This window comes from Mucilaginibacter segetis (genome assembly GCF_016522075.1).
GTDB classification, from domain to species: domain Bacteria; phylum Bacteroidota; class Bacteroidia; order Sphingobacteriales; family Sphingobacteriaceae; genus Mucilaginibacter; species Mucilaginibacter segetis.
Genome location: NZ_JAEHFW010000001.1, coordinates 1,496,528 through 1,554,198 on the forward strand (window position 1 = coordinate 1,496,528; position 57,671 = coordinate 1,554,198).

Sequence of the window (57,671 nt, forward strand, 5' to 3'; positions counted from 1 at the left end):
TTATTGTAAACTTGTGCGAAACCTCAAGCAGTATTTTTTCGCTTAATAACAGTAAACTAAAATACTGCGGTAAAATATCTTACGGCATTTATCTGCTGCATAAGTATCCGTTATACCTTATGCTGTACATAGCTCAAACTTATTTATCAAGTGTGGGCCTATTTTGGCAAAATTTGTTTATTTATGTGGCCACTTTAATAGCGGTAATAGCATTGGCATCATTGTCATACTATGGATTTGAACGTTATTTCCTTCGTTTTAAAAGTCGATTCCAAAAAGTATCACAAAATAAACAAGCTGTCTCTTCCTGAACGACGCGAGTTGTTTGTCATATTTTGAGGCATTGCTTACTTTAGTTAACATTTCTTAATTAATGGTCTGGAATAATCTTAAGCAATATCGGTCGGTAACTATGTATGGCTTGTTATTGGCTGTACTTTTATTTTTTTTAAAATGGATAGAATGGCGGTTTATTATTGTTGAACATACTTTTGAAGTATATGCGGGCGTTATTGCGTTACTATTTACACTTCTGGGAATTTGGCTCGCCATTAAATTAACTAAACCAAAAATAGTTATTGTTGAAAAGCATATTTATTCGCCCAGTACAAACGGTTTTGTAATAAATGAAAAAGAGATTCTTCAGCTAGGATTAAGTACTCGCGAGTTAGAGGTATTACAATTAATGGCAACAGGTTTAAGCAACCGGCAAATTGCAGATAAGCTTTTTATATCAGTAAATACTATAAAAACGCACTCTGCAAAATTATTTGAAAAAATGGATGTTCAGCGCCGCACCCAGGCTATAGAAAAAGCAAGACGTTTGGGCCTTATTCCCTGATGTTTAATAGTAACGATTTTTTCCGTTCAAATAATACAAATGATTTGGTAAGCGTTAAAATTCAGCATCTTAATAATAATATACTTAAACATCATGTTTGGAAAAAAGGTGTCCTATGTTTTACAGGACACCTTTTATATTTTATAAGTAATACTATTTTTTTGTGAATTGTTTAATAATATCGTTACCGAAGGCAAACACCATCAGAGATATTAACAAAACAAAACCAACTATTTGTGCACGTTCCAAAAATTTATCACTCAATGGTTTGCCTTTTATCATCTCAATAAGCAAAAACAGGGTATGACCACCATCCAAACCTGGTATAGGTAGTAAGTTTGTTAAGGCTAATACCATAGAGAGGAAGCCCACAAGACTCCAAAAACGGATCCAGTCAACATGGCTGCCAAACATTACGGCTATACCTATGGGACTTGATATAGCTTTACGAGCTTTTACCTGCCCTGTAAATATTTTACCTATCCCTTTAGCGTTGTCCACAAACATGCCCCAGGCACGGGAAGCACCTACAGGTAACGAGCCAAAAAATCCGTATTGTATTGTTTTCTCTTCCGGCAGATCCGCCTTTGGTGTAAATCCTAATATGCCATCTGCACTTATATGGGCGTTAACCATCATCAGGCTATCATCGCGCTTAACGGAAAGCTGCACCTCTTTATTTTTATTTTCGCGTAACTGATTTTGCATTTGGTCAAAAAATGTAACCTTATGCCCGTTTACTGCTAAAATACTGTCACCTTTTTTCAGACCAGCCTCTTTTGCTCCGCCGGTTGGCGCAATAGAATCAACAGCGAAAGTGGTGCGGGGTAACCTGCTTATAAATTCTTCAATGCCATAATCCGACAGATCATTTAATATAGTAGGAGGTACTTTGATATCTAATTTGCGATCTCCGCGTTGTACGTTCAATACGGTTTTATCTAATAATACCTTCGAGCTGGTAAGATCCTCAAAACGCTCTACAGGTTTGCCATTTACGGCATATATCCTGTCGCCTGGTTTAAGACCCATTTTTTGGCCGATAACGCCGGGAACTATACCGTATTTAATATCGGCATTCGGTGTATAGGTTTCACCATATTTTAAAGTAAGCATCCAAAATATGAATATGCCCACAATAATATTAACTATAATACCACCCAGCATTACTATTAAACGCTGCCATGCCGGTTTTGAACGGAACTCCCACGGTTGTGGCGGACCGGCAAGCTGATCGGTATCCATTGATTCGTCGATCATGCCGGATATTTTTACGTAACCACCTAGAGGCAGCCAGCCAATGCCATATTCAACACCCTTATAATTAAATTTAAAAAGGCTGAAATTCCAGGCATCAAAGAAAAGGTAAAACTTCTCAACTTTTATTCCGAAAGCGCGGGCCGCTAAAAAATGCCCGAACTCATGCAGTATCACTAAAATTGAAAGACCCAGTATTAACTGGCCCGCCATTATCAATATATCCATTCTTTATATTTCTCTCTGTACTAAGATTGTAATGCCTTTAACGGCATTTGCTTAATTAAATTTTGCGCAAATATGCGTGTTTCTTTATCAGTATTCAAATAGTCGTTTAACGACGGGTTTTTTATGTAATCTATTTTGTGCATGCATGTTTCAATAATGTCACTCATTGCCAAAAAAGTGGTTTGATTGTTTAGGAATGCGGCCACAGCAATTTCATTTGCAGCATTAATTATGCAGGGCATATTTCCGCCTTTATCTAAAGCCGTAAAAGCAAGGCCTAAGTTTCGAAACGTTTGTATGTCAGCTTTTTCGAATGTAAGGTTAGGGTGGTCAGTAAAATTGAAACGCTTGAATTTGTTTTTCACCCGGCCCGGATAAGTTAAAGCATATTGTATGGGTAACTTCATATCGGGCAAACCCATTTGTGCTTTTATTGATCCATCCTCAAACTGTACCATGGAATGGATAATAGATTGTGGATGTACAATTACCTCTATCTGGTTAGATTCTAAACCGAAGAGCCATTTAGCTTCAATTACCTCAAGCCCTTTATTCATTAACGATGCGGAATCAATAGTTATTTTGGCTCCCATTACCCAGTTAGGATGTTTAAGGGCATGTTCGCGTTTTACGGTTGTTAAAAAATCGCGGGTTTTACCTCTGAACGGCCCTCCTGATGCCGTTAATATTATTTTTTCGATAGTATTGTGATGTTCACCTGCGAGGCATTGAAAAATGGCAGAATGCTCACTGTCAACTGGTAAAATATTTACTTTATTTTCTTTAGCCAAAGTGGTAACCAGTTCGCCGGCCACTACCAGGGTTTCTTTATTAGCTAAGGCTATGTCCTTACCCGCTTTAATAGCATTTATAGTCGGCTCCAGCCCGGCAAACCCAACCATGGCGGTTAATACTATGTGTATGTCGGGCAAGGTCACCATTTCCTTTATAGACTCATAACCTGCCAAAACCGTTACAGGCAAATGCGAAAGTGCTTCTTTTATTTGCTGATATTTACTTTCATCGCAAATAATAACATATCGAGGGACAAATTCGAGCGCTTGTTTTATCAATAGCTCGGCATTGGAGTGGGCAGTTAGCATAAACGCTCGAAACAGCCCCGGATTATCTTTAATAACCTCGAGCGTTTGCGTACCGATGCTGCCCGTTGAGCCGAGGATGGCTATGTTTTTTACGGCGGTATATTGTATGGTCTTATTATTTATCAAATGATGTAATATTTATATATATTATTATACGTTTTGTTAACTAACGTATTCTTTTAACTCATCCGCAATTTTCCTGTCGTTTGAAAGTCGCGGTACTTTATTTTGCCCGCCAAGCTTTCCCTGGCTTCGCATATAATTTATAAAGGTATCTTTTTTTAAATTCCGGATGATTAAAGGCCTTAAAATGTTACCTTCTATAAGGTCGGAATAGTAGATATTCTTTTTTTGTAACGCCTTATCTACTTTTAAGGCAAAGGCCGGTACGTCTGCAGGTGGTTTTCCAAATTCAATGAACCATTCATGATAGGGTAATTCATTTTTTTCAGGATTTACCTGTGGCGCCACGGTGAACTCTATTATGTCAACGTGTTCTTCGGCGGCAACATTCATGAGTGCCTGTTCAACCTCTTCCCCAATTACATGCTCCCCAAAGGCTGATATATAATGCTTTATGCGGCCCGTTACGGTTATTCTGTACGGATCTTTTGATACAAACTTTATCGTGTCGCCTAAGCTATAACCCCAAAGTCCGGCATTTGTATTTAATATAAGTGCATAGTTTTTATTAAGCTCAACATCCTTTAGGTTGATGCGGGTTGGTTGTTCGTTAAAATACTCATCGGACGGAATAAATTCGTAAAATATACCCGAATCCACCATTAACAAAAGCCCTTTTTCTTTTTGGGAGTCCTGGAACGCGATGAACCCTTCTGATGCCGGATAAGTTTCTATGGAATCGATCTTCGCGCCAATGCTTTCCTCCATACGCGCTCGGTAAGGCTCGTAGTTTACCCCGCCGTGAACAAATAGTTTAAAATTCGGGAATATGTCTTTTATTCTTTTACCATCTGAAACGGCAGATAACCTGTCAAAATACATTTGGCACCATGGTGGAATACCTGATATCAGGCGCATATCCTGGTTTACTGTTTCCTTTACTACGGCATCAACCTTTTGCTCCCAGTCTTCAATACAATTAGTGGTGTATGTGGGAAGCCTGTTTTTTTGCAGGTAAGCAGGCACATGGTGAGCAACTATACCTGAGAGTCTCCCTGTGGCGATGCCGGCTTTTTCGTCCATCACCGGGCTGCCCTGCAAAAATATCATTTTACCATCCACAAACTCCGCATTACCGGTTTCGTGAATGTAACTAAGCAGCGCGTTACGAGCTGCTTTAATATGCTCGGGCATGCTTTGTTTAGAGATAGGAATATATTTTACTCCGGAGGTAGTGCCCGATGTTTTTGCAAGATACGCGGGCTTGCCGGGCCATAATACATCGGCTTCTCCTTTGCTAACTCGTTCAATATAAGGGCGCAGCTCTTCATAATCCCGAACAGGAACCCGCTTTTTAAAATCCTCGTAATTATTAATAGAATAGAATTGATGGTCGCGGCCAAAGGCAGTGTTTTTTGCCTGATATATAAGATCGCTGAAGGTATTTTGCTGTAAACCCAAAGCATTTCTACGAACCTGGTTAAGCTGCCGGTTTACAAAAAAAGCGAATATTTTACTGAGTGATGATTTTAACCCCATTTTAAGTAGTTTCGGCAATATCGTCATCAACATCTAAATGACTGTAAACCAATTTGCGATATGTAACCGCCAATATTATATTTACAAAGGGATAGGTGAAAAGAATGGTTAAGGAAATAAGCGGATAATACTGAGCTGCAATTGCCGGTAATGCTATAAAAAATAATATGACTATCAATATGGTAATAACCTTAAATATATATCCTTTAGTAAGTTGAAAACTTTGTTTTAAGGATTCAATGGGCCCGGAAGCGTCATCAACAATAAAAGTATTAAAAAACATACCCCTTAAGGCCAAATATAGCCCTGTAAATCCGGCTAATACCTCCACCGCAAATTGTACATCCTCGTATTCTTCTAATTTATCAACTATAATAGTTAAGTTGGTAACTATAAAAGCTATTATAAAAACCACAACCAAATAACTCATTACCATTTTAAAACCAGGTAGTACCTGCGAAAATTCAAACTCATAATATTCACTGTCAATAAGAGTAAATATTAATTTATATAAACCAAGGGTAGTGTAAGCCTGTACTAAAATTAATAAAAAGGCCACCACCATTTTACCCGCAAACTCTTCTGGTGCAAAAATAAATTGTATAACACCTGTTAGTATCGACAATAGCACGAAGGCTATAGCCGAATAAACTATAATGGTTATAAAATTCTTTTTAAAAATATCCCACGAAGTTTTAATCGTTTCCGCAACAGAAAATGGGTGGTACATATAATGCTATTATGATCTTTTTAACACAACCCGCTTCCAAAAATCCTGTATAAATCCTAACCCGTAGGCTATCAGTTGAGTTAAGGCAGCAATAACGCTCAAAAATGCGATTTTTACTGATTTGTTTTTAAACAGCGAGTGAAAAAATATTAACAATATATAAACAACTGATAAGCCGTTGCAAAGTTTTGCAATGGGCCACCGGGCAATGTTGGTAACTACCGTAAACACAAGCCATAAAGTAAAAGCTGCCGGAAAAAAATGTACCGCCTTTAACTGATCAGGAAAAAATTTATAAATATTAATGCGTGCCCTGCCAAAAAAATGTAACTGCTTAAAAAACTTAACAAAATCTGTACGGCGTTTGTGATACACTATAGCTTCGGGTATCAATCCTATTTTAAAACCCGATGAATGTATGCGTATGCTATACTCAATATCTTCGCCAAGGCGGGTTATTATAAATCCTCCGGCTTTTTCCCAAACCTGCCGTGATACACCCATATTAAAACTACGTGGATGAAATTGCCCAATGCCCTTTTTGTTGCCTCTTATACCTCCGGTAGTAAAAGGCGATGTCATGGAATAGCTGATGGCTTTTTGAATGGGAGTGAAGGAGTGATGTGCACCGTCGGGACCACCGTAAGCATCTAACCAGCAATTATTAAGTGAATTATTTACTATTTGCAAATAATTCTCCGGTATAAGGCAGTCTGAGTCAAATATGATAAAATAATCGCCTTTTGCCCGTTCAAAGCCATAGTTACGTGTAAATCCCTGGCCCTCGTTCTCTTTTACAAAATAGCGGATATTTAACCGGTCGGCAAAACTGTTAACAATTGTTTCTGCAGAATCGTTAGAGCCATCTTCAATTACCAATACCTCAAATTGCCTGTAGGTTTGCAGCGTTAAAGTATTAAGTAGTTCGCTGATCTCCTGCGGGCGGTTATATAGAGGTATGATGATAGAAAAAAACATGTATGCTTTTTAGGTATTACTAATTTTAAAGAATTAAAAATATTACCAATGGTTAAACAATCGCATTTGGCGGATCCTTAAATTGTTTCTTCGATCTGATATTTGTTTCGTTCACTTGCGCTCCGGGCAACTAATTCTGCAACAAATCCTGTCAAAAATAATTGTGAGCCTAATATAATAGCTACAAGTGCAAAATAAAATAACGGGTTATCAGTAGGTTGGCGGGGTATTACATGATGCGAAAGATCGTAAAGTTTTTCAGCGATGAGATAAATGGCTAAAATCATACCTGTAAAAAAGCTAAGTGTCCCCATCGAGCCAAAAAAGTGCATAGGGCGTTTGCCAAACTTACCCACAAAAAATATAGAAAGCAGATCCAAAAAGCCATTTACAAAGCGGCTCATGCCAAATTTGGTTTTACCGTATTTACGCGGACGGTGCTCAACTACCTGTTCGCCAATTTTAATAAATCCAGCCCATTTAGCTAATACAGGTATATAACGGTGCATTTCACCATATACCTCTATGTTTTTCACTACAGCTTTACGGTAAGCTTTTAATCCGCAGTTAAAATCATGCAGATTATGTATGCCGCTCATTTTACGGGTTGCGGAATTGAATAATTTTGTAGGAATGGTTTTGCTTAAAGGGTCGTAGCGTTTGGCTTTCCAGCCCGATACCAGATCGTATTTATCTTCGGTTATACGTCTGTATAAATGCGGTATCTCGTCGGGGCTGTCCTGCAGATCGGCATCCATCGTAATAATCACATTACCTTTGGCAGCTTCAAATCCTGTGTTCAAAGCAGCAGATTTGCCATAATTGCGCCTAAACTTAATTCCTTTTATAAAAGGGTTACCCTCTTTTAGTTTCACAATCATATCCCATGATCCGTCGGTACTGCCATCATCAACTAAAATAATCTCATAGGAGTAGTTGTTCTCGCTCATTACACGGCTTATCCATGAGGTAAGCTCCGGTAATGATTCAACTTCATCGTAAAGTGGTACTACAACAGATATATCCATTTATCAGGAAAAAAGAATATGCTTGGGTTAATTAACGCAATGCCTGCAAAAATATAAAAAACATGCAACCTTTAGCTAAGTTTAAAAATCCCGCTGCTCACTTTCCGGAAAATTAATATATTAGCTCGAAATCAATTTATTTCAAGTATGAAAAGCCTCTATTCCATTGTCTTGCTTTTATTTATTGCAGGGTCTTTTACAGCTAATGCCCAAAATTCCGACAAATCTGCATCCAAATACGATCAGCATAAAGTATTTAATCCTCTTTTTTATCAGGGAAAAGGTAACGAATTCAGGTCAGCATCGGGTACGCCGGGCCCAAAATATTGGCAAAACCATGCTGACTATAAAATAAATGTTACGCTTGATACTGCAGCACACCGTGTATCCGGCAGTGTACTCATAACTTATACCAACAACAGTCCGGATCCGCTTGATTTTCTGTGGCTGCAAACCGACCAAAATATTTACCGGGAAGATTCAAGAGCTCAGGCTACCAGTTCGGTAGAAGGCGGCCGATTTGTAAATACTTCATTCACAAAAGGCGACGAAATAAAATCAGTATCAGTGTTAAAAAACGGCAAAACTGAAAAAGCAGATTATCTGGTAACAGATACCCGTATGCAGATTAAATTGAAAGATACATTACGGGCGGGCGGTAATAAAATTCAAATTAAGATAGACTACGCATTTGATATTCCTGTATACGGTACCGATAGGATGGGACGCTTAAACACCAAATACGGCTGGATATATGAATTAGCCCAATGGTATCCGCGCATGGAGGTTTACGATGATATAAGCGGCTGGAACACTATTCCTTATTTAGGATCATCGGAGTTTTACCTGGAGTATGGTAATTTTGATTACAGCATTACCGCTCCTGCGGATTTGGTAGTTGTTGGCTCTGGCGAACTGCTTAACCCGCAGGAAGTGCTGACCGCCACTCAAATTAAACGCCTGGCATTGGCTAAGGCGAGCGATAAAACCGTTTCTATAAAAGATAGTACCGAGGTTAAAAGTGGTAACGCACATCTTAACAAGCCGACGCTAACCTGGCACTTTTTCTGCAAAAATGCACGCGATGTATCATGGGCCGCATCAAAAGCATTTATTTGGGATGCAACTCGTATCAACCTATCTAATGGAAAAAAATCACTGGCACAATCAGTGTATCCGGTTGAGAGCGCCGGGAACGAAGCCTGGGGACGCTCTACAGAATATGTAAAGAACGCCATTGAATTATATTCATCAAAATGGTTCGAATATACCTACCCGGTAGCTACCAATGTAGCTGGCAGGGTTGGGGGTATGGAGTATCCGGGTATTGTATTTTGCAGTTACCAAAGTCAGGGTGGTGGTTTATGGAATGTTACCAATCATGAATTCGGGCACAATTGGTTCCCGATGATTGTTGGATCAAACGAGCGGAAATATGCCTGGATGGACGAGGGTTTCAACACTTTTATAAATGATGTAGACACCAAGGAATTTAACAAAGGAGAATATTACGAAAAAACTGATGAGCAAAGCAATGCGCCTTCTAATTTTAGCGAAGGGGCTGATGCTATAATGAATACGCCCGATGTGATTCAAACAGATAACCTGGGTGTATCGGCTTACAGGAAACCTGCCCTTGGCTTAACTATCTTACGCGAACAGATCTTAGGTGAAAAGCGTTTCGATTTTGCCTTCCGCACCTATATTAAACGCTGGGCTTTTAAGCACCCTACACCCTGGGATTTTTTCCATAGTATGGATAATGCTGCAGGTGAGGATCTGAGCTGGTTTTGGAACGAATGGTTCCTTACCACCTGGAAACTTGATCAGGGAGTAAAAAGTATCAATTATGTAGATGATGATCCTGCAAAAGGATCGCTTATTACTATTGAAAATAAGGAAGAGATGGCACTGCCTGTTACTGCACTTATAAAAGAAGAAAACGGGAAAACTGATACAGTAAAGTTACCTGCCGAAATATGGGAGCGTGGTGGCGTATGGACATTCTCTTATAAATCAACCTCAAAAATTCAATATGTAATACTTGACCCTGACCATGTGCTGCCGGATATTAATCCGGATAATAACAGTTTTAGTGGTATAATGGTGCCTGAGGGATACAGCGCAAAGAAAGTTATCGACAGTTATTTGAATGCTATCGGCGGGGAGGATAAAGTAAAAGACGTAAAAGATATTACCGTAAAAGCTAATTCACAATTACAAGGGATAGGTATTGAAATGACAACCAAAAGCAAAACACCTGATAAATATTTTGAGGATATTATAGCGCCGACTTATAAGGGTTTTGTAGTAGAAAATCTGGTAATTAATGGTGATAGTTTACGTATTAAACAACTAAACAAAAGCGTGCCGGTTGATAGCGACGACAAAAAAGGAGCTATAGAAAGATACAAGACTTTCCCTGAACTGGATTATGGTAAGAGCGGCTATACAATGGAATTAGCCCCTAACTTGCAGGTTATTGATGGTAAACTCGCTTATTTAGTAACCGTTACCAATGCACAGGGTGTAAGGGTTAAAAACTATTACGACCAAACAACGGGTTTGAAATTAAAGCGTATCACTGATGCCGAAGGCACAACCCCTACAATGTATGATGATTATCGGACAACTGCTTTTGGTATAAAAGTGCCTTATACTATTAAGATGAGTATAGTTGGTTATCCGGTTGAGTTTAAAGTGTCAGAAGTATCCGTAAATACTAACGTAAGTAATGACACCTTTAAATAAAATGGCTATCCAAATAATATTTCGGCGTGCATATTTTATCGCTACCTGTTGTTGTGCTTTTTGTTTAACCGCAAAAGCGCAACAACAGGATACGGTGGCATATTATATGAAAAGCCCTGGGGAAATTGCTGTTAGTAAAGACTCTGCGCAATTTATTCGTTTGTTAATTACCCCTCATGAAAAAACAAATGATATGCTGACTACTGTAAATGATTTTTTTATAAATGGTAAGCAAAAGTTGATGGCGCAAACATTCAAACAATCTGTTTATGAAGTTGAAAATGGTTGGAATGGAAGTTATATCGAGTATTTTGATACAGGTAAAAGGAAATGTATAAAAACTTATAAAAGCGGTAAGCTCATAGGCGAGAGCGTGATATACTATCCTAATGGTAAGCTATATAATGAGATCATCTATAAGGATACTGTTGCCTACTTAAAAGAGTGCAGGGACACAACAGGTAATGTACTTGCCGAAAATGGCAATGGTAAATGGATAAAGCTCGATTCTAAATATTCCTATATAGCCAATGGCCCCGTTGTTGATGGAAGGGAAGATGGGGAATGGAAAACAATTAATAGCGGGGGTAAGGAAGAGACAGGAATTTATAAGAATGGTATTTTAATTTCGGGGGATACTAATGCTTTTGTAAATATGGATAATATCTTTATCACTGTAGATACACCACCCGCATTTATTGGAGGTGAGTTGGCATTTTACAAATTTTTAGCCAAAAATGTAAAATACCCGACAAAAGCCCGGGAAAATAGGATACAAGGAAGAGTGATAATTCAATTCGTTGTTGAAAAAGATGGGACGCTTACTAATTTTAAAGTGATACGTAAAATGGGATACGGAGGTGAAGAAGAAGCCTTAAGGGTACTAAAATTGTCACCTCCATGGAAACCGGGTATGCAAAACGGTGCGCCGGTTCGGGTTCAGTATAGTGTACCTATATCATTTTCAACATCGGATAGCAATTAACTAATCAAGCCCCAATATCTTACTTGTGCGAGCTCTGGTAGCGTCAGCGAGGGCTTCATCTTTAACTAATGATTTCCCGTAGGAGGGGATCATTTCGCTGAATTTTTCCTGCCATTTAATAATATTCGGATGGTTTTTAAAACAGCGTCCAATCAGATCAACCATAATAGGTACCGAGGTAGAAGCCCCCGGTGATGCGCCCAATAAAGCAGATATACTACCATCGGCAGAGGTAACCACCTCCGTACCGAACTCTAACTTCCCCGTACGTTCAGCGTCTTTTTTAATGATTTGCACACGTTGCCCGGCAATATCCAGATCCCAGTCGCTGTCTTTGGCGTTTGGATAATAATCTTTTAAAGCGTTCAGTTTGTCGGCCGGCGATTGTAAAACCTGGCTTATTAAATATTTTGTCAGGTCGAAATTATCACGACCAACAGCAAGTAGCGGTAATATATTATTCAATTTAATAGATCCGAAAAGATCCCAAAGCGAGCCTTTTTTCAGAAAACGGGTAGAAAATCCGGCATATGGCCCAAATAATAAAGAGCGCTTTCCATCAATCATCCGCGTGTCTAAATGCGGTACAGACATAGGTGGCGATCCCACAGATGCTTTACCGTACACCTTAGCACTGTGTTTTACTACTATATCCTGATTTTTGCACACCAGCCACTGCCCGCTAACCGGGAAACCACCAAATCCCTTACTCTCCGGAATGCCCGATTTTTGGAGCAAGGTTAATGCACCACCGCCGGCACCCACAAAAACAAATTTGGCATTCAACTTTCTTTTTTGTTGGTTGATAGTATCAGTAACGGTAATTTTCCAGCTATTATCTTTATTCCGGTTTAAATTATTAACCTCATGGTTCAGGTGCAGACTTACGTTTGTTTTCTGTTTTAAATTATTAAACAGGCTACGTGTTAACGCGCCAAAATTAACATCAGTGCCAATATCCATATAGGTGGCAGATACTTTTTGGCTTTTATCACGTCCGTCCATTATCAGTGGCATCCACTTTTCCAACTGCTCATGATCCTCAGAATAAAGCATATCCTTAAAAAAGTGATGCTTTATCATGGCATCGTAACGCTTTTGAAGAAAACTAACTTTATCATCTCCCCAAACAAAGCTCATATGGGGTATTTTATTGATGAACTCTTTAGGCTCGGCCACATAACCCTTTTCTATCAAAAACGACCAGAACTCTTTAGTAGTTTCAAATTGTTCCGCAATTTCTATAGCCTTCCTGATATCAACTGTTCCGTCACTTTTTTCTTTGGTGTAGTTTAATTCACAAAAAGCGGAGTGCCCGGTTCCTGCATTATTCATTGCGTCCGAACTTTCTTCAGCAACCTTATCTAACCGCTCAAAAATTTCTATTGATATATCGGGCTGCAGCTCTTTTAGCATTACCCCAAGTGTAGCGCTCATAATACCTGCGCCTATCAAAACTACGTCAACTGCTGTATTGGAACTATTATTATTACTCATGTTACTATTGAACGTAAAGATACATCCAAATATATTATTAGATAGATGAAACCGATTTTTATGAAGTTTTTATGATTGTATTTTGCGCTTACTTGCAAATACATTATAAAACAAGTTATACCAAACAATCCGCAAACGGGCAATTTTACTAAATTTTGCACAAAAAACCTTATTTGTATCAAGGTATTTATAACAAGATATAAGTCTTAAAGTTCCATTGAGTAGTAAACAGCAAAAACTTTATACGCTAAAACCTGCGTTACCCAATTAGCAAAATATTATTTAGCCGTATTCATGCTAACTACATTATTAAATTTTGAGAAATTTATATTTTTAGATAAGATTTATAAAAATAAAACCTATAAATATTATGCATGCATAAAAATTTATAGCTGATTTTTAAGGGATAAATCATCTATTTCCAAATTCCTCGGTTTATTCCTGACATTTTATTGGTATTTTATTAGATTTTTATTGGTTTTTTAAAAAATTATTATTATTTCTATGGAATTCATAAAAAAAAATTAAATTCGCAATATAAATAGAGATTTAATACTCACTTAAGAACTATAATTAAACTAAAATTACAAATTCATTAAAATGGCAACTAAACTTGAGTACATCTGGCTTGATGGTTACAAACCTACACAGAGCTTGCGCAGTAAAACAAAAATTGTAACTGATTTCGGCGGAACATTAGAAGAATGTCCTGACTGGAGTTTCGATGGTTCTTCTACCGAACAAGCTCCGGGTGGCTCATCTGATTGCGTTTTAAAACCGGTATTTATTTGTAAAGATCCGCAACGCAAAGATGCTTATTTGGTAATGTGCGAAGTGTTAGATTCAAAAGGGGAGCCACACGAGTCAAACGGACGTGCCACCATCATGGATGATGATAACGATTTTTGGTTTGGATTTGAACAGGAGTATTTCTTATGGGATCCTGAAACTAACAAACCACTTGGTTTCCCTGCCGGTGGTTATCCTGCACCTCAAGGCCCGTACTACTGCTCAGTTGGCGCTAAAAATGCTTACGGTCGAGAAATTGTGGAAGAGCATCTTGACGCTTGCTTAGAAGCAGGCTTAAATGTTGAAGGTATTAATGGTGAAGTGGCCGCAGGCCAATGGGAATTCCAGATCTTCGCTAAAGGTGCTAAAGAAGCAGGCGACCAAATTTGGGTAGCTCGTTATTTATTAGAAAGAATAGGCGAAAGCTATGGTGTTTCTATTAACTGGCACTGTAAACCGTTAGGCGCATTAGATTGGAATGGTTCTGGTATGCACGCTAACTTCTCTAACACTACGCTTAGAACTTGCGGAAGCAAAGAAACATACGATAAAATTTGCGAAGCGTTCCGTCCGGCTGTTGCTGAATGTATTGCAGTGTACGGTGCTGATAATGAGCAGCGTTTAACTGGTAAGCATGAAACTGCCGCTATTACTGATTACAGTTACGGAATATCTGACCGTGGTGCTTCAATCCGTATCCCACTTTACACCGTACAAAAAGGATGGAAAGGCTACCTGGAAGATCGTCGCCCTAATTCAGCGGCAGATCCGTACAAAGTAGCTGCTGTTATTATTAAAACAGTAAAATCTGCAGGAGCTTAAAACTGACTAACTATTATTATATGATCCCCCGTGTTTAATTACCGGGGGGTCTTTTTTTTTGCCGCATATATTCCCCATAATTTCCTGATGTAATTTGCTTTAAATTTTCTATAGGTAAGTTATAATGATATAGCCATGCTTTTACTGTGTCATTATCAGTTTCAATAAGGTGCTTTTGCCTTATATACAAATTGGGTTGCTCTTCCTCCGGTCCGTTGCCTTCATAAATATCAAGTTCTCTTAAAATTTCCGGGTTGCCTATCTTATAGATGTTACCGTATACATATCCGGCATTGTTATCAACTATTAAACCCGGATACTCGCCAATATCATAAAGCCGTCCCTTTATTTGGCCTTTATTATAAAAAGAGCAATGCATATTCAAATACAATGTAAATTTATTATGCTGCTGCAATAGGGTGCCGTACACAAACAAAAATTCAGTTTCCAAAGTTTTAAGCATGTAATATAACTTTAGCCGTAGGGGATATAGCAAAAATATATTATTCATTTTTGCTTTTATCTTTCTTAAATTGGCATTTTATACCAAAATAATGAATAACGAACAGGTTATTGCTTACATCAAAGAAAATAATATCCAAAAAATAAAATTTGCCTTCGCTGATACTGACGGCGTATTAAGGGGTAAAATTATCAGTCAGAAGAAATTACTTGACGGCTTGCATACCGGTTATGGTTTTTGCGATGTAGTGTTTGGTTGGGACAGCAGCGACACCTGCTATGATAACGTCAATTTAACCGGGTGGCATACCGGCTACCCTGATAAACTCTGTTATATCGATCTGTCTACCTTTCGCACAATCCCCTGGCAAGATGATATTCCCTTTTTTATAGCAGATTTTACCGGTCCTAACGGCAATACTGTACCTGCCGATCCCCGTAGTTTGTTGAGGAAGATACAAAAGCAATGTAGTGAAATGGGCTATCATGCCGAATTTGCTCAGGAATTTGAGTGGTTCAACTTTTTAGAAACCCCGCAAACCTTACAGCAAAAGGACTTTGCTGATTTGGAACCTTTAACACCGGGCATGTTTGGGTATTCGGTGTTGCGTACATCACAAAACAGCGGTTTTTATTACGATCTGTTTAACTTGTTAACTAAGTTTAACATACCGGTAGAGGGACTGCATACCGAAACCGGACCCGGGGTTTACGAGGCAGCAATTGAGCATTGCGAAGTGTTGGAAGCGGCAGACAAGGCAACGCTTTTTAAAACAGCAGTGAAAGAAATTGCCAGCTTAAATGGTATAACCGCCACCTTTATGGCCAAATGGAACGAGAACCTGCCCGGTTGCAGCGGGCATATACATCAAAGCCTTTGGAATAGAGATCTTTCTGAAAACTTATTTTACAGCGGGAATGATGCCAATAAAATGAGCGAGGTGCATAAACAATACCTTGCCGGGCAATTATTTTGTATGCCGCATTTATTGCCAATGTATGCGCCAACCATAAATAGCTATAAACGGTTAGTAGAAGGAGCATGGGCACCTACCACCATTACATGGGGGATAGATAATCGTACAACGGCTTTAAGAGTTATAAACACCGCACCGCAATATACCCGTTTAGAAACCCGCATCCCCGGATCAGACACCAACCCGTATTTGGCAATGGCTGCGGCTTTGGCGTCGGGTTTATATGGCATAAAAAATAAGCTGGAACTAGATATCAAACCAACAACCGGGAATGGTTATCAGAATAAAAGCAGTGGACAGTTGGCATCAAATCTTTTTGATGCAGCTACCGCTATGCAACAGTCTGCCATAGCAAAGGAACTATTTGGTAACGATTTTGTGGAGCATTTTACGCAAACCCGCCTTTGGGAGCACCGGCAATATGCAAAAAGTGTGTCGGATTGGGAATTGAAAAGATATTTCGAAATAATTTAAACTATTACGCCTGCGTGTAGTAACAATGCTGAGTTTAATATTCGATAATATTAATAATATTGCAGGCTAAATAACCTAAATGGACGCTTCCGTTGTAATAAAAAAAGCCTGGGAGGGGTACGATTCCTCTAAGAAGATCAGGAGTATTGATGATATTAGTGCTCGCGTATCAACAAACCTGGTATACCGTATAACATTTGATGACGATGACATCATAATTGCCAAGTTATCCTACTTTGGTAAGTATGAGTACTTTAAAGAAGATCACCGTATAATCCATACCTTGTCAAATAATCTGCTGTATCCTTACGAAAGTTTTTTGGCCAAATCATTACTAAAAAACAACCGTGTTTATATTTATCGGTATAAACAGGATAAAACGGATGCCTGGGTAGTGTTTTATAACCCGACACGGGTATTGGAAAGGTTACCCCGCCGCCTTGATGAAGGTATGATAAAAAAACTGGGGCAGCAGGCAGGGAAATTTCACAAAGCTTGTGCCCGTGTTAAAAACGTATTGCCTAAATCATCTAAAACATTACGTACTGATATTGACAGCCTGTTGTTGCAATTGCAAAAAGATGAAACGCTTTTTGGTACACCTATGCAGGCCGATTTTTTGAAATATCATTGTGAGTTGTTTTTACGCAACCGTTCAAAATACAACATGAACTCTTTTGAGATCATCCCTGTGTTTATAGATTGGAACATAGGCAACTTTTCGGTTACGTCAAAACGGGAATTATATTCCCGCTGGGATTACGATTGGTTCAGGATGAGCTATCGTGTGCTCGATTTTTACTTTTTTAGCAGGGTGGTATCTGACGCGGGCGACCGAACAGCTTTTAGTTATGTAATAGGCCCTATGATGGAAGAACGGTTCATCATTTTCCTGAAAGAATACCATAAAATTAATCCGCTTACTGCTGATGAAATAAGGTTTTTAAAAGAAGCCTATCGTTTTTTTATACTAAATTACGTCATCAAGAACGGAAAGTTTTTTTTCAATGAGTATTATGCCCAAAAATTGCAGGCAGAAGCTTTTGATATTTACCTGCCATCGGTTGACAGGGATTTTAATGCCGATAAAATTATTGAAGCCCTTAAATTAAAATAACATACCTGTTTATGAAACGTATCGACGATTTTAAATCAATCATAGATCATTATGAAATTATTTTCTTTGATGCGTTTGGGGTAATAAAGAATTATAAAGGATTACTACCGGGAATAGAGAAAACATTTCGATATCTTAAAGAGCAGGGAAAAGAATATTATGTGGTAACTAATGACGCTTCCCGCAGTCCTGCGCAATTAGCGGCATCCTATCACGAAATGGGCCTGGATGCCATTACCGCGGACCGTATTATTTCATCGGGCATGCTCACTAAAGAATATCTTGATCTGAAGGTTGACGAAGGGATTGTTGCCTATCTCGGTACCAAAAGCTCGGCTCATTATATTGATAGCGAAGGTTTGCATACCCTACCTGTTAGCAGTATAGATGAAAGTAACATTGATAAAGTAAATGCCCTTGCGTTTTTAGATGACGAGGGATTTGATTGGTGTAATGATCTTAATAAAACGGTAAATCTTTTACGTAAACGCGCCATCCCGGCTATAGTGGCTAATACCGATCATGCTTACCCGCTTAATATAAATGATATAGCTATTGCCATTGGGGGAGTAGCGAGCATGATAGAAACTATAGTAGGTAAAAAGTTCATTCGTTTTGGCAAACCCGATTCGCAGATGTTTATGTTTGCTTATGACCTGATACGGGAGTACAGGAGTATTAATAAAAAACAAATTGTAATGGTGGGCGATACCCTGCAAACAGATATTTTAGGAGGCAATAAATTTGGGTTGGATACTGTTTTAGTACTGTCTGGCAATACACGTTCGGCTGATGCAGAAAACCGCATTAATGCAACCGGAATTTTGCCCACTTATATTTGTGATTCGGCTGTAATTGGGCCTATAGAATTAGACCTTTAAATGATGAAAATATTTATTAGTTTTTTTGTTTCCCTCGTAGTAGTGTTAAGCACTGCGTCGGCACAAACTGCGCCTAAAACATTTACAAATCCATTACTACCCTCCGGGGCCGATCCGTGGGTAATACAACATAATGGCTATTATTACTATACCAACTCTACTCAAAATAACCTGGTGATCTGGAAAACAAAGGATATGAGTGCTTTGGCTTCGGCTGAAAAGAAGGTTATATGGGTGCCACCCGCTAATACCATGCATTCCAGAGAATTATGGGCACCTGAATTACATTATATCAATCATAAATGGTATATGTATTTCGCGGCGGACGATGGTGATAATAATCATCACCGTTTATACGTATTGGAAAACAGTGCACAGGATCCTTTGAAAGGAGAGTGGATATTTAAGGGCAAGGTAGCCGATGCTTCCAATAAATGGGCTATTGATGGCTCCGTATTTACTAATAAAGGCAAGTTGTACATGATATGGGCCGGATGGGAGGGTGATACCAACGGACAGCAGAATATTTATATTGCGAAGTTGATAAACCCCTGGACAGTAGACGGTAAACGTGTAAAACTATCAAGCCCCGATTATGAATGGGAAAAGCATGGCGATCTAAACGATACTAACCTGCCGCATGTAAATGTTAATGAAGGACCTGAACTTTTAAAACATAACGGAAAGTTATTTCTTATTTATTCGGCAAGTGGTTGCTGGACAGATTTTTATGCGTTGGGTATGTTGAGTGCCGATGCTAACGCCGATCTGCTCGATCCTGCTTCATGGAAAAAATCTTCGGAACCTGTATTTAAACAATCACCTGAGAATAGCGTTTATGCTCCTGGTCATAATTCCTTTTTCAGGTCGCCGGATGGTACCGAGGATTGGATATTGTATCATGCAAACGACAAGCCGGGCTTAGGCTGTGGTAAATATCGTTCACCAAGGATGCAAAAATTTACCTGGAATAAGGATGGTACCCCTTATTTTGGTGTGCCTGTTAAAGCAAATGAACCTTTACCTGTTCCGTCAGGAACTCGTTAACTAACCGATATCTGTGATAAATTGTAAAAAGATTATGCAAACACCAATTAAAAAACCAATTTTAGCTATTGCTTTAGCCTGCTGCGTTTTTGCGGCTTGCGACAGATCTGCTAAGAAAACCGAAGCCACCATGACTGACACTACCACAACCGCGCAGTTACCTGCCGATTCCGCTTTCGAAAAAACTATAGACGGTAAACAAACCCATTTATACATCCTTAAAAATAAAAACGGGATGGAAGCAGCCATGACCAATTACGGCGGCCGGGTAGTAAGCCTTTTAGTGCCGGATAAGAACGGAAAAATGACAGATGTGGTTTTAGGGTTCGAAAGTGTGGAGGGTTTCCAAAATTCAAAGGAGCCATATTATGGGGCAACTATAGGCCGGTACGGTAACCGGATTGCAAAAGGGAAATTTACTTTAGATGGCAAACAATATACCTTATTTACCAATAACGGCCCCAATACATTGCACGGCGGTAAAAAAGGCTATCAGGATGTGGTGTGGGATGCCAATCAGTTGGACAGCAGTACATTGGAACTTACTTATCTTTCAAAAGATATGGAGGAGGGTTTTCCCGGTAATTTAAAAATTAAAGTAGTTTACAGCCTTACCGATGATAACGCGCTAAAAATAACCTATGAAGCCACAACTGATAAAAACACGGTGGTTAATTTAACCAATCACGCCTTTTTTAACTTGAATGGCGAGGGTAGCGGAACCATACTAAATCATATTGTGCAAATTGATGCCGATAAATATACACCCGTAGATAGTACCCTTATCCCAACAGGGAAAATTGAGCCTGTTGCGGGCACCCCGTTTGATTTTACTAAACCAACTACTATAGGCGCACGCATAAATAATGATAACCAGCAATTAAAAAATGGCAATGGCTACGATCATAATTTTGTGCTGAATAAACATGATATGAATACACCAATCGCAACGGTTATCGGTGATAAAAGCGGTATTGAAATGCAGATATTTACCGATGAGCCGGCCATGCAATTTTACAGTGGTAACTTTATGCAAAGCATGAATGTAATGAAACGCGGAATAAAAGACGCGTTCCGCACTTCATTTGCTATGGAAACTCAGCATTACCCGGATTCACCTAATCAACCAAATTTCCCTTCTACCGAATTAAAGCCAGGCGAGGTTTATAAAACACAATCTATTTATAAATTTTCTGTTGTAAATAAATAAGGGATAAATAAATTAAATAGTAAAAGGCGGTCATTTTTATGGCCGCCTTTTTATTTATAGCAGCTTTTGGTTCAAGCGCTTATAATCTTCAGTGGTGTCAATGTCTGTTTCCCCTTCAGGAAATGGTACTTCAGCCACAGCATCGGGATATTGCGTTAATAGTTGTTTTGCACCTGCCTGTCCGCTTAGTTCCAATAATTGCGGGAAATACTTTTTTTCAAATAATGCAGGTACTCCGCTTATATTATGATAGTTAGAAGCAATAATACCTTTACCGGTGGTTTTCTTTTTATCGATTAGTTGGGTTAGTAGTTCGGCATTGGCAAAGGGCTGATCGCATAGCATTACAATTACTGATGTTACTTCGGGATAATTTTTTTCGAGGTCGGTAATGGCCAGGCGGATAGAGGAGGACATGCCTTCTTCCCAGTGCGCGTTATGTAATACGTTTGCGGGTAAGTTTTCTATTGTCGGCTCAATATGTTCGGCATTCGCGCCTAAAACAACCAATACCATTTCCGTTACCGCTAAGGCATTTTTTATAGCGATCTGTAAAAGTGTTTGGCCTTTATATTCAAGGGTTTGCTTCGGCCTGCCTAATCTGCTTGATGAGCCCGCAGCTAAAATAACTATTGCCGTCATGAATCTATAATTTAGTGTCGGGGAGTACTTGTTGCAATATTTGCTCATCTTGCCGGTTGTGTACAACCGTTTTATAACGTAACGATGCACCATTGCGCCGTTTTAAAACAGCTTGTATTTCTGCTATAATTGATAAGGCTATCTCATCGGCATTTTCAGAACCAATATCTAAGCCTGAAGGGCCATAAACGTTATTTGAATCGCCGTTAGCAATAGATTTGTCGGTTTCTCTTATTTCATCCAGCATGCGGTTCAATCGCTTTTTGGGCCCTAAAGCACCTATGTAGGTTAAATGCATCGGTAAAAGTTGCCGGAGCATAGCCATATCATAATTATAATTGTGCGTCATCAGTACAAAAACGGTACGGTTATCAATGTCGATACCGCGTAATGCGCCCTCTGGTTTAGCAACAATAAGTTTTCCGGCGTTGGGGAATCTTTCTTTCACAACATAATTAGCCCGGCCGTCAATCACGGTTACCTGCCACCCCAATATAGTGGCCATTGCTGTAAGAGGAATGGCATCATTGCCGGCACCTATCACTATGAGCGACACCTCCGGTTGTAAAAGCTCAATAAAACAGGTGTATTTATCCTCATAAATGTAAGTCTTGGTAACGGAATTGCCGTTCTTTAAAACATCTTGGGCATCAATAAGTAACGCTTCTTGAATTGCCTTATCCGGAAAGGCCCCCGTTAGCTTTTTGTTATAATCCAATAATGCGCAGGTGCCTGGCTGCGGCGCCTGTTTGTCGTTCAACGAAAACAGGGTGATCAATACCACAGGCTCGCGTTTGCTTAAAAATATGTTAAACAGGTTTACAGGGTGGTTAGCTGCTTTAACGTCTATCGGCTCTATCAAGATATGGATAATGCCGTTGCATCCTAACCCTACACCTAATTTTGCATCGTCCTCGTCAGTGGTATCATAAGTAACCAGCATTGGTTTTTGCTGTACCATAACAAGCCTGGCCTTGCGTAAAGCGTCACCTTCCAGGCAGCCACCGCTTATGGCTCCTGTTAGTTGGCCATCTTCAGTAACCAGCATACGGGCACCTGCCCGTCTGTACGATGAACCTTCTACGTATACAACCGTCGCTAATGCCGACCGTATGGCTCTTTGCTCAGCCAGCTCAAAAGCTTTTACAATATCTTTTAATTCTTTCAATTTAAACCCGTGCTTTACTAATGCTAAGATACGGTATATTTCAACCCCATAAAAAACGACAATTAATAAACATAGTAATCGTTAACTTTACCTATGTAAAACTTTGATCACGACGTATTGTTCAAGGTATAATTCAACTAATATTAAATCACTTGCTTTTAGATAATCACGGTAGAAAAATTAATTACCTGCGGCTTGCAGTAACAGACCGTTGTAACCTGCGGTGCTTTTATTGCATGCCAGAAGATGGCCTGAACTGGTTATCCCGTAAAGAATTAATGACCTATGAGGAAATGCTGAGAAGCTGTTCTTTACTGATTAAAATGGGGGTTGAAAAAATACGTATTACAGGAGGGGAGCCTTTTGTACGTAAGGACATTATGCAACTGCTTACCTCAATTTCTGAATTAGATGGACTGCAGGAATTAAGCCTTACTACTAACGGTGTGTTAACTGCGCCTTATGTCGCCGAATTAAAAAGGATAGGGGTTCGTTCGGTAAATTTAAGCTTAGATACATTGGATGCCAATCGTTTTTTAGCAATTACCCGTCGTGATGAATTTGCTAATGTAATGGAGTGTTTAGAGCGCCTGCTGGATAATGATATGGAGGTGAAGATAAATACCGTCGTAATGGCGGACAAAAACACACAGGATATAATTCCGTTGGTTGAGCTGACCAAAGAATTACCCGTAAGTGTTCGTTTTATTGAGGAAATGCCCTTTAATGGTGATGGGCACAGCTACAGCGGTATACAATGGGATCATATTCGGATATTGGACGAAATAAAAAATAGGTATCCGGCTATCCAAAAAATACCTGATCCGCTTTATTCCACAGCTTACAATTACCATATTCCGGGGCACAAGGGCAGCATTGGCATCATAGCGGCATATAGCCGTACCTTTTGCGGAACCTGTAATCGTATACGCATAACACCTCAGGGAATACTGAAAAATTGCCTGTACGACAACGGCGTTTTAAATATTAAAGATCTGATACGCTCGGGAGCTGGTAACACACAAATAGAAGATAAACTGCGTGCAGTTTTCAACAAGCGGGAAAAAAACGGATGGGATGCGGAGCATAACAGAGTAATAAATCCGGATGTTCACGAATCTATGGCCACTATTGGTGGTTAATAAATAAACTAAGTATGATAACGGTAGAAGAAGCCGAAAAGATAATTCTTGCCAGGTTAAGAGATTACGGGACGGAAAAAGTACCGTTTGAACAATCTTTGGGCCGCGTACTGGCCGAAGATATTAAAGCCGACCGTGACCTGCCACCATTTAACCGGGTAACCATGGATGGCATAGCTATATCATTTAAAGCTATTGCAAATGATATTAGCACCTTTCGTATAAAGGCAACTCAGGCTGCGGGGGAGGAGCCTTTATCTGTTTCCGGCCACGAAGAATGTATCGAGATCATGACTGGCGCGGCTTTGTCTCCCGCGCTTGATACAGTTATCCGTTACGAAGATCTGACAATAAAAGATAAGATGGCAACTATTGCTATCCGTGATATAAAGAAAGGACAAAATGTCCATACGCAGGGGTCGGATAAAAAATCAGGTGATATAGTAGCTGCTGCTAACCAATTAATAACCCCTGCTATTATAAGTTTAGCGGCATCTTTAGGCAAAACAGAATTATTGGTAAAAACGAATCCGCGAATTGCCATTATTTCTTCAGGTGATGAATTAGTCGATGTGGCCGATAAGCCAACTGCTTATCAAATTCGCAGATCAAATAATTATACTATAAATGCGGTGTTAAACAAGCATGGTTTACAGGCAGATATGCATCATATCCCTGATGAACCGCAAATTACCCGCAAGCAAATAGATCACTGCCTGCATAATTACGATGTTATTTTACTAAGCGGCGGCATATCTATGGGTAAGTTCGATTATATTCCTAAAGCATTGGATGATCTGCAGGTTGTTAAACTGTTTCACAAAGTAAAGCAACGGCCGGGTAAGCCATTTTGGTTTGGTAGTCATGCTAACGGTACGCTGGTATTTGCTTTTCCGGGTAACCCGGTAGCAACATTTATGTGCCTGCATCGATATTTTTTAACATGGTTCCGGCAAACTATGGGGTTGCCGCCAGCTAAACCTGTGTATGCGGTGTTGTCAAACGATTTTTCTTTTCAGCCTGATTTAGATTACTTTTTACAGGTGAAATTAAACTTTACAGAACAAGGAAGTTTAACAGCATCTCCTGTTGAAGGTAACGGATCAGGTGATTTTGCTAACTTAGCAGATACAGACGCCTTTATAGCTCTTCCTGCACATAAAGCGGAATTTAAAAAGGGAGAAGTTTGTAGCGTATTAAAGTTTTAACTTTTATCAATTTATAATTGTTAGCCTACAAAATAATAAGATGATAACGCATTTAGATGATAGTGGGAACCCCAACATGGTTGATGTATCTGCCAAGCAGGTAACACACCGCACCGCTGTGGCGCAAAGTATGGTGATTTTACCTGATGAAGTACTTACACATTTGGAAAACGGGGAGTTGCAGACTAAAAAAGGGGCGGTATTTCAAACAGCTATTATTGCCGGTATTATGGCCGCAAAAAAAACGGGCGAATTGATTCCGCTTTGCCATCCATTAGGTATGGATAATTGTAAGGTTGCCATACAATTATCGACCAATAATGAAGTGATTATTGAATGTACCGCCAGTATTACTGCCAAAACAGGTGTAGAAATGGAGGCTTTAGTTGGCGCGTCAATGGCGGCATTAACCATATATGATATGTGCAAAGCCTTAAGCCACGATATTGTTATAAAAGAAACCAAACTCATGGCAAAAACAGGAGGTAAACGTGACTTTAAACGAACATAAAAAACATGCGGCTATTACCCGCCCAGCTTTAGGTAGTTTTGCCCGTAACGAATGGGCAATATTAGGCGCACCTTGTACAGTTATTAAATTACTTGCTAACGATATTATCGGTGCTTTAGCGGATCAATATAAATGCGCTTATGCAGATACTTCTCATAACGATGATATTACACTTTTGCCCGGCAGGTTAGCTAACGGTGCATCTTTGGAATTTACTGACCAGATAAATTATAATCAGCTTAATTACAGTGCACGGCTTACTTTATTTAAACAAAAAGAACTTTTTACGGAGATGGATATGGTGCTGGTTAACGGTAATCATCAACAGGCAAAAGCGCAGGTAATTATCATTGATATAAATAAACAAGCCTCTTTACAAAAACGGCTTAGTCAGCTAACCAATGTACAACTGATATTATTGGCCGATAACGCCGAAACTGTTTTTGATTTTATACAGGATGCGTTGCCGGATATAGAAAACATACCCGTATACCGGTTAAGTGATACCTTACGGATTATTGATTTTTTCAAAGCTCAGATGCAGCAATCAAAGCCCGTTTTAAATGGCCTTGTATTGGCAGGAGGTAAAAGCATCCGTATGGGCGATGATAAAGGTACTATCAATTGGCATGGTAAGCAGCAACGCTATTACATGGCTGATATGCTAAAGGCCTATTGTGAGCAAGTATATATATCCTGCCGCGATACAGAACAACAACGGGATATAAACGATCAATATCAAACTATTGCGGATACCTTTACAGGCTTAGGCCCTTATGGCGCCATATTATCTGCCTTTCGCGAAAAGCCGGACAATGCCTGGCTGGTTATAGCCTGTGATCTGCCTTTGGTAGATGAAAAGATAATTCAACATTTAGTAACTAACCGGAATGTGAAACACTTAGCCACTGCTTACCAAAGTGAAGTAACTAACTTCCCTGAACCATTAATAACAATTTGGGAGCCAAAATCTTATCCTGTTTTACTTCAATTTTTAGCACAGGGCTATTCCTGCCCCAGAAAGGTGCTTATCAATACGGATATCAATTTACTGTCGGTGCCGGACATTAATGCCCTTGTTAATGTAAATACACAGGAAGAACGGGAACGCGTAAATGCGATCATTCAAACAAAAGCATTACAAACCAATGCATCCTGATCTGTTAAGATATAGCTGCCAAATGGCCTTGCCCGGCTTTAACGAAGCCGCGCAGCTTCGTTTACAGCGATCAAAGGTACTTGTTGTGGGTGCTGGTGGTTTAGGTTGCCCTGCGGCGCAATACCTGGCTGCCTGCGGAGTGGGAATGTTGGGCATCGCGGATTATGATACTGTTTCGGTAAGTAACCTGCACCGGCAGATATTATATAATGCGGCTGATGTGGGATTAAACAAAGCGAATTTAGCTTGCGAGCGACTATCGCGACAAAATCCATCTATTAACATCATTCCTGTAATTGAAAAAATCACTTCAGCTAATGTTATTCAATTAATTGATGGTTACGATATTATAGTTGATTGTACAGATAATTTTGAGACCTGTTATTTACTTAACGATGCAGGGGTAATAAGTAATAAGCCTGTGATATACGGGGCTATTTATCAATATGAAGGGCAAGTTGCTGTATGGAATGTGCTAAATAACGAAGGTTTGCGTAGCCCTAATTACCGCGACCTGTTCCCACAAGTGGATGCCACAAAAATACCCAATTGTGCGGAAGGAGGGGTAATTCCCACTTTAGCCGGTATAATCGGCTGTATGCAAGCCAACGAAGTGATCAAGCTTATAACCGGCAATGGCGATCTGCTGACGGGGAAGGTGCTGATCTTTGATGCATTGACTATGCAAAGCCGTATTATTGGAATAGGCGCCACTACCAAAACCAATATTACTGCGTTGCAACGGTCCGTAAATGAATCAACAATAACTTTCGATGAACTACAAAAAGAATTGATAGATAATGATATATTATTAATAGATGTTCGCTCAATTCAGGAGCGTGACCTCGATGACATTGGAGGCATCCACATTCCATTAGATGAATTGGGGGATAATTTGCAGCAGTTAGCCATTGATAAAACACTTGTATTTTACTGTGCTACCGGCAAGCGTAGCGCGGAAGCTGTAAAATTAGTGCAGCAAAACTTGCCGCACATAAAAGCCTTTTCGTTGCAAGGAGGCATAAAAGACAGGGCTGTTATAAATTGATCGTAGTTTGTTAACCTACGGGTGTGCGGCAACCCAAACTTCACCATCTTCAAATATTTCCTTTTTCCAGATCGGTACTGTTTGTTTAAGCGTGTTGATAATATAACGGCAGGCATCAAAAGCGGCGTCGCGATGGGCCGAGGCCACGGCAATTATCACAGGTATATCTCCAATTTCAAGTATACCGGTACGATGGTGTACCAGTATTTTTTGCACTTGCCATTTTTTAAAAGCTTGTTCGGCTATCTTTTCCATCTCTTTGATGGCCATCGGTTCATAAGCTTCAAACTCAAGTTTTACTACATTTTTCCCATTAGTAGCGTTGCGTACTGTACCAATAAAAATATCTATCCCTCCGCATTGCGGCGACATTACCCAATCAATACAGGCTTGTGTTTTTAACGGTTCGGATGAAATTTCAATTTGAGTATCCATATTTATTATCCTCCGCTAACAGGTGGTATTACAGCTACTTCATCAGTAATGCTAATAGGGCTGTCATTCTGCGCATATTCGTTGTTTATAGCCAGCATATAACTCGCCAGTTGTTTTAATTTTGGATATTTTTCTTCCAGCAGATCTTTAAGTTCTTCCGCCTTAGCATTATTCCGTAGTTCAACATTTATATTAGCGCTACCAAATATATCTTTAGCAATTCCGAAAGCCAAAATCTTAATTTGCATATACAAATATGCAATAATCGGGTGTATAATGTAAGCAATGCATGTTGTTTTACATTTTAAGAACAATAAGCAGTTGCTAATTGTATATTTGAATATGTCCGCTGCTATTGTAAAATTGCCGGTAACCACTGTTACCGATGGTGTAATTGAAGAAAAGACCGATGCCCTTGCGATTGAAGAACCCCTGGAGATACGTTTGGAATATGGCCCTACCGAGTTACGCAAAGTGCAGAATATATCGGTTACTATGCGTACCCCCGGTAATGATGCCGAACTTACTGCCGGCTTTTTATTTACAGAAGGCATAATTAGTAACCCGGCTCACTTTAAACAAATAGCACATAGCTTTATTGCCTGCGCGGATAACCGTGAAAATGTAATACAGGTTAGTATTACGGAAGATATAACGCCCAACCTGTTAAATACTGAACGTAATTTTTATACTACCTCAAGTTGCGGGGTATGCGGTAAAGGCTCTATAAACGCCATACGTACAGTTAGCAATTACAGTACTGACTTACCAGATAGTAATAAAATAAATACCGACGTTTTAACGGAGCTACCCGAAAAATTGCGCTTGCATCAAAAAGTGTTTGCAGATACAGGGGGCTTGCATGCAGCGGCTTTATTCAGCACAACCGGAGAATTACTGTTGGTGCGTGAGGATGTAGGCAGGCATAATGCATTAGATAAGCTGATAGGTGCCGCAATCAATAAATTTGATATGCCCTTAAATGATCATATCCTTTTACTAAGTGGCCGCGCCAGTTTCGAGCTGATCCAAAAGGCAGCTATGGCAGGTATAAACATTGTTGCGGCAGTAGGCGCACCATCAAGTCTGGCTGTACAATTGGCCGCCGAATTTAATATCACTTTAGCGGGCTTTTTACGCGGCCGCCGATTTAATATTTATCATGCGCCACAGCGCATATTAATTACTGAAAATGAAAATACGTATTAAAAATAATGAATTACGCTATCGTTTAACCAGGTCGGAAGTTGCTGCTTTTGAACTGGAAGGTTTGGTAAAAGAACGTGTTCAGATAGGGGATAGTCCGCTTACTTACATACTACAGCGAACTGCTGAGGCCAAAATGTCGGCCTCTTTTAAAAATAATATCATTACCGTGTTAATGCCCGAAGCCATAGCCGATGAATGGACGGGTACAGAACGTGTAGGCTTTGAAACCGATATGGATGGTTTACATTTACTGGTAGAGAAAGACTTTACCTGTTTAGATAATGTCACGGAGGATCAGAGCGACAATTATCCGAACCCTTTAGCTGATAACAATTATGAGCACAAAAACTGAACAACAGCCTTCTGCTGAAAATCCGGAAGAATTAAATGATCTGAAATTAACAAAACCTTATACCTGGGCAGCAGGCATACCGGGAGTTACAGCTGCTTTTAAAGATATCTTTGAGGAAACGGGTGTTTTAAGAGGCACAGGTGCCTTGTTTAAAATGAATCAAAAGGGTGGGTTTGATTGTTCCAGCTGTGCCTGGCCCGATCCGGATGACGATCGTTCACCCATTGCTGAATATTGCGAGAACGGCGCTAAAGCCTTGGCCGAAGAAGCGACTTTAAAAAAACTTACCCCTGAGTTTTTCGCTGAAAATTCCGTTATAGATCTTGCCCTGTTATCAGATATGGATATCGGAAAGAAAGGGCGTATAGCACAACCCATGTATTTGCCAAAGGGAGGCACACATTATGAGCCGGTTACGTGGGACGATGCTTTCAAGAAAATAGCCGATAAATTAAACGGATTGGCATCACCCAATGAGGCTGCCTTTTACACTTCCGGCCGCACCAGTAACGAGGCTTCTTTTATATACCAGCTTTTTGTAAGGGAATACGGCACCAATAATATGCCCGATTGTTCCAATATGTGTCATGAATCTACCAGTGTAGGCCTGGCCGAATCAATAGGTATTGGGAAGGGTACAGTAACACTAAACGATTTTTACAATACCGACGTCATTATTATCATAGGTCAAAATCCGGGAACTAATCACCCGCGGATGCTTACTGCCCTGCAAAAAGGTAAAGAAAATGGCGCCAAAATCATAGCTGTGAATCCTTTATTTGAGGCAGGTTTAATGGCATTTAAAAACCCGCAAACGGCAAAGGGGATATTAGGCATTAGCACACAACTGGCCGATGTATATTTACAGGTAAAAATAAACGGTGACATGGCGCTGCTGAAAGCAATAGAAAAAATGCTTTACGATGCAGAACTAAAGGAACCCGGTAAAGTTTTCGACCTGGATTTTATAGGCGGAAAAACCACAGGATACACCGAATTTATTAATAAGGTAAAAGATTTTAACGTTGATGAATTATGCGTGGCTGCCGGTGTACCTGTAGAGGTTGTTCAGCAAGCTGTTGATTTGATAAAAAATAAGAGCCGAATCATCATCTGTTGGGCAATGGGCGTTACGCAGCATCAAAACGGTGTCGATACCATCAAGGAGATAGTGAACCTTACCCTGCTTAAAGGGAGTATAGGTAAGGCAGGAGCAGGGTTATGCCCGGTAAGGGGTCATAGTAATGTACAGGGCAACCGAACTATGCTGATCTATGATAAGCCCTATGAAAAGCAACTGGACAAACTGAAAGAAGTTTTTGGCTTTGAGCCGCCCCGCGAGCACGGTTATGATGTGGTGGATACTATAAAAGCCATGCATAACGGTAAGCTAAAAGTGTTTTTTGCCATGGGGGGTAACTTTCTTTCGGCTACGCCGGATACCGGTTATACCGCCGATGCTATGCGTAAGCTAAAGTTAAGTGTACATGTATCCACCAAACTTAACCGCAGTCATTTAGTACATGGAGAAGAAGCTATTATACTGCCAACCCTTGCCCGAAGCGATAAGGATGTAGTTAACGGTGAAGAACAATTTGTTAGCTGCGAAAATTCGATGGGAGTGGTGCAGATGTCTAAAGGTATATTAGATCCCATCTCCAAAGATCTCCTTAACGAAACACAAATTGTTTGTGAACTGGCCAAAGCAACGCTTGGCAGTCGTTCTGTGATTAATTGGGATAAATATGCGGCAAGCTATGATGCGGTACGCGAAGAGATTGGGAAGGTAGTACCCGGTTTCGAGAATTATAATCAACGTGTGCGTTTACCGGGCGGCTTTTATCTGCCCAATGCCCCGCGCGAAGGTAAGTTTGAAACGGATGAATTTGGCGAGAAGGCACCTTTTACCATTACCACTTTACCGCATAACACTTTAGCGGATGATGAATTCATGATGACCACCATCCGCAGCCACGATCAGTTCAATACCACTATTTATGGTCTGCAGGACCGCTATCGCGGAGTGCATAATGAACGGAGGGTGATTTTTATGAACGAAAAGGATATCGTGAAAGCCGGGTTTAAAGCAGGAGACAAAGTTGATCTGTTCAATTATTTCGGCGGAGAGGAAAGAGTAGCGCGCTTATTCGTTATTGTGCATTATAACATCCCCGAAGGTAATACCGCTACTTACTACCCTGAAGCTAACGTGCTGGTACCCATAAACAGCGTGGCCAAAAAAAGTAATACCCCCGCCAGTAAATCGGTGATTATAAAAATAAAGAAGCACACGGAATAGATTTGCTTAGGTAAATTTGATAATTTTATCAAACCGCTTATCATTTACCTTTAATATGTTCCTTAGTTATTGATGATTAAAACGGGAACGCTATCAGAGGCACGCTTTGTAATTACATAGCAATGAATAATTACTTATTTTTCACACTTCATGCAATTGGATTATTCTTTGGGTATTGCGCTTTTGGAATAATGTCATATTGGTTATTTAATACAAATCTTCCACTTTTAATAGAAATAAAAAACAGTATTTACGTCGCGTTGGGTGTGTTTGTATTATTACCCACAATCGGATTTATTTGTCTTATATATGGAAGTAATACATTGATTAACAGACTTTTTGGGTATGCTTATCTATTACTATGGATAATTTCCGTATTGCGTTTTTTGAGTATAATATTTAGCAAGTAATTGTTTATTTACTGTAATTGACCTCATAGCAGCGTTATTGAATGAATATAAGGTGTATTAAACTTTTCACTTTGCGAAATACACTAAAATAGCAGTAATAGATTCTGTTATATATCGTATACTTATTTCTTAAGAGATTGATATGCTTTAAAAAGCTCACTTACTAAAACACCGTCGATGGTCATACCAGTAGTATTACTATCGGTGATGCTTACATCGGTTAGGTTGCAATCGGCGAAAGTTGTACCCTCCAAATTGCAGTCCTCAAACCTGAGCGGGCGTTGTTTTGCGTTTGGATCATAAAAGGGGTGACCTTCAGGTGGCATTCCGATATTGTGGATATAAGCGCCTCCCATTTGCGCGTCCTTTATTTCCAGGTCGCTTAAGTTTGCGTTAGTGATACTGGCGCCCTTGGCCGATACATCATCAAGCATTAAACCATTCAGGCTTGCCATCACGAATTTTGAATTATCTACAACCGAACAACTTACATCAAGTTGTTTTTTATCATTTTTATTTCAATTATGTCCATAAAGCAAATATCTGTCTAAAGTTAATTAAGTAAAAGGTGTATTTGCGACTGATATAAGGTGATTTTACGACTTCTATTACTCGCCCCAGGCTGTTACCACTAAATGGCGCTGACCTCCATAATCACGATGCTCACATAAATAAATTCCCTGCCAGGTTCCCAGGGCTAAGCGACCATTGCTGATAGGTATAGTTACCGAACTGCCCAGCATAGCGGCTTTCAAATGAGCAGGCATATCATCCGGACCTTCATCATCGTGCAGGTAATCCGGGTCATTCTCCGGAACGGTCTTATTAAAATACATTTCAAAATCCTGCCTTACGGTAGGATCGGCGTTTTCATTGATACAAAGCGAAGCGGAAGTATGCTGAATAAACACCTGGCAAATTCCTGCTTTCATCTGTCTTATTTGCGGAAGCGCATCCGTTATTGTTGACGTAATAATATGAAATCCCCTTTTATAAGGCTTTAGTTGTATGGTTTGCTGATGTATTTGCATGGAGTAAATTTAGCTTTTACAATATACTACAGTAAACATCACATCGTGTTTTTTAATTTTCAGCAAAATGTATTTGGATATAAAAAATATCAATCGTAATATTGCAATATAATTATGGGCTTAACCAAAACAGAAATATTTACTGATGAGCAAAATCAGCTGGCCGTGGCATTAAAGGCTATCGCTCATCCTGCACGTATTGCAATATTGCAGCATATTATTAATGCTAAAGCCTGCATTTGTGGTGATCTGGCTGCTGAATTGGGTTTGGCCCAGCCAACCGTTTCGCAGCATCTTAAAGAACTTAAAAACGCGGGTATAATTAAAGGAACTATAGAAGGGGTAAGCGTTTGTTACTGTATCAATTCTCCGGTATGGGAAAAACTGGGCAAACAACTGACCGGTTTTTTTGCTTCGGCACAAAAGATAGACGGGAACTGTTGCTGATTTTTTTTGAAACTAATTAATGTAATATTGCAATATATAAATATGGAAGATTTAACATGGGGGCAATTTAAAGCACTACTACTTGCACATCCCAACCTGCATCTGCAATTCAAATACGCGGAGGATGCTTTGGTTGATGCATCTTACCACATCACCGAAATAAAAAAAGCGCCAATTACCTCGGTAGACTGTGGAGGAGTAATAAATAATTGGACGGAAATTATTATACAATTGTGGGAGCCACAAGGTAAAATGGGTGGGGATGCCATGAAAGTGGAAAAAGCGCTCTCCATTATAAACTTAGTGGAAAAGGCGCTCACATTGGATGCGGAGGCTAACGTCAAAATTGAATTTGGCAATTCAACTTTTTATACCAGGCAAATGTATCCTTCTGCTATCGCCGTTCATGGAAATGATTTGATTGTTGATCTAAGGCCGGATGTTACCCGGTGTAAAGCCATTAACCGGGGTGGCTCTTGCGTAACCGCTGATAAAGGAGAGGAGTGCTGCACGCCTGTGAAACCTAAGGTGCAGTTAATTGATCTTGCCCAAACAAATTGCTGTGAACCCGGCTCGGGTTGCTGCTAAAAAAATGCGCTTATGAAGAATATTTTAGTACTGTGTACAGGCAACAGTTGCCGAAGTCAAATGGCAGAAGGATACCTTCGTTATTTTACGGGTGATAAAGCCAACATTTATAGCGCAGGTATACAAACTCATGGGGTGAACCCAATAGCTGTTAAGGTAATGGCGGATGATGGCATTGATATAAGTGGTCACACCTCAAACCATGTTGATGAATACGCCCACATACCTTTCGACTATGTGATTACGGTTTGCGATAATGCTAACGAGGCTTGTCCCGTGTTTCCATCAGGTGCAAAACGATTTCATCATAACTTTCCGGACCCTGCAAAAGCATCCGGTAGCGATACTGAGGTATGGGCAGAATTCATAAAAGTCCGCAATTTGATAAAAGCTTACGCTCAACAGTTTATACAACAAAATCTTTAATACGCTCAAATGTCCGCAAATAACTGTGCACCGGTTTCCGACCGGAAAAAACTCAGCTTTTTAGATCGCTTTTTAACCCTATGGATATTTCTGGCTATGGCCCTGGGTATCGGTATTGGTTATTTCATTCCCTCGTCCGGCGCATTTATTAATGCATTTTCAAGCGGCATCACTAATATTCCGTTGGCTGTGGGGCTAATATTAATGATGTATCCGCCTTTAGCAAAAGTTAAATACGAAAGCCTGGGTAAGGTGTTTAAAAATAAAAAAGTATTAAGCATTTCCTTACTGCTTAACTGGATAGTGGGCCCGATACTAATGTTTTTACTGGCTGTTTTATTTTTACATGATAAACCTGAATACATGACCGGCCTTATACTAATTGGTTTGGCACGATGCATAGCAATGGTTATTGTTTGGAACGAGTTAGCAGAAGGCGACCGCGAATATGCTGCCGGGTTAGTAGCCTTAAATAGTATTTTTCAGGTTTTACTGTACAGTGTTTATGCATACGTATTTATAACTGTGCTATTGCCGTTATTTGGTTTAAAGGGAATTACAGTCAATATTGGCATGGGAGATATTGCACGGTCAGTTGGTATTTACCTGGGTATACCATTTGCGGCGGGAATGATTAGTCGTTATAGCCTTATAAAATTAATGGGAGCAGAATGGTACACACAAAAATTTATCCCTATTATATCGCCCATAACACTAATTGCCCTGCTGTTTACTATTATGCTGATGTTTAGTTTAAAGGGGCAGTTAATTGTACAAATACCTCTTGATGTACTGCGTATAGCTATTCCGCTGGTAATCTATTTCGCGATCATGTTTATGATCAGTTTTTTTGCGGGCAAATATTTAAGGGCTGATTATTCCCAGAATGCTGCAATTTCTTTTACCGCGGCAGGAAATAATTTTGAGCTTGCCATAGCCGTAGCCATAGGCGTTTTTGGTATTAACTCCGGTGAAGCCTTTGCAGGTGTAATAGGTCCGTTGGTAGAAGTACCCGCACTTATTGCATTGGTGAATGTAGCCTTTTGGCTAAAAAAGAAATATTACAGTAGCTAACAAATAAGATAATGAGTTAAAAACCAGAGTATTACCCCAGGTTTAGTTCGTATTTACCTTCTTTTTCTTCTTTAAGCTCTTTTGCATGTTCAGCTTCATGCTCAAGATTCATATTCAGACTGATCACTACAAAATAAATCAGACTAAACGCAAGAGACAGCACCACACTGATCAATATCGCAACTTTAGCAATATCCTGGAAAGCTTCCTGTTTAAAGGCAAGCATGGTGGTAAATATCGACATAGTAAAACCAATGCCGGCTAATGCGCCCATTCCAAAAACCTGTTTCCATTTCACGTTGTTGGGCAGACTTGCTATTTTAAGCCCGACAAGTATCCTGCTGAACAGGAATATACCCAAAGGCTTACCTATTACCAAGCCGAATATGATACCCAGACCAACGGTGGTACCTAACGAGCTTATAATATGATCCGGCAGTAAAATGGCTGTATTTGCCAGCGCAAACAAAGGGAGGATTAAGAAATTAACATATTTGTGAATAGCTTTTTCGATTTGTGGCAGGGTATTTACAGGTGTCGCGAAAGCAACTAATACACCGGTGATGCTTGCCTCAACACCCGAATTGTAGATAGCGAACCATAATGCCAGAGAAAGTAAGATCTGTGTCCAGCCGAATTTTAATTTAAAGTAATTGCAGGCAAATAAGCCGCCGTATATAAGGGCTCCAGCACCAAGGAACAGCCAGTTAATATGTCCGCCATAAAATAAGGCGATAACTAAAATAGCACCAAGGTCATCAATAATAGCCAAAGCCATCAGTAATATTTTAAGACCTACAGGTACGCGTTTACCCAACAGCGACGCTATGCCGATAGAGAAGGCGATATCTGTAGCGGTAGGTATTCCCCATCCATTAATATAGCTGGTATGAATGTTAAAAGCTACGAATATCAACGCGGGTACCATCATGCCGCCCACAGCAGCTCCAAATGGCAAAATTGCCTTTTTAAATGAAGATAATTCGCCGCTTATCAGTTCGCGCTTAATTTCCATTCCGGCCATCAAAAAGAAAAATGCCATCAGGAAATTATTAATAAAACTCAGGAAATTTTCAGGAACAAGATCAGCAAAAGCAGATGCAGACAGCCACTCATCATTCCAAAGGTTTTTATAATGAGCTGCTAATCCGGTAGTGTTAGCTAAAAACATGGATAACAGCGTACACATGATAAGCATAATACCCGTAAAACGACTGTCATTAATAAGTATCCTTAGGGGATTGATCGCTTTTCTTAATATCTTTTCCATAGATCCTCCTGATGTATATTAGTATATTTAAAAAAATCAGTACCACCGTTAAGGTGGCACTGATCGTATATTTTATAATTATTCGGTAGGGGTGGTATCTTGTATAACAAAACCACCGTAAGCCACATTTCCATGTTCGCCTAAATCCAAACCTTCTATTTGTTCTGCATCGGTTACACGTAAACCAATCGTTTTCTTGATAATAAAGAAAATGATCAGCATGGCAACAAACACATAGATCATTACAGAAAATACTCCTATTGCCTGTATACCTAATTGTTCAAAACCACCACCGAAGAATAAGCCGTCTTTAATTGCGGTATCGTCACCCCAATATTGAATATCAATAGCACGCTGACCAAATAAGCCAACAGCTAAAGTTCCCCACGCACCGCAAACACCGTGTACACTTACTGCACCAACCGGATCGTCGATTCTAAGAGTTCTTTCAAAGAACAGGCAGCTGAAGAATACCAGTATACCACCTATTAAACCAATAATTACCGCACTGCCTGTACTTACAGATGCGCAGGGAGCAGTAATAGCCACTAAGCCGGCAAGCGTACCGTTCAATGTCATTGATAGGTCGGGTTTTTTAAATTTGATCCATGAGGTGATCAGCGCGCCTATGGCACCAGCCGCAGCGGCCAAGGTAGTGGTCACCGCAATGTGTGATACCCCTGATATTGCTGTAAGAGTTGAACCCGGGTTAAAGCCGTACCACCCAAACCAAAGGATGAATACCCCTAAAGCAGCAAGTGGCATATTGTGTGGTTTAATTTCGTTTACACTGCCATCTTTGTTGTATTTACCTAAACGCGGGCCTACCATCATAGCACCGGCTAAAGCAGCCCAGCCACCAACAGAGTGTACCACGGTTGAACCTGCAAAATCGCGCATATTCATATCACCTAACCAGCCGCCGCCCCATATCCAGTGACCGCTTATTGGGTATATAATGGCAGAGATAATACAAGAATATATAATATAGGAGATCAGTTTTGTTCTTTCGGCCATCGCTCCTGATACAATGGTAGCGGCAGTAGCAGCAAACACCACCTGGAACAACCATGCTGCGCTTGTACCGTATGCGGCCGCATCGGTAGGGGCATTAGCAGAACTAAGGAATGAAAAAGCAGAATCAAAACCAAAGTAGTTGGAATCACCGCTTGAATACATGATGGCATAACCTACAGCCCAAAACAATAAGGAACCAAAACAAAAATCCAAAAGGTTTTTCATCATGATGTTTACGGAGTTTTTTGCTCTGGTCATCCCGGATTCAACCATGGCGAAACCTGCCTGCATAAAAAATACTAAGAATGCGCACAAGCACAACCAAATAACGTTGGCGACGCTTTGAGGCAAAGCCGGATCAGCTGCAGCAGCGGCAGCATCCTGCGCTGAAACATTGTACGGCTGAAATACTACCGTTATAAGCACGAAAAACATGCCTATTAACAGGTTCGTTTTAGTCTTTTTTTGTAGAAATTTTAAATTCATAGTTTAAAGGATAAAGTTTAAGTTGTTTATGTATGTGTATTATTTTATATCACTTTTTATTAAACGACAAGAACAATGACTAAAAAAGAACTATTAAATAGGTAGAATTTATTGCTAAGTTAATATATTTTTTCTTTTTTGGAATAAATAGGGTTTATTTTTGAAAATAAAATAATTTTTGCCCTATTATTTCAATATTTATTAAGTTTTTAGGTTTTAAAACTGTTTATTTTTTTGATTTTTTCAATTCACAAAGATTTATGAAGATGTTTTTGGGAATTATTATTGTTTTTAAGAAAAAAAGTCAAATTTTTTCTCAAAAAAATACAATTAATAATAAAATATTGGAAAAACATATATGGTGTTATTATAAGTCCTTACAAAGCACTGACGATATTTATTCTGCTTAATTATTATTAAATCTATTTTTACGGCGTAAATTTTAACTATGCCCCGTAATAACCTTTCAAGACGTTTAAGCCTTGCTCAAGCTACAGCAATAAATATGACGGATATGGTGGGTATCGGTCCATTTATTACCCTGCCAATGGTAATAAGTATGATGAACGGGCCGTATTTTTTATATGCCTGGCTGGCAGGAGCAATACTATCGTTTATTGATGCCATGGTATGGAGTGAGTTAGGCGCTGCTTTTCCGATGGCGGGCGGTTCCTATAATTTCCTGAAGGAAACCTATGGCAAAAATGGCCCCGGTAAATTCATGAGCTTTTTATTTGTTTGGCAAACCATGATACAGGCGCCGCTGGTAATTGCATCGGCCGCTATTGGCTTTGCTCATTACTTTTCGTTTTTGGTGCCCTTAAGCAATATTCAAACCAAATTAATAAGCGGAGCTGTGGTAATAAGTATTGTATTGCTGCTTTACCGTAAAATAGAATCTGTAGGAAAAATAAGTGTAGTGTTATGGGTAGGGGTAATGATCACTTTGATATGGATAATAGGGGGTGGCATAGCAAACGGTAATTTTACACAACCCCTGCATCATGTAAACGATGGACTTACTTTAAATTATGCTTTTGTTGCAGCTATAGGTTTTGCAAGTGTAAAAAGTGTTTACAGCTACTTAGGTTATTATAACGTTTGCCATTTAGGAGGTGAAATTATTAATCCGGCTAAAAATATACCCCGGAGTATGTTCATTTCCATAGCAGGTATAGCGATACTGTATCTGTTAATGAATATTAGCGTAGTAAGTGTGATACCATGGCAGCAGGCTAAAGACAGCCAATTTGTGATCAGCGAATTTATGCAGCAGTTAGCGGGCAATACTGCAGCTAAAATAGTTACCTGCCTGGTACTGCTGGTGGCCTTTTCCTCGGTATTCTCGGCAACGCTTGGTTATAGCCGCATACCTTATGCCGCTGCTGCAGATGGTGCTTTTTTTAAGATCTTCGCCAGGCTCCATCCTAAAGGAAATTTTCCGCATATATCGTTGTTATTTTTGGGTGGCGTAGCATTTATATTCAGCCTGTTATTTAAGCTGGGCGATGTGATAAGTGCCATATTGGCCATGCGCATACTTATACAGTTTATTTCACAAGCCGTAGGTTTGCTGCTTTTAAGAAAGGCAAAAAATGCCACGATGTTCCCTTACAAAATGCCTTTATTTCCATTGCCCGTATACCTCGCTATTATTATATGGGCTTGTGTACTGATTTCTACCGGATTGAATATGGTAATTGGCGGTTTACTTGCTATAGCGTCTGGTAGTATTGCTTATTTTATTAAAGCAAGGGTAAATCACGAATGGCCGTTCAAACCAAAGGAAATGGTGCACTAATTTCTGTTATTAAGCCAAATTTCCTCGGTCTTATTGGATATGTCTCTTACTATGGTATCCAGTTCTTTAGCGGAACTAATAATATTCTCTACAATTTCCGGTTTGTTTACATCGGCATCCCTGTAAATTTTAAAAACCTCAATCAAACCCATTATGCGCGCCAGTGGCGCCCTCACTACATGCGATTGTATCCAGGCAATATCACTTAAACGTTTATTCTGCTTTTCAATAGCATCAATGTGGTTTTGCCTTTCAGTAATATCATTTGCCAGTACAATATGCGTTTGCCGGTTATTAAAAGTTATAAAGTTACTTTGTATTTCAACTTTAATTATTTGGCCGTTTTTCTTTTTATGTCTGAATATTCCTGAATAACCCGACCCATTTTGTTCGGCAACCATTTTCATGGTCATATCAAATTCAGTATGATCTTCTTTGGGGCGGATGTCTTTTACCGTCATTTTTAAAAATTCATCCAGTGTGTAGCCATAATGTTTGATAGCCGCAGTATTCACATTTAAGAACTTAAGGGTCTCTATATCGAATACCCACATGGGTAAAGGGCTGAGATGAAACAGGTCGCTGTATTTTTTTTCAGATAATTCCAATACATTTAAATGTTCTTCCAGCTCAGAGTGCAATGCTTTAAGTTTAGTTTCAGCCACCTTCGATTCTGTAATATCCAGGCAGGCCCCTATCATTTTCACCGGTTCGCCATTGTTATTGGTTTGCACCCTGCCCCACGATTTAAGGTAACGTATTTCGCCGGTAGGCCTTATTATACGCTCCTCAAACACAATGTCTTTTTTTGTTTCCAATACATTGGTGATGATGTGGTAAACCGTTTGCCGGTCATCGGGATGCAGAAGCTCCTGGTAACCCTCAAATGTGGCCTTAAATGATGACTGATCCAAACCATATATAGAATATAGCGCATCCGACCAGTTAACTACATTGTTAACAATATCCCATTGCCAGTTCCCGAAGTTAGCCAGTTCCTGCCCCTGCTTCATTAACAAGGCATGTTCTTTTATAATATCAGAATTAATCCTGTTCTCTAAGATCACTTTTAATATAATGCCTGACCTTTCGATCACCTTTAGCTCAGCTTCCTGAGGTGACTTTTCTTCGTGATAATAAAAACCGAGTACAGCAATTACTTCGCCCACAACATTAATTATGGGATACGACCAGCAGGCAAGTAAATTATGAGGCAGCGCCAGATGTCTATATTCCGCCCATCGCGTATCATTGGCAATACTGCTTACAATTACGGGTTCTTTTAAAAACGCAGCTGTTCCGCATGAACCAGTATTTGGCCCGATCTTTAATCCGTTGATTGAAGCGGTGTAAACTTCAGGTAAGGAAGGAGAGGCCCAATTATAAACGTGGTTGTTTTTAACCTTTAATATAGAGCACTGCATTTGTGGGAACAGTGATTCAATACCATGCAGGTAAATGGCAAGCACCTCATCAATTGAGGCATGTTTTTGCGCGTTTAATTCAAGAACTGTTTTCTCTAAATGGTCGAGTTCCGTTAAATGTTTTGCTTCGGTTATATCCACCATAAGCCCGCGAAGCAATTTGGGCTTGCCGTTTTCTGTTATTATCGATACAATATCCTTTATCCAGGCAATTTCTCCATTGGCCTTTAACATCCGGTAGTCAAAGGTATGGTTAAGGCATTTTTTTGTCTGCACATGGCAATAATCAACGGCGCTATCAAGATCGGGCGGATAGATGTGTTTTTGCCAAAAGTCAGCATGGCTGAGCCACTGTTGCGGGGTGTAACCTAAAATACTTTGCACGTTATCGCTTACAAACGTAAATTCAAAGGTTTGTGCGTCAGCTTCCCACACTATACCCTCAACGGTTTGTATCAGCGATTGAAACTTGTTTCGCGAGTCGATCAGTTCTTGTTCGGTTGCTTTTCTATGGTCAATGTCCTGGGTGGCTCCAAAAATTCTGGTGCACTTTCCGTCTTTAACCTCTACATCACCGGTAACCCGTACCCATTTTTCATTTCCCTTAGCGGTTATGGCTTTTACCTCTATATCAAATGCCTTGCAATTTTCAATAGCATAATTAACCGCTTTTTCAACAGCCTCCCTGTTTTCACCTTTAAAGAAATTAAAGGAGTGGGCAAGATCCGGTAACTGCTTCTCCTCAAATTCAAATATATCCCTTAATTCATCCGACCAATTTAATTCGCCTTTCTCAATATCAACTTCCCAACTGCCAATATGTGCTATACGTTGCGTTTCGCTCAAAAATTTTTCATTGGTAACCAGCCTGGCTTTGGCTAATTGCTCTTTTTTTCGGGTAGCGGTAACTGCGGTAACATCATTAACCGATCTGATGATAAATTCGATCTCGTCCTTGTCGTTAAGTACAGGGGTATTACACGTATCAAAGTACCGGTCTTCATAACCCGGGCTATCAGTTGGCTTTATTTTAAATTTTTGCGTTTCGGCAGTATCTGGTTGCTTTGTTAACAGCACCTTCTGTAAGGAGCGCATAACTTGCTTATTATATACGTTTGAGGGAAACGATTCGAAAAAGCCTTTTCCTACCAATTGTTCGCGTGTGTTAAAGGCTATATCTAAATATGCCTGGTTAACTTCAATAATGGTAAAAACAGGTGCATCAGGCAGTAATACCAACGTGGGAACAGGTAAGGCTGAAAATATCTTATAAAGATGGGTATCATTTATCATAAGTAAAAAATATATATACCAACCCTTAATTTACTATCGCACATACCCCCGTTATTTAATATTATAAACTTATTAAAGTTTTATATTATATACAATAATATGCGAGCTTAAAAAATAAGTATATATGTTTTTTAACAATTAATTAATTACATATACTTTTATATAAACATGTTTTGATATATGGAAGATACCGATAAACTAAACCGTATTATAGAAGCACGGATGAAGCTGAAATCCCGCTTCGAGGAAAAGATGAAACTTACACCTTCCGTGTCGGATGATGCACCAAAAGGTTCGGGTGAATTAAACCGTCACGGAATGCCCGTAATACCCATAGGGCAAACTGCAACCGTAAAATGGCCTGTGCTTGATCTGGGCTACCAGCCCGATATCCCTTTGGATAGGTGGCGGTTAACAGTGAACGGCGCGGTTGAAAATCCGGTGGTACTTACCTGGAAGGATTTTATGGCCCTGCCTCAAACTAAAGATACTTCCGACTTTCATTGTGTGACCACCTGGAGTAAATTGAACATGCACTGGAAAGGGGTGAGCCTGCTTGATCTGGCTGCTTTAGTGCATCCACATGAAGATGCTACCCATATCATGTGTTATGGCTATGATACTTACACTACCAATATATCTTTAGAAGAAGCCCTTAAGCCTGATGTATTGCTGGTGCACACATTTGACGGACAGCCCCTTGCAAAAGAACATGGAGGGCCCGCACGCATGATAACACCACAATTGTATGCATGGAAAGGCGCCAAATGGATAAAGCGTATTGAGTTTTTAACTGAAGATAAATTAGGATTTTGGGAAGACAGGGGGTACAGTAACACAGCATATCCCTGGAGGAACGACCGGTACAGCGACTGATTGCTTAAATAAAAAAGTCCGGCGCTTAACGCAACCGGACTTTTTATAGGTAGAACAAATATTAATCTAAATACCCGTGAACACCCATTTCAGGTATATCCAAACCGGCAATTTCATCAGCTTCAGGTACACGTAAACCTACTGTCTTATCAAGTATTTTAAAAAATACATACATTACAATACCCACAAAAACAATACAGGTAACCGCGCCTATCAGCTCAGCATAAAATTGGCCGGCATCGCCATAAAATAGTCCGGTAACGTTACCTTTCACACCGTTCCAGCCGTCGCCGTAAGTGCCGTCGGCAAATAAACCTAGGGCTAAAACGCCCCATATACCGTTAGCACCGTGTACAGCAAATGCACCAACCGGATCGTCTATCTTTAATTTACGGTCAACAAAGTTATAAACTACTATTACCAATACACCGGCAATAGCACCTATCAACATGGAAACCGGAGCAGTAACAAACGCACATGGGGCTGTTATAGCAACCAGACCCGCAAGTAATCCGTTACATAACATGCCCGGATCCGGTTTTTCGCCTTTTACATACATAAACGCTAATGCCGATAAAGCGCCGGCAGCACTTGCAAGCATGGTGTTTGTTGCCACCACCGCAATACGCAGATCGGTACCGGCTAAAGTAGAACCCGGGTTAAAACCGAACCAGCCAAAGGCCAGTATAAACGTACCGATGATTGCCATAGGGATGTTATGCCCCGGTATAGTGTTAACGGTGCCATCCTTACCATATTTACCAACACGGGGGCCAATGATGTATGCCCCTATTAAAGCTGCAACACCACCCACTTCATGCACTACCGATGAACCGGCAAAATCTACGTGCCCGTGTCCTAAACCGAAGTTTACACCAAGGTTGGCCAGCCAGCCGCCGCCCCATACCCAGTTACCGAATATAGGGTAAACAAACATGGAAATAAACAGACCGTAAATGATGAACGATTTGAATTTCCAACGTTCAGCCATTGACCCGGTAGGAATAGTAGCCGTAGTATCCATAAATACCATCTGGAATAAAAACAGGGTAAATACACCTACGTCATAAACCTTGCTGTTAAGAAAATAGCCCGCATTACCCCAAATGCCGAAATCTTTACCAAAAAGGCTGATGGTAAACTCATGACCCAGACCCGGCGTGCCACCCAATGCGCCGATAGGGCCCGAGCCGCCCCACATAAAGGCAAAGCCGCAGATCCAGAAACCTGTTATCCCCAGGGCATATACCAAAAAGTTCATGGCCATGGTATGTGCCACGTTTTTCTTTTGGGTAAAACCTGTTTCAACCATGGCAAAACCTGCCTGCATAAACATTACCAGGAAACCCGTGATAAGTGTCCACATAATGTTGATGGAAATACGATTATGGCCTGCTGCGTCACCCACCTCCGTAAGCGTGGGCTCACCTGCTTTGGCTGCAGCAACATCAGCAATGGTACCGGTTTTGGCGCCGGAGGCATCCTGGGCCAGCGCATGCATGGGCTGGAAAACCGAGAAAAATAAAATCACTGCGATGCCTAATAAAAGGTAAGCAGGAAACCTTTTGTGTAAAAATTTAGTGTTCATTTTGTTTTTAGTGTTTGGATTTAAATTATTAAGAGGAATTTTTTGCTTGAGGGAAGAAAAAATAACTCTAAAACCCAATAAATGAGGGGTGTTCTACAGGTTTTAGCTTTTGTTGACACAATTATTTTTATTTAACGTAAATTTAACGCTAAAAAAATCAATAATTACAAATATTTTAAAAAATTTATTAAAATATTTTATATTTTGTAAGATTTAATCTGTTTTAAAGCGAAATAATTATTGTATATTCTATAATTTGTGTCTAAAATTCAATTTAAAAATTACATTATTTTAATATTTATCAATTTTTTGAAAAGCTAAATGATCTTTATCTGAAAAATTTCACCTTTTATTACCGGTATTGCAATTTTGAAGCGATACAAATACCTAAATGCTGCATGGTTAGTATATAAAGCCCGAGTAGTTTATAAATAATAAATTTGATCGGGTTCAATGTTATAGCATACGTATGATAAAATTTATAAAAAATGTTAAAAAAGTACTTCCCTATGATAGGGATGAGTACATTGATTTTTTTGGTGATCATTTTTATTCTTATACCGAATGGTTTGGGGTTTCATTTCAGTTACCGGGTGGTTATGAAGGAGGAAATATAAGTGAAACAGAATACCTGGAGGCTTATGAAACGTGGTTTAAAACTGTAATATCACAATTCGGGAATAGTTCGTTGTGGACCGTAAATCATGACAAAAGAGATTTAGAATGGTTCCCTAATGAAGAAGATAATTTAACCAACTTACGAACACTGTTTGAACAAAATAACATACCTGATAAATTCAAAGGTGCTTTAGTTTTTACAACCGATGATTTATTAATGTTTTCTGCAGATTTGATCACTTATCCTGTTGCTGTATTCAATAAAGAAGGCTGGTTATATTCTGATTTGGATATTTCACATAACGCATTGCCATTTATTATAAAAATATCCGCTCATTGTAATATTGACTTACTGAGTACTGATGAGGATCTATTGATGGAAATTGTAAATAAAAATAGCCCGGATGTTTTTATACGGAGAGGCTTCGGATGTTTACCGCGAGGGGAAATGTAGAGGGAAGTATTATGGTAATAAGGCTGTTGACACTTAATTCCCCCTCAACTTAAAATCCTGCTAATAGTTGCCAGGCCTATGTTTAATTCGGCGCTTATTTCACGATAGCTTTTTCCTTCGGCTTTTAATTTCAGCACATCTTCCTTAATTGCCTCACGTGATCGTTTTTCCGGTGTTTGCAAATGCGTTTGTTCGGTATCATAACTATCAAATACATAATGCAGGCTGTTCATGTCTTTTTCTATATGGCAAAGGCACACATTATCAGCTCCGTATAGTTTTTGCGCATTACGTTGTTTTATCTGTTTTAGGTACCTGCCACCCGGTACTAAAGTGCTTTCACCTATCGCGAAAGCGCTGTCGCAAAAATTAATGATCATCTTACTGCCCTGCAGGTCGTTCACCGTAAGCGGTCTGGCTGAACGCCTTTTAGGAGTATGCGCCAGGGCCAAAACGGATAGTTTATACCTGTTCTTTAATTTTTTCAACTGTTTCATCAATGGCAGTGCATCCCTGCTGCGTTCTGTACCGCTGCGCATATAAGTGAGGTTGTCAATTATCAGTACGCGGGCCTTGGTTTCCTTTATAGCGTGCTCAAGTGCGTAGTTTACATGGTCGTGGTAATTATCATACAGCACCGGGTTATCGGCTTCGGTATTGAATTCCGCACGGAAAAACGTAAGCCCAAAAGCATAGCTCCCCCAGCGGTTATCAAAGTAACGGCTCTCGAACTGTTTGCTGCTCAGTTCAAAGTCAACATACAATACCGGTGTTTGCGGTTCTATTCCGTTGGCAAAGGGTTCCATAGTTTCGCCCTGCGCCAGGCTGTTGCCAATCTGCACCGCTAAAATTGATTTGCCCAGATTGGTATCCGCGAATAATATGCATAATTCCCCCTCGAACCAAAAATCGCCAAAGAGCATTCGCGGAGCATTTTTACCATATTCCTGCCGCATCCATTCTCCTGCGGGCTTTACCCGCAATAAAGCCGATTTTTCTACATCAGCAAATATGGTGGGGTCTAACCCTGCCTTTTTTAATTTTTTATTGCTGCGTACAACATCACGGCGTATATCATTAATTATATCCGGCCGTATGTGATTGATCGGGATCTCGAAATAAGTTCTGTTCATAAAGTAATAATTTATATCTGTAAAAATACAGAAATATCTTTATTATTACAATGTGGTTTTTAATAATTTTTTGTTCCGATCTTAAAAAAGCGGAACACTTTTTAAAAAATTTTAGTTAGCTATCAATCAGTTATTTATGATACTTACATAAAGTAAATGCACCCAGAATTGATAAATAAAAAATATGATAAGTGACTGATTAAAAGAGTGTTCCGTTTGTTCCGTTTTGTATATACACACACGCGGAACACCTGAACAAAACAAGAGAGGATATGAATTTTGGGAAATAATTACAAGTCTTCGGGAAGTTTATCTATTTATCAGTATTACGGCATACCGCAACTTTGTATCATTAATTACAAACAAACACAACAATGAAAAAATTAGATAACAAAGTAGCCGTTATAACAGGTGGTAACAGCGGTATAGGTTTAGCAACAGCACAATTGTTTGCACAACATGGTGCAAAGGTTACCATAACCGGCCGCAACCAGCAAACTATAGACGAAGCCGTTAAACAAATTGGCAATAACGTAATTGGTTTAACCAGCGATGCAGCCGATCTGCAAAAGATAGATAACCTCTACCAAACCGTTAGTGATAAATTTGGCAAGATAGATATACTGGTAATAAACGCGGGTGTATTTGCTGCTGCGCCACTGGCAGAGTTTACCGAAGAAATGTTCGACCAGATCAGCGACATCAACTTTAAAGGCGTATTTTTCTCGGTACAAAAGGCATTGCCTTATTTAAATGATAGCGCATCTATCATTATCACCTCATCAACCGTTAACGGGAAAGGATTTGCTACCATGTCGGCCTATTCGGCCTCAAAAGCCGCAGTACGCTCATTGGCGCGTAGTTTCTCTTCCGAATTGTTGGATAGAGGCATCCGTGTAAATGTACTTTCTCCGGGCCCTATAGACACCCCGATATTTGAGCGTGGTGTTACTGCTGAACAAGCCGGCGATACTAAAGCCTACATGGCACAATCAACCCCGGTAAAACGCCTGGGTACTGCAGATGAAATGGCCGAGGGCTTCCTTTACCTGGCATCTGATGATTCTAAATTTATGGTGGGTGGCGAGTTATTGCTCGACGGAGGTATTGGTAATTTATAATATCCTGAAATAAATAGCCCTTAGGGCTAATTTAATTAAATAAAACGCTGGTTTTAAGTAGTATATACTTAGGTCGGCGTTTTTTTATTATAAATTTGGCTGTTGGTTTATTTAATATCATCTTTTAACAATTCTGTATCCCTTATCATGAAAATAGCGCTGGCTTACGCACCATATCCAAAGAACATTGCTGACGGATTATATTGGATAAATAAATTGGCTGCGGAAGCAGCAGCCGGGCAGGCAGAAATTATTTGTTTCCCGGAGTCGTACATACCAGGTTATCCGGGTACAGGCTTTGAACCGGAGGCTCGCTCGCCCGAAAAGTTGCGTGACGCACTGGATGAGGTAGAAAACATAGCTTATGCAAATAATATCGCTGTTATTATACCTATGGACTGGTACGGCCCTAACGGACTTTTAAACTTGGTCTATGTAGTATCAGCCTCCGGCGAATTGTTGGGTTACCAAACCAAAAACCAGTTAGATCCTACCGAGGATAACATTTGGATACCCGGCACTGAACGCAGTTTATTTGAAGTGAACGGCCTGAAGTTCGGTATCACAATTTGTCACGAAGGTTTTCGTTATCCGGAATCTGTACGCTGGGCAGCGCGGGAGGGGGCCTCGGTTGTTTTTCATCCGCATTGTACAGGCGATGATGCTTCCGGTTTGCAATTAACCGATTGGGGGCATAAAAACAACCCATATTACGAGAAGGCGATGATGCTGCGCGCTATGGAAAACACCATTTATTTTGCAAGTGTAAATTATGGCTTTAAATACCCCGAATCCGGCTCGGCAGTTATTGCCCCTGACGGCACCTGTATTGCCGGTCAACCCTATGGCAAAGCGGGTATTATAATAGCCGATATTGACCCGGCACAAGCCACGGGCTTGTTAGCCAAACGGTTTAAACCGGAGTTATACAAGTGGTAGGTAAAATTCCAATGATGTTTTAAAAATCATTATTCATATTTCCATCGGTCGCTATTTACCCTGCATTTGTCGCATATATACCGTTAGCGTTGTAATTTTATTATAGAGATTTGTACAAAACAAACGGATTTTTTAATAATTATAACAGGAGAGCTTCACATGAGAAAAATAATTGTTTTATCCTTTATCACATTAGACGGCGTAATGCAGGCACCCGGCGGGCCTGAAGAAGACCCATCCGGCGGTTTTAAATATGGTGGTTGGACAGCACCCTATAACGACGAAGTATCCGGTAACGTGATGCAAAAACAAATGGAAAGGGCGGATTTGCTGCTCGGCAGAAAAACGTATGAGATATTTGCGGGTTACTGGCCTGAACATGCCGACCATTGGCCCGGTGTTAATGAGGTTACCAAATATGTATTTTCCAATACTATGCAAAGCGCGGATTGGGAGAACACGGTATTCCTTACCAACGTTGCAGACATCGAAAAGCTAAAAAACTCGGAAGGTGCCGACCTTAAAATTTGGGGCAGCAGTAAACTTGTTCAGCTATTGCTTAAACATGGTCTTGTAGACGAATTCTGGCTGAACATTCACCCCATAACCTTAGGCAAAGGGAAGAAACTGTTTGACGATAGTGCGGTGCCGGCAGCGTTCACACTTGTAGAAAGCACGGCTACCCCGGGCGGCGTTATCATGGCCAATTTCAAAAAAGCAGGAGAAGTTAAAACGGGCACTGTAGGGGAATGAAATATATTATCAGCAGTTTGAATAATTAATAAGTAAACGGAATAAGATTGCTAAGATATTTAGTCTAAAATAATGTATACAGTTAATTCATAAGTTGCTCATAAATATATTTCTGCATGCTATAGTCGTCAGGATATTGTTTACGCGCTTTATCTTTAGCCGTAGCGTTGGTTGCGCGCTGCATAAATATCTTTGCAATTAACTGTTGGTCGTATACATATTTTTGCATGCTGTAATCTTTTATGTATTGTTTAATTGCAAAACGCTTCAACTCAACATCGGTTACTATATTCATATAGGCCTTATCTGCTTTTTGCTCATTGTATACATATTCCTGCATACTATAATCATCGGGATATTGATTTTCTGCAAAATGCTTTAACTCTTGGTCAGTTACATCGGTCATATATACATAACCCTTTTTTTGCTCATCATAAATATACTTCTGCATTTCAGCATCTGTCGGATATTGTTTTTTGGCGATCGCCCATAGTTTTTCCTCAATGGTTTGGGCAAAGGCAGATGAATAAAATAGCGCACTAAATATCAAAGCAAGGATAGGTTTCATGATAATTTTGAATATTAAATTAAGAATTATATTTCCAATTGCAATATAATAATTTTTGATTTTCTGCCATTTTTAACAGCATCTCTGTCCTGATCATATTAATAAAATACTGATTTTATCGGGTAGTGTCTTTCGGTTGTTATTTATTGAGAAATAAAGAGTTAATTAACAAAAAGCCATCCATAATTGAATAGCTTTTGTACCCGGGCGATACAGATTTTCAAATACTTGATTAAGGATTTAGATGTTTTAATGCGTTTAATATTTAAAACGGTAACCTTTGCGTTTTTTCAACATCCTTTATTGGGCATGGCGTATATCACATTGCCTGAAACGGATATATTGAAGCCATAATTCTCTACAGCGGGTAATACAAGCTTTTCCCATGTTTTGCCCATGTCAGCCGACCGGAATGCGCCATCGGAGCGACCACATATTAAATACTCACCCATTTGTTTGATGGATAAAATGTTGGATGTAGATTTAACTAAGCCTGTTCTTTTCATTAATAAACTACTCCAGGAAGGTTGAAGATCTTCGCCTATTGCCTTCCAGGTTTTTCCACCATCTGTTGAAATATGTGCTGTATTGGTTTTAGTTATGGGGTTGTATACTATAGCAGCAAATCCTCCATCTATAGGTTCCACATCAATGCCAAGTCCGCCTTCAGTAAACACCCGATCCCAGTTTTCACCATCATCGGTCGATCTTAATATTCCATTTTTGTTGGTGGTGAGTATTACACCGTTTGACTCTGCCAAATTCATTCTACCGTCTCCAACATGCAGTTGTTTCCATGTTTTCCCATGGTCGGCAGATCGGAAAAGGCTGTTACTGGAGCCAATCAGAACCGTGCCTCTGTCAGTTTCAAAAACGGTGCGTACTTCTCTTTCTTTATAATTCTTGTACATCCAATCCATCGTTTTATCTATACTTGTGGCTTGCTGCTGAAAATTCGTGTATATAGGCAACCAGTTACCTGTTCCGTTTGCTTTTTGCAAAAATTGACCCCTGATATCATACGCAAGTATCCCATTCTGGCCAGCCACAATATTACGTTGATTCCCGGGAAAAATTTCTTTTGTCCAAAATGAAGTTGTAGCATTTGGGTCACTGTGGTAAACCCCATTGCCGGCACGTAAATAGATCCCGTCACGGTCATTTGCAAATAGTCCTTTACTCCATACGCCTGTTCTCTGCAAATTTTCGGGTAATCCTTCGCTAATGTTCTGCCATGTTTTTCCGCCATCGGTAGATCTGAAGATGATGTTCAAAGTCACTGATTTTGTGCCTTTTGTTGTTATCTTTCCTGCTTCCTGTTCTTTTGGTATAAAAGAATTCAGCAGAAATACGATCAGGAGGATAGCCGGAGCAAGTACAAATAATCTTTTCCTTTTTTGATTTTTCATATTCTATAAATTTGATGCAGCAAATTTACTTTGATAGTTTTCGACTTTAGAAATTTGTATTGTAAATAAAAATGTAAACTTTGTAAATAAAACATTGACACTATGCCTGATAGCCGAAACCTTCTGACCGTGAAACGGAAGTACGTTTTTGGAGCGGTACTGCTTTTATTTATTTCAGTTATCTGCGTAGCTTTCTGCATAACGGATAATGACGAATTTGCTATCGCCAGAAGGGAAGTTTTGCTCCGCAGGATAGGGCATGAGTTGCTATTACAGTCGGGCGACAGTACATCAAGGGTGCTTCCGGTAAAAAAAACAGGTAAAAATGAATACCGGATCAGCTTTGAGAAGGAGTTTACTTTTAAACCGGGTTCCCTAGTAAGTACAACCCGGCGTTTGTTGGCAAAAGATGTACTTTCTGCTGATTATGTTGTTAATGTTTTAAACAGTGGCACGTCCGGCGTGGTTTACGGATATGCTATATCAAAAAGTAAAAAAGATGATATTATAACCTGCATAGGAAGAAAGCAACCCAAAGCGAGCTACCTGATCAATATTAAGTTTAAACCGAAGGGAGTAATCACAGAAAAGAGTGCCTATGTTTTGGGCAGCTTGCCATTTTTAGCATTTGTTGGTTTTATTTTTTTGAGATATGTTGAGCCACTAAGAGTTTTACCGGACAGGAAAAATGCTGATATGTTAAGTTTTGGCGGGGTGCTGTTCGATGCGAATAATAAGAAACTGATGATAAACGGTGTAACGATAGAACTGACGGGTACGGAATCGCGTTTATTACTCATATTCGCGCTGTCTCCAAATCAAATTATAGAGAGAGGCAGGCTGCAAAAAGAGATATGGGAAGATGAAGGTGTTATTGTTGGGCGTAGTTTAGATATGTTCATATCCAAACTCAGAAAAAAACTGGAACCCGATCCGACCATTAAAATTGCTGTTATACGCGGCAAGGGGTATAAGCTGGAGATAAACGCCTGAGGAGAACTTACACTGCGCCGGAATCGGGACGCGATGAGTTACGGATATCTGAACACTTTATTGAAGACTTATAGGTTATTAATGAATAGAATCTATCTGTTTTGAGGAGGAATAGATATTTTTACAAACAGTTGCTATGCTTAAAATAATAAAGTCTTCAACTTTATTTGGTTTCTCCATGATATATTGCCAAAGCGTTATCAATATCTTTTATATCAAACCACGCAATAGCATTTATGTCGATTATTTCATTTGTTCTTTTTGGCCCGGACAAATTATCTAAATCCTTCGGATGAATTTCTTTCACCACCAATTTACCTTTTTCTATTTCCCTAAATCCATAATAGATTGATGTAAAGTTCCATTCTAAAAATCCAAAAAGTTGCTCAGTAGGTTTAAATAAAATAAAAGGGAAATCTGGTTTGGATGAATTTTCTTTATATGCAGGTTTTCTGAAGATTAAACAACCTGAAAGCGGGGCATAGTCATAGGTTTTTTCTGTGTCATACCAAACCCAAGTTACAGCGGAGTTAGCAAGCGGTTTTGGATTATCTTTTTCAGCATAAATAGCAATTAGTCCGGCGTAACACATCATTCTCCACTCATTGATATTATATATGTAAACTCCATACCTTTCATCAATCGTTTCTGAAAAATAATCCTTAGTCCAGCTGGGTTTTTTATAACATTTCAAGGTAGAGATGTCAATCTCCCATTTATTGGTATCCTCCATATTTGCCTTATTAATTACAGAGACGGAAATAAAAAACAAACGCCCATCCTGTTATCAGGAAGGGCGTTTTCGATAGAAATCCTATCGTGTACTCAGAGCGGGAATCGAACCCGCACTCCTTTAACGGGAACAGGATTTTAAGTCCTGCGTGTCTACCAGTTCCACCATCTGAGCAGGTGTGTAACCTTTTAACAATAAATCCCTCCGGGCGGCGAAGGGATTTGAGCGAAAGACGAGATTCGAACTCGCGACCCCGACCTTGGCAAGGTCGTGCTCTACCAACTGAGCTACTTTCGCGTTGGTATTCCCTCAAATTTGTAGTGGCTAATGCCTTACTGCGTTTGCGGAGTGCAAATATAGATAGAAATGCATATTCTGCAAGTAAAAATATTTAATTTTTTTAAATTTTTCATAACTCGCTGTTTTTCAAAACTTCCGCGGTAAGGTCAGTTTCGTAGCCGCGGCTATAAGCATACTGTTGTAGTTTATACCTGCGTTTATAGGGGTCTTTTTCGGTTAAAAGGGCAGCTTTTTTTTCTATAGTACGGTGCAGGGTGGCCATATAATGATCAGGATTAATGCCGGCCAACGCTTTTTTTATCAGCGCGGGCGATACATTTTTAAGCTTAAGGCCCTGTTTTATTTTGATCTTCCCCCAGTTCTTCTGTCTAAACTTACCTTGTACGTACGCATGTGCAAAACGCGCCTCATTCAAAAAATTACCTTCTATCAATTGCGAAATAATGTTTTCAACCGCGGCTGTCCATAATCCCCATTCGTATAATTTATTACGTACTTCCTGTTGCGAGCGTTCCTGGTAGGCGCAGTAATGCTCCGCTTTGGCAAGCGCTACTTTTTCGTCGGTTATTTTAACACTTTTAGGTGCGGTCATCTAAAACCAAAATTCGTTAAAATTCTTCTATTTGCTGAAATATAAGCAAATTCGTGCCATGCAAAAATCTTATCCCGTAAATGAAATAAAACAGCTTATTAGCGCTGAGGGTGATATTGTAAATAATAATCAGATTACTACGCTGATCACCGATAGCCGGCGTATCACTAATCCGGCAACCGCGTTGTTCTTTGCGTTGAGCGGTCGTAGGGATGGGCATGAATTTATTGCTGATGCCTATACTACAGGGGTGCGCAGTTTTGTGGTAACGCATAAGCCGGATACCATAATGACAGATGCTGATTTCTTGATTGTGGACGATGTTTTAGCCGCCCTTCAAACATTAGCTGCATACCATCGAAGCCAGTTTGATATGGAGGTAATAGGCGTAACAGGCAGTAACGGCAAAACCATCGTAAAAGAATGGCTGTATCAGTTGCTTTGCCCCGACAGGAATATTGTGCGCAATCCTAAAAGCTATAATTCACAGATAGGGGTACCATTATCGGTATGGCAAATGAACGATACTCATAATCTGGGCATTTTTGAAGCGGGTATATCCACCGTTAACGAGATGGAAAAACTGGAAACCATTATTAAACCTACCATAGGGGTACTTACCCATATAGGTACCGCGCACGATGAGGGGTTTGAATCTGCCGAACAAAAAATAAGGGAAAAATTAAAGCTTTTTGTAAACTGTAAACAGATAATTTACGAGTACGATGAGCTGTTAAAATACAAAAGTGACATTGAGGGTAAACAGCTTTTCAGCTGGAGCCGTAAATTTAAATTAGCGGATCTGTACGTTTTTAGTGATACAGTTATAGCCGATAAATATTATTTACGGGGCACCTATAAGGGGCAGGAGGTGGAATGTTTAGTTCCTTTCCGGGATGACGCCTCCGTTGAGAACGCGATCATATGCTGGGCCACAATGCTGGCTATGGGTTACAAGCCCACTGAAGCCGACAGCCGCATAGAGCGTTTAATACCGGTGAGTATGCGCCTGGAACTTAAACATGGTAGTAATAATTGCTCCATTATTGATGATTCTTATAACTCCGACCTGCAATCACTGGAGATAGCGCTGAATTTCCTGATGCAACAAAACCAGTATCAAAAAAAGACGCTCATTCTGTCTGATATTTACCAGTCAGGTTTATCGCAGGAAATTTTATATAAACAGGTGGCTGATATGGTGCACACCAAAAAGGTAAATAGTTTTATTGGTGTAGGCAAGGCGTTAAATGAGTATCAGCATTATTTTAAAGCTCCTGAGCAGCATTTTTATACGGATACAGATGAATTGTTAAAAGACCTGCCTGATCTGCATTTTAGGCAGGAAACCATTTTGATAAAAGGCTCCCGTAGTTTTATGTTCGAAAGGATAAGCCAGGCATTAGTTCAAAAGGCCCATGAAACCGTTTTGGAGATAAATCTGAACGCGCTGTTGGGTAATCTGAATTTTTATAAGGCTAAGCTACACCCGGGAGTTAAAATAATGGCAATGGTTAAAGCTTATTCTTACGGAAGCGGAACTTTTGAGGTAGCCAATATCCTGCAATATAATAAGGTTGATTATTTAACGGTTGCCTATACCGATGAAGGAATAGCTTTAAGGGAAGGGGGCATAAATTTGCCTATAATGGTACTCAGTCCGGAGCCGCAGGCTTACGCCAAGCTAACTGAAAATAAATTAGAGCCGGTTATGTACAGCTTTGGCTTGCTGGATGGCTTTGTAAAATACGCGCAGCAAAATGGCATAAAGACCTATCCGGTGCATATCAAGATAGACAGCGGCATGCATAGGCTCGGATTTGAAGAATTTGAATTTGATGCTCTTTGCGATCTGCTCGAAGTAAATAATTACATCAAGGTGCAATCAGTGTTTTCGCACCTGGTGGCCAGCGACGCGCCGGAACACGACCTTTTTACACTGCAACAAATAAAGATATTTGAAAATGCCTGCAGCAGGATAGAAGATGCCCTCGGGTATAAGGTAATAAAACACATTAGTAATACTTCAGGTATAACTCGCTGGCCAACAGCCCAGTATGATATGGTTAGGCTGGGTATAGGTTTATATGGTATTGATGCTGCAATTGAACCGGGCGACAACGAACTGAAACCTGTGGCTACCTTAAAAACCACGGTATCGCAGGTGAAAAAAATAATGGCTACTGATACCATAGGATATAACCGTAACGGCAGTTTAGCTAAGGATGGTAAGATCGCTACCGTGCGCATAGGTTATGCTGATGGTTATCTCCGGGCCTTTGGTAATGGAGTGGGAAAAATGCGCATAAACGGAA

Annotated in this window: 53 protein-coding genes and 2 tRNA genes (2 of these 55 running past the window's edge); 30 read left to right on the forward strand and 25 right to left on the reverse strand. The window is 39.8% G+C overall.

Annotation, left to right across the window (positions count from 1 at the left end; translation table 11 throughout):
• Positions 1-311: the final stretch of an acyltransferase family protein gene (locus tag I5M19_RS06850; protein ID WP_200065462.1), read on the forward strand. The gene continues 847 nt to the left of window position 1, outside the view; 311 of the gene's 1,158 nt are visible here — the last part of the coding sequence; its start codon lies off the left edge, out of view; its stop codon occupies positions 309-311.
• A 62-nt stretch (positions 312-373) separates the two neighbouring features.
• A complete protein-coding gene (locus I5M19_RS06855) occupies positions 374-841 on the forward strand; it encodes a response regulator transcription factor (RefSeq protein ID WP_200065463.1) in 468 nt (155 codons plus the stop codon).
• 153 nt (positions 842-994) lie between these two features.
• On the opposite strand, the gene rseP is transcribed toward I5M19_RS06855, so the two are convergent.
• The 6 genes from rseP to I5M19_RS06885 all read right to left on the reverse strand — a co-directional run bounded on the left by rseP (position 995) and on the right by I5M19_RS06885 (position 7,827).
• Positions 995-2,326, reverse strand: coding sequence for an RIP metalloprotease RseP (rseP, locus tag I5M19_RS06860; protein WP_200065464.1), 1,332 nt, complete (start codon positions 2,324-2,326; stop codon positions 995-997).
• Between the two features lie 20 nt (positions 2,327-2,346).
• Positions 2,347-3,555 (reverse strand): 1-deoxy-D-xylulose-5-phosphate reductoisomerase, encoded by a 1,209-nt coding sequence (locus I5M19_RS06865; RefSeq protein WP_214653031.1) that lies wholly within the window; start codon positions 3,553-3,555, stop codon positions 2,347-2,349.
• 36 nt (positions 3,556-3,591) lie between these two features.
• A complete protein-coding gene (locus I5M19_RS06870; protein WP_200065465.1) occupies positions 3,592-5,091 on the reverse strand; it encodes a GH3 auxin-responsive promoter family protein in 1,500 nt (499 codons plus the stop codon).
• Position 5,092: 1 nt separating this feature from the next.
• The gene (locus I5M19_RS06875) at positions 5,093-5,821 is read right to left on the reverse strand and encodes a hypothetical protein (protein ID WP_200065466.1); all 729 of its coding nucleotides are present in this window, start codon (positions 5,819-5,821) and stop codon (positions 5,093-5,095) included.
• Positions 5,822-5,830: 9 nt separating this feature from the next.
• Entirely contained in the window at positions 5,831-6,799 is a 969-nt protein-coding gene (locus I5M19_RS06880) for a glycosyltransferase (RefSeq protein WP_200065467.1), read from the reverse strand.
• Positions 6,800-6,876: 77 nt separating this feature from the next.
• Entirely contained in the window at positions 6,877-7,827 is a 951-nt protein-coding gene (locus tag I5M19_RS06885; RefSeq protein ID WP_200065468.1) for a glycosyltransferase family 2 protein, read from the reverse strand.
• Positions 7,828-7,974: 147 nt separating this feature from the next.
• Between I5M19_RS06885 and I5M19_RS06890 the strand changes: the two genes are divergently transcribed.
• Positions 7,975-10,578, forward strand: a complete 2,604-nt coding sequence (locus I5M19_RS06890) for a M1 family metallopeptidase (protein WP_200065469.1) — start codon at positions 7,975-7,977, stop codon at positions 10,576-10,578.
• Positions 10,579-10,684: 106 nt separating this feature from the next.
• Positions 10,685-11,563 (forward strand): energy transducer TonB, encoded by an 879-nt coding sequence (locus tag I5M19_RS06895; protein ID WP_200065470.1) that lies wholly within the window; start codon positions 10,685-10,687, stop codon positions 11,561-11,563.
• On the opposite strand, the gene mqo is transcribed toward I5M19_RS06895, so the two are convergent.
• Complete coding sequence (gene mqo, locus I5M19_RS06900) at positions 11,564-13,060, reverse strand: malate dehydrogenase (quinone) (protein ID WP_200065471.1); 1,497 nt, start codon at positions 13,058-13,060, stop codon at positions 11,564-11,566. It abuts the gene before it with no gap.
• A 600-nt stretch (positions 13,061-13,660) separates the two neighbouring features.
• On the opposite strand from mqo, the gene I5M19_RS06905 reads away from it, so the two are divergent.
• Positions 13,661-14,671, forward strand: a complete 1,011-nt coding sequence (locus tag I5M19_RS06905; protein ID WP_200065472.1) for a glutamine synthetase beta-grasp domain-containing protein — start codon at positions 13,661-13,663, stop codon at positions 14,669-14,671.
• A 34-nt stretch (positions 14,672-14,705) separates the two neighbouring features.
• On the opposite strand, the gene I5M19_RS06910 is transcribed toward I5M19_RS06905, so the two are convergent.
• Positions 14,706-15,134: a gamma-glutamylcyclotransferase family protein gene (locus I5M19_RS06910; protein ID WP_200065473.1), complete on the reverse strand. Its 429-nt coding sequence runs from the start codon at positions 15,132-15,134 to the stop codon at positions 14,706-14,708.
• Positions 15,135-15,225: 91 nt separating this feature from the next.
• Here I5M19_RS06910 and I5M19_RS06915 point away from each other — a divergent pair, with 91 nt between their 5' ends.
• The 5 genes from I5M19_RS06915 (at position 15,226) to I5M19_RS06935 (ending at position 20,839) form a co-directional block, all read left to right on the forward strand.
• Positions 15,226-16,584, forward strand: a complete 1,359-nt coding sequence (locus I5M19_RS06915; RefSeq protein WP_200065474.1) for a glutamine synthetase family protein — start codon at positions 15,226-15,228, stop codon at positions 16,582-16,584.
• A gap of 79 nt (positions 16,585-16,663) precedes the next feature.
• On the forward strand, positions 16,664-17,701 hold the full coding sequence (locus I5M19_RS06920; protein WP_200065475.1) for a hypothetical protein: 1,038 nt from the start codon (positions 16,664-16,666) through the stop codon (positions 17,699-17,701).
• An 11-nt stretch (positions 17,702-17,712) separates the two neighbouring features.
• Complete coding sequence (locus tag I5M19_RS06925; RefSeq protein WP_200065476.1) at positions 17,713-18,582, forward strand: HAD-IIA family hydrolase; 870 nt, start codon at positions 17,713-17,715, stop codon at positions 18,580-18,582.
• Complete coding sequence (locus tag I5M19_RS06930) at positions 18,583-19,629, forward strand: glycoside hydrolase family 43 protein (protein WP_200065477.1); 1,047 nt, start codon at positions 18,583-18,585, stop codon at positions 19,627-19,629.
• Between the two features lie 34 nt (positions 19,630-19,663).
• On the forward strand, positions 19,664-20,839 hold the full coding sequence (locus tag I5M19_RS06935; protein ID WP_235985777.1) for an aldose epimerase family protein: 1,176 nt from the start codon (positions 19,664-19,666) through the stop codon (positions 20,837-20,839).
• A 54-nt stretch (positions 20,840-20,893) separates the two neighbouring features.
• On the opposite strand, the gene I5M19_RS06940 is transcribed toward I5M19_RS06935, so the two are convergent.
• Entirely contained in the window at positions 20,894-21,481 is a 588-nt protein-coding gene (locus tag I5M19_RS06940; RefSeq protein WP_200065478.1) for a nucleotidyltransferase family protein, read from the reverse strand.
• A gap of 4 nt (positions 21,482-21,485) precedes the next feature.
• Positions 21,486-22,649, reverse strand: a complete 1,164-nt coding sequence (locus I5M19_RS06945) for an XdhC family protein (RefSeq protein WP_200065479.1) — start codon at positions 22,647-22,649, stop codon at positions 21,486-21,488.
• A gap of 152 nt (positions 22,650-22,801) precedes the next feature.
• Between I5M19_RS06945 and moaA the strand changes: the two genes are divergently transcribed.
• The 5 genes from moaA to I5M19_RS06970 are packed head-to-tail and all read left to right on the forward strand — an operon-like array spanning position 22,802 to position 27,717.
• A complete protein-coding gene (gene moaA / locus I5M19_RS06950) occupies positions 22,802-23,791 on the forward strand; it encodes a GTP 3',8-cyclase MoaA (protein ID WP_200065480.1) in 990 nt (329 codons plus the stop codon).
• Between the two features lie 14 nt (positions 23,792-23,805).
• Positions 23,806-24,999, forward strand: coding sequence for a molybdopterin molybdotransferase MoeA (locus I5M19_RS06955; protein ID WP_200065481.1), 1,194 nt, complete (start codon positions 23,806-23,808; stop codon positions 24,997-24,999).
• Positions 25,000-25,039: 40 nt separating this feature from the next.
• Complete coding sequence (moaC, locus tag I5M19_RS06960) at positions 25,040-25,510, forward strand: cyclic pyranopterin monophosphate synthase MoaC (protein ID WP_200065482.1); 471 nt, start codon at positions 25,040-25,042, stop codon at positions 25,508-25,510.
• A complete protein-coding gene (locus I5M19_RS18795; RefSeq protein WP_200065483.1) occupies positions 25,491-26,669 on the forward strand; it encodes an NTP transferase domain-containing protein in 1,179 nt (392 codons plus the stop codon). The genes moaC and I5M19_RS18795 overlap by 20 nt, the downstream gene beginning before the upstream one ends.
• On the forward strand, positions 26,626-27,717 hold the full coding sequence (locus tag I5M19_RS06970; RefSeq protein ID WP_200065484.1) for a HesA/MoeB/ThiF family protein: 1,092 nt from the start codon (positions 26,626-26,628) through the stop codon (positions 27,715-27,717). The genes I5M19_RS18795 and I5M19_RS06970 overlap by 44 nt, the downstream gene beginning before the upstream one ends.
• 15 nt (positions 27,718-27,732) lie before the next feature.
• Here the strand turns inward: I5M19_RS06970 and I5M19_RS06975 are convergent, their stop codons facing one another.
• Positions 27,733-28,152 carry a molybdenum cofactor biosynthesis protein MoaE gene (locus tag I5M19_RS06975; protein ID WP_200065485.1) on the reverse strand — a complete coding sequence of 140 codons (420 nt, stop codon included), beginning with the start codon at positions 28,150-28,152 and terminating at the stop codon, positions 27,733-27,735.
• 5 nt (positions 28,153-28,157) lie between these two features.
• Positions 28,158-28,400 carry a MoaD/ThiS family protein gene (locus tag I5M19_RS06980; RefSeq protein ID WP_200065486.1) on the reverse strand — a complete coding sequence of 81 codons (243 nt, stop codon included), beginning with the start codon at positions 28,398-28,400 and terminating at the stop codon, positions 28,158-28,160.
• A gap of 94 nt (positions 28,401-28,494) precedes the next feature.
• Between I5M19_RS06980 and fdhD the strand changes: the two genes are divergently transcribed.
• The 3 genes from fdhD to I5M19_RS06995 are packed head-to-tail and all read left to right on the forward strand — an operon-like array spanning position 28,495 to position 32,012.
• Complete coding sequence (fdhD, locus tag I5M19_RS06985) at positions 28,495-29,361, forward strand: formate dehydrogenase accessory sulfurtransferase FdhD (RefSeq protein WP_200065487.1); 867 nt, start codon at positions 28,495-28,497, stop codon at positions 29,359-29,361.
• A complete protein-coding gene (locus I5M19_RS06990; protein WP_200065488.1) occupies positions 29,345-29,713 on the forward strand; it encodes a DUF7009 family protein in 369 nt (122 codons plus the stop codon). Before fdhD ends, I5M19_RS06990 begins: the two co-directional genes overlap by 17 nt.
• Positions 29,697-32,012 (forward strand): FdhF/YdeP family oxidoreductase, encoded by a 2,316-nt coding sequence (locus I5M19_RS06995; protein WP_200065489.1) that lies wholly within the window; start codon positions 29,697-29,699, stop codon positions 32,010-32,012. Before I5M19_RS06990 ends, I5M19_RS06995 begins: the two co-directional genes overlap by 17 nt.
• Before the next feature lie 532 nt (positions 32,013-32,544).
• Here I5M19_RS06995 and I5M19_RS07000 read toward each other — a convergent pair.
• Both I5M19_RS07000 and I5M19_RS07005 read right to left on the reverse strand, forming a co-directional pair.
• Positions 32,545-32,877, reverse strand: coding sequence for a pentapeptide repeat-containing protein (locus I5M19_RS07000; RefSeq protein WP_200065490.1), 333 nt, complete (start codon positions 32,875-32,877; stop codon positions 32,545-32,547).
• A gap of 153 nt (positions 32,878-33,030) precedes the next feature.
• Positions 33,031-33,453, reverse strand: coding sequence for a secondary thiamine-phosphate synthase enzyme YjbQ (locus I5M19_RS07005; RefSeq protein ID WP_200065491.1), 423 nt, complete (start codon positions 33,451-33,453; stop codon positions 33,031-33,033).
• Positions 33,454-33,567: 114 nt separating this feature from the next.
• Here I5M19_RS07005 and I5M19_RS07010 point away from each other — a divergent pair, with 114 nt between their 5' ends.
• Genes I5M19_RS07010 through arsB form a run of 4 tightly spaced genes read left to right on the forward strand, consistent with a single transcriptional unit; the run spans position 33,568 to position 35,988 of the window.
• On the forward strand, positions 33,568-33,900 hold the full coding sequence (locus I5M19_RS07010) for an ArsR/SmtB family transcription factor (RefSeq protein ID WP_200065492.1): 333 nt from the start codon (positions 33,568-33,570) through the stop codon (positions 33,898-33,900).
• A 42-nt stretch (positions 33,901-33,942) separates the two neighbouring features.
• Positions 33,943-34,488 carry a DUF6428 family protein gene (locus I5M19_RS07015; RefSeq protein ID WP_214653032.1) on the forward strand — a complete coding sequence of 182 codons (546 nt, stop codon included), beginning with the start codon at positions 33,943-33,945 and terminating at the stop codon, positions 34,486-34,488.
• A gap of 12 nt (positions 34,489-34,500) precedes the next feature.
• Positions 34,501-34,914 carry an arsenate reductase ArsC gene (locus I5M19_RS07020; RefSeq protein WP_200065493.1) on the forward strand — a complete coding sequence of 138 codons (414 nt, stop codon included), beginning with the start codon at positions 34,501-34,503 and terminating at the stop codon, positions 34,912-34,914.
• Between the two features lie 9 nt (positions 34,915-34,923).
• Positions 34,924-35,988: an ACR3 family arsenite efflux transporter gene (arsB, locus tag I5M19_RS07025; protein WP_200065494.1), complete on the forward strand. Its 1,065-nt coding sequence runs from the start codon at positions 34,924-34,926 to the stop codon at positions 35,986-35,988.
• 31 nt (positions 35,989-36,019) lie between these two features.
• Here arsB and nhaA read toward each other — a convergent pair whose 3' ends face one another.
• Positions 36,020-37,258, reverse strand: coding sequence for a Na+/H+ antiporter NhaA (nhaA, locus tag I5M19_RS07030; protein WP_200065495.1), 1,239 nt, complete (start codon positions 37,256-37,258; stop codon positions 36,020-36,022).
• A 78-nt stretch (positions 37,259-37,336) separates the two neighbouring features.
• The gene (locus I5M19_RS07035; RefSeq protein WP_200065496.1) at positions 37,337-38,761 is read right to left on the reverse strand and encodes an ammonium transporter; all 1,425 of its coding nucleotides are present in this window, start codon (positions 38,759-38,761) and stop codon (positions 37,337-37,339) included.
• Between the two features lie 448 nt (positions 38,762-39,209).
• Between I5M19_RS07035 and I5M19_RS07040 the strand changes: the two genes are divergently transcribed.
• Complete coding sequence (locus tag I5M19_RS07040) at positions 39,210-40,562, forward strand: APC family permease (RefSeq protein ID WP_200065497.1); 1,353 nt, start codon at positions 39,210-39,212, stop codon at positions 40,560-40,562.
• Here I5M19_RS07040 and I5M19_RS07045 read toward each other — a convergent pair.
• On the reverse strand, positions 40,559-43,279 hold the full coding sequence (locus tag I5M19_RS07045) for a PAS domain-containing protein (RefSeq protein WP_200065498.1): 2,721 nt from the start codon (positions 43,277-43,279) through the stop codon (positions 40,559-40,561). The two genes, I5M19_RS07040 and I5M19_RS07045, sit on opposite strands and share 4 nt — an antisense overlap.
• A 180-nt stretch (positions 43,280-43,459) precedes the next feature.
• Here I5M19_RS07045 and I5M19_RS07050 point away from each other — a divergent pair, with 180 nt between their 5' ends.
• Positions 43,460-44,155, forward strand: coding sequence for a sulfite oxidase-like oxidoreductase (locus I5M19_RS07050; protein ID WP_200065499.1), 696 nt, complete (start codon positions 43,460-43,462; stop codon positions 44,153-44,155).
• 61 nt (positions 44,156-44,216) lie between these two features.
• Here the strand turns inward: I5M19_RS07050 and I5M19_RS07055 are convergent, their stop codons facing one another.
• Entirely contained in the window at positions 44,217-45,743 is a 1,527-nt protein-coding gene (locus tag I5M19_RS07055; protein WP_200065500.1) for an ammonium transporter, read from the reverse strand.
• A gap of 469 nt (positions 45,744-46,212) precedes the next feature.
• Here I5M19_RS07055 and I5M19_RS07060 point away from each other — a divergent pair, with 469 nt between their 5' ends.
• Positions 46,213-46,815 carry a hypothetical protein gene (locus tag I5M19_RS07060; protein ID WP_200065501.1) on the forward strand — a complete coding sequence of 201 codons (603 nt, stop codon included), beginning with the start codon at positions 46,213-46,215 and terminating at the stop codon, positions 46,813-46,815.
• A gap of 44 nt (positions 46,816-46,859) precedes the next feature.
• Here the strand turns inward: I5M19_RS07060 and I5M19_RS07065 are convergent, their stop codons facing one another.
• Positions 46,860-47,948 (reverse strand): AAA family ATPase, encoded by a 1,089-nt coding sequence (locus I5M19_RS07065; RefSeq protein ID WP_200065502.1) that lies wholly within the window; start codon positions 47,946-47,948, stop codon positions 46,860-46,862.
• 374 nt (positions 47,949-48,322) lie between these two features.
• Between I5M19_RS07065 and I5M19_RS07070 the strand changes: the two genes are divergently transcribed.
• The 3 genes from I5M19_RS07070 to I5M19_RS07080 all read left to right on the forward strand — a co-directional run bounded on the left by I5M19_RS07070 (position 48,323) and on the right by I5M19_RS07080 (position 50,761).
• Positions 48,323-49,069, forward strand: a complete 747-nt coding sequence (locus I5M19_RS07070; RefSeq protein WP_200065503.1) for an SDR family oxidoreductase — start codon at positions 48,323-48,325, stop codon at positions 49,067-49,069.
• Between the two features lie 147 nt (positions 49,070-49,216).
• Complete coding sequence (locus I5M19_RS07075; protein WP_200065504.1) at positions 49,217-50,008, forward strand: carbon-nitrogen hydrolase family protein; 792 nt, start codon at positions 49,217-49,219, stop codon at positions 50,006-50,008.
• Between the two features lie 159 nt (positions 50,009-50,167).
• Complete coding sequence (locus tag I5M19_RS07080) at positions 50,168-50,761, forward strand: dihydrofolate reductase family protein (protein ID WP_200065505.1); 594 nt, start codon at positions 50,168-50,170, stop codon at positions 50,759-50,761.
• Between the two features lie 82 nt (positions 50,762-50,843).
• On the opposite strand, the gene I5M19_RS07085 is transcribed toward I5M19_RS07080, so the two are convergent.
• Together I5M19_RS07085 and I5M19_RS07090 are read right to left on the reverse strand one after the other, a co-directional pair.
• Positions 50,844-51,329, reverse strand: coding sequence for a hypothetical protein (locus tag I5M19_RS07085; RefSeq protein WP_200065506.1), 486 nt, complete (start codon positions 51,327-51,329; stop codon positions 50,844-50,846).
• A gap of 290 nt (positions 51,330-51,619) precedes the next feature.
• Entirely contained in the window at positions 51,620-52,738 is a 1,119-nt protein-coding gene (locus I5M19_RS07090) for a WD40/YVTN/BNR-like repeat-containing protein (RefSeq protein WP_200065507.1), read from the reverse strand.
• Between the two features lie 129 nt (positions 52,739-52,867).
• On the opposite strand from I5M19_RS07090, the gene I5M19_RS07095 reads away from it, so the two are divergent.
• On the forward strand, positions 52,868-53,731 hold the full coding sequence (locus tag I5M19_RS07095; protein ID WP_317193220.1) for a winged helix-turn-helix domain-containing protein: 864 nt from the start codon (positions 52,868-52,870) through the stop codon (positions 53,729-53,731).
• 163 nt (positions 53,732-53,894) lie between these two features.
• On the opposite strand, the gene I5M19_RS07100 is transcribed toward I5M19_RS07095, so the two are convergent.
• From I5M19_RS07100 to I5M19_RS07115, 4 genes are all read right to left on the reverse strand, one after another.
• Entirely contained in the window at positions 53,895-54,464 is a 570-nt protein-coding gene (locus I5M19_RS07100) for a hypothetical protein (protein ID WP_200065509.1), read from the reverse strand.
• 89 nt (positions 54,465-54,553) lie between these two features.
• Positions 54,554-54,638 (reverse strand) — tRNA-Leu (locus I5M19_RS07105).
• Between the two features lie 50 nt (positions 54,639-54,688).
• Positions 54,689-54,761, reverse strand: a tRNA-Gly gene (locus I5M19_RS07110).
• Positions 54,762-54,873: 112 nt separating this feature from the next.
• Positions 54,874-55,356: a regulatory protein RecX gene (locus I5M19_RS07115; protein ID WP_200065510.1), complete on the reverse strand. Its 483-nt coding sequence runs from the start codon at positions 55,354-55,356 to the stop codon at positions 54,874-54,876.
• A 58-nt stretch (positions 55,357-55,414) separates the two neighbouring features.
• On the opposite strand from I5M19_RS07115, the gene I5M19_RS07120 reads away from it, so the two are divergent.
• Positions 55,415-57,671, forward strand: partial view of a bifunctional UDP-N-acetylmuramoyl-tripeptide:D-alanyl-D-alanine ligase/alanine racemase gene (locus tag I5M19_RS07120; RefSeq protein ID WP_200065511.1) — the 5' portion only. The gene runs 203 nt beyond the window's last position; 2,257 of the gene's 2,460 nt are visible here — the first part of the coding sequence; its start codon is at positions 55,415-55,417; its stop codon lies beyond the right edge, outside the window.

Coding starts and splice junctions, on each gene's coding strand:
- I5M19_RS06855 (WP_200065463.1), top strand. CDS start 374: ATGGTCTGGAATAATCTTAAGCAATATCGGTCGGTAACTATGTATGGC.
- rseP (WP_200065464.1), bottom strand. CDS start 2,326: ATGGATATATTGATAATGGCGGGCCAGTTAATACTGGGTCTTTCAATT.
- I5M19_RS06870 (WP_200065465.1), bottom strand. CDS start 5,091: ATGGGGTTAAAATCATCACTCAGTAAAATATTCGCTTTTTTTGTAAAC.
- I5M19_RS06875 (WP_200065466.1), bottom strand. CDS start 5,821: ATGTACCACCCATTTTCTGTTGCGGAAACGATTAAAACTTCGTGGGAT.
- I5M19_RS06880 (WP_200065467.1), bottom strand. CDS start 6,799: ATGTTTTTTTCTATCATCATACCTCTATATAACCGCCCGCAGGAGATC.
- I5M19_RS06885 (WP_200065468.1), bottom strand. CDS start 7,827: ATGGATATATCTGTTGTAGTACCACTTTACGATGAAGTTGAATCATTA.
- I5M19_RS06890 (WP_200065469.1), top strand. CDS start 7,975: ATGAAAAGCCTCTATTCCATTGTCTTGCTTTTATTTATTGCAGGGTCT.
- I5M19_RS06895 (WP_200065470.1), top strand. CDS start 10,685: ATGAAAAGCCCTGGGGAAATTGCTGTTAGTAAAGACTCTGCGCAATTT.
- mqo (WP_200065471.1), bottom strand. CDS start 13,060: ATGAGTAATAATAATAGTTCCAATACAGCAGTTGACGTAGTTTTGATA.
- I5M19_RS06905 (WP_200065472.1), top strand. CDS start 13,661: ATGGCAACTAAACTTGAGTACATCTGGCTTGATGGTTACAAACCTACA.
- I5M19_RS06910 (WP_200065473.1), bottom strand. CDS start 15,134: ATGCTTAAAACTTTGGAAACTGAATTTTTGTTTGTGTACGGCACCCTA.
- I5M19_RS06915 (WP_200065474.1), top strand. CDS start 15,226: ATGAATAACGAACAGGTTATTGCTTACATCAAAGAAAATAATATCCAA.
- I5M19_RS06920 (WP_200065475.1), top strand. CDS start 16,664: ATGGACGCTTCCGTTGTAATAAAAAAAGCCTGGGAGGGGTACGATTCC.
- I5M19_RS06925 (WP_200065476.1), top strand. CDS start 17,713: ATGAAACGTATCGACGATTTTAAATCAATCATAGATCATTATGAAATT.
- I5M19_RS06930 (WP_200065477.1), top strand. CDS start 18,583: ATGATGAAAATATTTATTAGTTTTTTTGTTTCCCTCGTAGTAGTGTTA.
- I5M19_RS06935 (WP_235985777.1), top strand. CDS start 19,664: ATGCAAACACCAATTAAAAAACCAATTTTAGCTATTGCTTTAGCCTGC.
- I5M19_RS06940 (WP_200065478.1), bottom strand. CDS start 21,481: ATGACGGCAATAGTTATTTTAGCTGCGGGCTCATCAAGCAGATTAGGC.
- I5M19_RS06955 (WP_200065481.1), top strand. CDS start 23,806: ATGATAACGGTAGAAGAAGCCGAAAAGATAATTCTTGCCAGGTTAAGA.
- moaC (WP_200065482.1), top strand. CDS start 25,040: ATGATAACGCATTTAGATGATAGTGGGAACCCCAACATGGTTGATGTA.
- I5M19_RS06970 (WP_200065484.1), top strand. CDS start 26,626: ATGCGATCATTCAAACAAAAGCATTACAAACCAATGCATCCTGATCTG.
- I5M19_RS06975 (WP_200065485.1), bottom strand. CDS start 28,152: ATGGATACTCAAATTGAAATTTCATCCGAACCGTTAAAAACACAAGCC.
- I5M19_RS06980 (WP_200065486.1), bottom strand. CDS start 28,400: ATGCAAATTAAGATTTTGGCTTTCGGAATTGCTAAAGATATATTTGGT.
- fdhD (WP_200065487.1), top strand. CDS start 28,495: ATGTCCGCTGCTATTGTAAAATTGCCGGTAACCACTGTTACCGATGGT.
- I5M19_RS06990 (WP_200065488.1), top strand. CDS start 29,345: ATGAAAATACGTATTAAAAATAATGAATTACGCTATCGTTTAACCAGG.
- I5M19_RS06995 (WP_200065489.1), top strand. CDS start 29,697: ATGAGCACAAAAACTGAACAACAGCCTTCTGCTGAAAATCCGGAAGAA.
- I5M19_RS07000 (WP_200065490.1), bottom strand. CDS start 32,877: ATGGCAAGCCTGAATGGTTTAATGCTTGATGATGTATCGGCCAAGGGC.
- I5M19_RS07005 (WP_200065491.1), bottom strand. CDS start 33,453: ATGCAAATACATCAGCAAACCATACAACTAAAGCCTTATAAAAGGGGA.
- I5M19_RS07010 (WP_200065492.1), top strand. CDS start 33,568: ATGGGCTTAACCAAAACAGAAATATTTACTGATGAGCAAAATCAGCTG.
- I5M19_RS07015 (WP_214653032.1), top strand. CDS start 33,943: ATGGAAGATTTAACATGGGGGCAATTTAAAGCACTACTACTTGCACAT.
- I5M19_RS07020 (WP_200065493.1), top strand. CDS start 34,501: ATGAAGAATATTTTAGTACTGTGTACAGGCAACAGTTGCCGAAGTCAA.
- arsB (WP_200065494.1), top strand. CDS start 34,924: ATGTCCGCAAATAACTGTGCACCGGTTTCCGACCGGAAAAAACTCAGC.
- nhaA (WP_200065495.1), bottom strand. CDS start 37,258: ATGGAAAAGATATTAAGAAAAGCGATCAATCCCCTAAGGATACTTATT.
- I5M19_RS07035 (WP_200065496.1), bottom strand. CDS start 38,761: ATGAATTTAAAATTTCTACAAAAAAAGACTAAAACGAACCTGTTAATA.
- I5M19_RS07040 (WP_200065497.1), top strand. CDS start 39,210: ATGCCCCGTAATAACCTTTCAAGACGTTTAAGCCTTGCTCAAGCTACA.
- I5M19_RS07045 (WP_200065498.1), bottom strand. CDS start 43,279: ATGATAAATGATACCCATCTTTATAAGATATTTTCAGCCTTACCTGTT.
- I5M19_RS07050 (WP_200065499.1), top strand. CDS start 43,460: ATGGAAGATACCGATAAACTAAACCGTATTATAGAAGCACGGATGAAG.
- I5M19_RS07055 (WP_200065500.1), bottom strand. CDS start 45,743: ATGAACACTAAATTTTTACACAAAAGGTTTCCTGCTTACCTTTTATTA.
- I5M19_RS07060 (WP_200065501.1), top strand. CDS start 46,213: ATGATAAAATTTATAAAAAATGTTAAAAAAGTACTTCCCTATGATAGG.
- I5M19_RS07065 (WP_200065502.1), bottom strand. CDS start 47,948: ATGAACAGAACTTATTTCGAGATCCCGATCAATCACATACGGCCGGAT.
- I5M19_RS07070 (WP_200065503.1), top strand. CDS start 48,323: ATGAAAAAATTAGATAACAAAGTAGCCGTTATAACAGGTGGTAACAGC.
- I5M19_RS07075 (WP_200065504.1), top strand. CDS start 49,217: ATGAAAATAGCGCTGGCTTACGCACCATATCCAAAGAACATTGCTGAC.
- I5M19_RS07080 (WP_200065505.1), top strand. CDS start 50,168: ATGAGAAAAATAATTGTTTTATCCTTTATCACATTAGACGGCGTAATG.
- I5M19_RS07085 (WP_200065506.1), bottom strand. CDS start 51,329: ATGAAACCTATCCTTGCTTTGATATTTAGTGCGCTATTTTATTCATCT.
- I5M19_RS07090 (WP_200065507.1), bottom strand. CDS start 52,738: ATGAAAAATCAAAAAAGGAAAAGATTATTTGTACTTGCTCCGGCTATC.
- I5M19_RS07100 (WP_200065509.1), bottom strand. CDS start 54,464: ATGGAGGATACCAATAAATGGGAGATTGACATCTCTACCTTGAAATGT.
- I5M19_RS07115 (WP_200065510.1), bottom strand. CDS start 55,356: ATGACCGCACCTAAAAGTGTTAAAATAACCGACGAAAAAGTAGCGCTT.